This is a genomic window from Rhizobium sp. Rhizsp42 (assembly GCF_047304155.1).
Taxonomy (GTDB): domain Bacteria; phylum Pseudomonadota; class Alphaproteobacteria; order Rhizobiales; family Rhizobiaceae; genus Rhizobium.
This window is the reverse complement of sequence record NZ_JBGLYS010000024.1, coordinates 1-55309: the sequence shown is the minus strand read 5'-3', so window position 1 is coordinate 55309 and position 55309 is coordinate 1. Positions and strand designations below refer to the sequence as shown.

The 55309-nt window shown below is 62.9% G+C and carries 54 protein-coding genes and 2 pseudogenes (1 of these 56 cut by a window edge); 24 read left to right on the top strand and 32 right to left on the bottom strand.

Annotated elements, in window-relative coordinates:
* A protein-coding gene (locus ACCD05_RS21070) for a lytic murein transglycosylase (RefSeq protein ID WP_413395076.1) crosses the window boundary here: on the bottom strand, positions 1-1148 show its 5' portion. It extends 76 nt beyond the left edge of the window; only the first 1148 of its 1224 coding nucleotides appear in the window; the start codon lies at positions 1146-1148; its stop codon lies beyond the left edge, outside the window.
* 201 nt (positions 1149-1349) lie between these two features.
* On the opposite strand from ACCD05_RS21070, the gene galU reads away from it, so the two are divergent.
* Positions 1350-2237: a UTP--glucose-1-phosphate uridylyltransferase GalU gene (gene galU / locus ACCD05_RS21065; protein WP_018899750.1), complete on the top strand. Its 888-nt coding sequence runs from the start codon at positions 1350-1352 to the stop codon at positions 2235-2237.
* Between the two features lie 48 nt (positions 2238-2285).
* Here the strand turns inward: galU and ACCD05_RS21060 are convergent, their stop codons facing one another.
* The gene (locus tag ACCD05_RS21060) at positions 2286-3848 is read right to left on the bottom strand and encodes an outer membrane beta-barrel protein (RefSeq protein ID WP_413395074.1); all 1563 of its coding nucleotides are present in this window, start codon (positions 3846-3848) and stop codon (positions 2286-2288) included.
* Between the two features lie 140 nt (positions 3849-3988).
* On the opposite strand from ACCD05_RS21060, the gene ACCD05_RS21055 reads away from it, so the two are divergent.
* Positions 3989-4984, top strand: coding sequence for a KpsF/GutQ family sugar-phosphate isomerase (locus ACCD05_RS21055; protein WP_047509868.1), 996 nt, complete (start codon positions 3989-3991; stop codon positions 4982-4984).
* Between the two features lie 41 nt (positions 4985-5025).
* On the opposite strand, the gene ACCD05_RS21050 is transcribed toward ACCD05_RS21055, so the two are convergent.
* Both ACCD05_RS21050 and ACCD05_RS21045 read right to left on the bottom strand, forming a co-directional pair.
* A complete protein-coding gene (locus ACCD05_RS21050; protein ID WP_413395072.1) occupies positions 5026-5481 on the bottom strand; it encodes an NfeD family protein in 456 nt (151 codons plus the stop codon).
* 3 nt (positions 5482-5484) lie between these two features.
* Positions 5485-6498 (bottom strand): SPFH domain-containing protein, encoded by a 1014-nt coding sequence (locus ACCD05_RS21045; protein WP_413395070.1) that lies wholly within the window; start codon positions 6496-6498, stop codon positions 5485-5487.
* A 207-nt stretch (positions 6499-6705) separates the two neighbouring features.
* Here ACCD05_RS21045 and queC point away from each other — a divergent pair, with 207 nt between their 5' ends.
* From queC to queE, 3 genes are read left to right on the top strand one after another with little or no spacing between them, the layout of a single operon-like run.
* The gene (gene queC, locus ACCD05_RS21040; RefSeq protein ID WP_413395068.1) at positions 6706-7413 is read left to right on the top strand and encodes a 7-cyano-7-deazaguanine synthase QueC; all 708 of its coding nucleotides are present in this window, start codon (positions 6706-6708) and stop codon (positions 7411-7413) included.
* 4 nt (positions 7414-7417) lie between these two features.
* Positions 7418-7774, top strand: coding sequence for a 6-carboxytetrahydropterin synthase QueD (gene queD, locus ACCD05_RS21035; RefSeq protein ID WP_047509493.1), 357 nt, complete (start codon positions 7418-7420; stop codon positions 7772-7774).
* On the top strand, positions 7771-8502 hold the full coding sequence (gene queE / locus ACCD05_RS21030; RefSeq protein ID WP_413395065.1) for a 7-carboxy-7-deazaguanine synthase QueE: 732 nt from the start codon (positions 7771-7773) through the stop codon (positions 8500-8502). Before queD ends, queE begins: the two co-directional genes overlap by 4 nt.
* A 234-nt stretch (positions 8503-8736) precedes the next feature.
* On the opposite strand, the gene hemH is transcribed toward queE, so the two are convergent.
* The 6 genes from hemH to ACCD05_RS21000 form a co-directional block, all read right to left on the bottom strand.
* Positions 8737-9774 carry a ferrochelatase gene (gene hemH, locus ACCD05_RS21025; RefSeq protein ID WP_413395063.1) on the bottom strand — a complete coding sequence of 346 codons (1038 nt, stop codon included), beginning with the start codon at positions 9772-9774 and terminating at the stop codon, positions 8737-8739.
* Positions 9775-9922: 148 nt separating this feature from the next.
* A complete protein-coding gene (locus ACCD05_RS21020) occupies positions 9923-11857 on the bottom strand; it encodes a 5'-nucleotidase C-terminal domain-containing protein (protein ID WP_413395061.1) in 1935 nt (644 codons plus the stop codon).
* Positions 11858-12070: 213 nt separating this feature from the next.
* Positions 12071-12439, bottom strand: coding sequence for an outer membrane lipoprotein Omp10 (gene omp10, locus ACCD05_RS21015; protein WP_026283239.1), 369 nt, complete (start codon positions 12437-12439; stop codon positions 12071-12073).
* 171 nt (positions 12440-12610) lie between these two features.
* Positions 12611-14062 (bottom strand): homospermidine synthase, encoded by a 1452-nt coding sequence (locus tag ACCD05_RS21010; RefSeq protein ID WP_047509483.1) that lies wholly within the window; start codon positions 14060-14062, stop codon positions 12611-12613.
* Positions 14063-14199: 137 nt separating this feature from the next.
* Positions 14200-15072, bottom strand: coding sequence for a heme-dependent oxidative N-demethylase family protein (locus ACCD05_RS21005; protein ID WP_413395059.1), 873 nt, complete (start codon positions 15070-15072; stop codon positions 14200-14202).
* 9 nt (positions 15073-15081) lie between these two features.
* Entirely contained in the window at positions 15082-15453 is a 372-nt protein-coding gene (locus ACCD05_RS21000; RefSeq protein WP_413395057.1) for a DUF4440 domain-containing protein, read from the bottom strand.
* Between the two features lie 166 nt (positions 15454-15619).
* On the opposite strand from ACCD05_RS21000, the gene ACCD05_RS20995 reads away from it, so the two are divergent.
* A complete protein-coding gene (locus ACCD05_RS20995) occupies positions 15620-16525 on the top strand; it encodes a diguanylate cyclase (protein WP_413395055.1) in 906 nt (301 codons plus the stop codon).
* Here the strand turns inward: ACCD05_RS20995 and ACCD05_RS20990 are convergent.
* The 3 genes from ACCD05_RS20990 to ACCD05_RS20980 form a co-directional block, all read right to left on the bottom strand.
* Positions 16522-17148, bottom strand: coding sequence for an aminotransferase class IV family protein (locus tag ACCD05_RS20990; protein WP_413395053.1), 627 nt, complete (start codon positions 17146-17148; stop codon positions 16522-16524). The genes ACCD05_RS20995 and ACCD05_RS20990 overlap by 4 nt on opposite strands.
* 2 nt (positions 17149-17150) lie before the next feature.
* On the bottom strand, positions 17151-18317 hold the full coding sequence (locus ACCD05_RS20985; RefSeq protein WP_413395052.1) for an aminodeoxychorismate synthase component I: 1167 nt from the start codon (positions 18315-18317) through the stop codon (positions 17151-17153).
* A 360-nt stretch (positions 18318-18677) separates the two neighbouring features.
* Positions 18678-20531 (bottom strand): M3 family oligoendopeptidase, encoded by a 1854-nt coding sequence (locus ACCD05_RS20980; RefSeq protein ID WP_413395050.1) that lies wholly within the window; start codon positions 20529-20531, stop codon positions 18678-18680.
* A gap of 209 nt (positions 20532-20740) precedes the next feature.
* Here ACCD05_RS20980 and ACCD05_RS20975 point away from each other — a divergent pair.
* From ACCD05_RS20975 to ACCD05_RS20960, 4 genes and pseudogenes are all read left to right on the top strand, one after another.
* Positions 20741-21995 (top strand): annotated as a pseudogene (locus ACCD05_RS20975) (sigma-54-dependent transcriptional regulator); the annotation flags it as partial.
* Positions 21996-22081: 86 nt separating this feature from the next.
* Positions 22082-22294 (top strand): annotated as a pseudogene (locus tag ACCD05_RS20970) (helix-turn-helix domain-containing protein); the annotation flags it as partial.
* 180 nt (positions 22295-22474) lie between these two features.
* Positions 22475-24391: a DUF882 domain-containing protein gene (locus ACCD05_RS20965; protein ID WP_112981601.1), complete on the top strand. Its 1917-nt coding sequence runs from the start codon at positions 22475-22477 to the stop codon at positions 24389-24391.
* A 95-nt stretch (positions 24392-24486) separates the two neighbouring features.
* A complete protein-coding gene (locus ACCD05_RS20960) occupies positions 24487-25254 on the top strand; it encodes a pyrroline-5-carboxylate reductase (protein ID WP_413395048.1) in 768 nt (255 codons plus the stop codon).
* 12 nt (positions 25255-25266) lie between these two features.
* On the opposite strand, the gene ACCD05_RS20955 is transcribed toward ACCD05_RS20960, so the two are convergent.
* A complete protein-coding gene (locus ACCD05_RS20955; protein ID WP_413395046.1) occupies positions 25267-25461 on the bottom strand; it encodes a hypothetical protein in 195 nt (64 codons plus the stop codon).
* 102 nt (positions 25462-25563) lie between these two features.
* A complete protein-coding gene (locus tag ACCD05_RS20950; protein ID WP_413395045.1) occupies positions 25564-26676 on the bottom strand; it encodes an NAD(P)/FAD-dependent oxidoreductase in 1113 nt (370 codons plus the stop codon).
* Between the two features lie 258 nt (positions 26677-26934).
* Between ACCD05_RS20950 and ACCD05_RS20945 the strand changes: the two genes are divergently transcribed.
* A complete protein-coding gene (locus tag ACCD05_RS20945; RefSeq protein ID WP_413395043.1) occupies positions 26935-28371 on the top strand; it encodes an NAD-dependent succinate-semialdehyde dehydrogenase in 1437 nt (478 codons plus the stop codon).
* Positions 28372-28450: 79 nt separating this feature from the next.
* Here the strand turns inward: ACCD05_RS20945 and ACCD05_RS20940 are convergent, their stop codons facing one another.
* The 3 genes from ACCD05_RS20940 to ACCD05_RS20930 form a co-directional block, all read right to left on the bottom strand.
* Positions 28451-28714, bottom strand: coding sequence for a DUF2312 domain-containing protein (locus tag ACCD05_RS20940; protein WP_018899724.1), 264 nt, complete (start codon positions 28712-28714; stop codon positions 28451-28453).
* Positions 28715-28804: 90 nt separating this feature from the next.
* Complete coding sequence (locus ACCD05_RS20935; protein ID WP_112820645.1) at positions 28805-29110, bottom strand: DUF1244 domain-containing protein; 306 nt, start codon at positions 29108-29110, stop codon at positions 28805-28807.
* Positions 29111-29125: 15 nt separating this feature from the next.
* The gene (locus ACCD05_RS20930) at positions 29126-29914 is read right to left on the bottom strand and encodes an N-formylglutamate amidohydrolase (RefSeq protein ID WP_413395157.1); all 789 of its coding nucleotides are present in this window, start codon (positions 29912-29914) and stop codon (positions 29126-29128) included.
* 233 nt (positions 29915-30147) lie between these two features.
* Between ACCD05_RS20930 and ACCD05_RS20925 the strand changes: the two genes are divergently transcribed.
* Positions 30148-30633: a DUF1036 domain-containing protein gene (locus ACCD05_RS20925; protein ID WP_111563360.1), complete on the top strand. Its 486-nt coding sequence runs from the start codon at positions 30148-30150 to the stop codon at positions 30631-30633.
* On the top strand, positions 30633-32072 hold the full coding sequence (pyk, locus tag ACCD05_RS20920) for a pyruvate kinase (protein ID WP_047509459.1): 1440 nt from the start codon (positions 30633-30635) through the stop codon (positions 32070-32072). The genes ACCD05_RS20925 and pyk overlap by 1 nt, the downstream gene beginning before the upstream one ends.
* A 336-nt stretch (positions 32073-32408) precedes the next feature.
* Here the strand turns inward: pyk and ACCD05_RS20915 are convergent, their stop codons facing one another.
* Positions 32409-32960 (bottom strand): DUF4865 family protein, encoded by a 552-nt coding sequence (locus ACCD05_RS20915; RefSeq protein ID WP_413395040.1) that lies wholly within the window; start codon positions 32958-32960, stop codon positions 32409-32411.
* Positions 32957-33376 carry a tautomerase family protein gene (locus tag ACCD05_RS20910; protein ID WP_413395038.1) on the bottom strand — a complete coding sequence of 140 codons (420 nt, stop codon included), beginning with the start codon at positions 33374-33376 and terminating at the stop codon, positions 32957-32959. Before ACCD05_RS20910 ends, ACCD05_RS20915 begins: the two co-directional genes overlap by 4 nt.
* A gap of 106 nt (positions 33377-33482) precedes the next feature.
* Here ACCD05_RS20910 and ACCD05_RS20905 point away from each other — a divergent pair, with 106 nt between their 5' ends.
* Both ACCD05_RS20905 and ACCD05_RS20900 read left to right on the top strand, forming a co-directional pair.
* Positions 33483-34421: a LysR substrate-binding domain-containing protein gene (locus ACCD05_RS20905; protein WP_413395036.1), complete on the top strand. Its 939-nt coding sequence runs from the start codon at positions 33483-33485 to the stop codon at positions 34419-34421.
* A gap of 216 nt (positions 34422-34637) precedes the next feature.
* Positions 34638-35447 (top strand): phytanoyl-CoA dioxygenase family protein, encoded by an 810-nt coding sequence (locus ACCD05_RS20900; RefSeq protein ID WP_413395034.1) that lies wholly within the window; start codon positions 34638-34640, stop codon positions 35445-35447.
* Positions 35448-35773: 326 nt separating this feature from the next.
* On the opposite strand, the gene ACCD05_RS20895 is transcribed toward ACCD05_RS20900, so the two are convergent.
* Positions 35774-36748 (bottom strand): threonine/serine dehydratase, encoded by a 975-nt coding sequence (locus tag ACCD05_RS20895; protein WP_413395032.1) that lies wholly within the window; start codon positions 36746-36748, stop codon positions 35774-35776.
* A 69-nt stretch (positions 36749-36817) separates the two neighbouring features.
* Entirely contained in the window at positions 36818-37921 is a 1104-nt protein-coding gene (locus ACCD05_RS20890) for a helix-turn-helix domain-containing protein (protein ID WP_413395030.1), read from the bottom strand.
* 157 nt (positions 37922-38078) lie between these two features.
* Here ACCD05_RS20890 and ACCD05_RS20885 point away from each other — a divergent pair, with 157 nt between their 5' ends.
* A complete protein-coding gene (locus ACCD05_RS20885; RefSeq protein ID WP_413395028.1) occupies positions 38079-38786 on the top strand; it encodes a hypothetical protein in 708 nt (235 codons plus the stop codon).
* 10 nt (positions 38787-38796) lie between these two features.
* Here the strand turns inward: ACCD05_RS20885 and ggt are convergent, their stop codons facing one another.
* From ggt to ACCD05_RS20850, 7 genes are all read right to left on the bottom strand, one after another.
* Positions 38797-40542 (bottom strand): gamma-glutamyltransferase, encoded by a 1746-nt coding sequence (gene ggt, locus ACCD05_RS20880; RefSeq protein ID WP_413395026.1) that lies wholly within the window; start codon positions 40540-40542, stop codon positions 38797-38799.
* Positions 40543-40614: 72 nt separating this feature from the next.
* Positions 40615-41691, bottom strand: a complete 1077-nt coding sequence (locus tag ACCD05_RS20875) for an alpha/beta fold hydrolase (RefSeq protein ID WP_413395024.1) — start codon at positions 41689-41691, stop codon at positions 40615-40617.
* 93 nt (positions 41692-41784) lie between these two features.
* Positions 41785-42417, bottom strand: a complete 633-nt coding sequence (locus tag ACCD05_RS20870) for a hypothetical protein (RefSeq protein ID WP_413395022.1) — start codon at positions 42415-42417, stop codon at positions 41785-41787.
* A gap of 107 nt (positions 42418-42524) precedes the next feature.
* Entirely contained in the window at positions 42525-42650 is a 126-nt protein-coding gene (ykgO, locus tag ACCD05_RS20865; RefSeq protein WP_003566454.1) for a type B 50S ribosomal protein L36, read from the bottom strand.
* Positions 42651-42827: 177 nt separating this feature from the next.
* Positions 42828-43901: a 5-(carboxyamino)imidazole ribonucleotide synthase gene (locus tag ACCD05_RS20860; protein ID WP_413395014.1), complete on the bottom strand. Its 1074-nt coding sequence runs from the start codon at positions 43899-43901 to the stop codon at positions 42828-42830.
* The gene (gene purE, locus ACCD05_RS20855) at positions 43898-44392 is read right to left on the bottom strand and encodes a 5-(carboxyamino)imidazole ribonucleotide mutase (RefSeq protein WP_018899708.1); all 495 of its coding nucleotides are present in this window, start codon (positions 44390-44392) and stop codon (positions 43898-43900) included. Before purE ends, ACCD05_RS20860 begins: the two co-directional genes overlap by 4 nt.
* A gap of 37 nt (positions 44393-44429) precedes the next feature.
* On the bottom strand, positions 44430-44633 hold the full coding sequence (locus ACCD05_RS20850) for a YdcH family protein (RefSeq protein WP_112433111.1): 204 nt from the start codon (positions 44631-44633) through the stop codon (positions 44430-44432).
* A 229-nt stretch (positions 44634-44862) separates the two neighbouring features.
* Between ACCD05_RS20850 and ACCD05_RS20845 the strand changes: the two genes are divergently transcribed.
* On the top strand, positions 44863-45036 hold the full coding sequence (locus ACCD05_RS20845) for a YdcH family protein (RefSeq protein WP_018899706.1): 174 nt from the start codon (positions 44863-44865) through the stop codon (positions 45034-45036).
* A gap of 156 nt (positions 45037-45192) precedes the next feature.
* Here ACCD05_RS20845 and ACCD05_RS20840 read toward each other — a convergent pair whose 3' ends face one another.
* Together ACCD05_RS20840 and ACCD05_RS20835 are read right to left on the bottom strand one after the other, a co-directional pair.
* Positions 45193-45453 carry an ArsR/SmtB family transcription factor gene (locus ACCD05_RS20840; RefSeq protein ID WP_018899705.1) on the bottom strand — a complete coding sequence of 87 codons (261 nt, stop codon included), beginning with the start codon at positions 45451-45453 and terminating at the stop codon, positions 45193-45195.
* A 68-nt stretch (positions 45454-45521) separates the two neighbouring features.
* Positions 45522-46286: a sulfite exporter TauE/SafE family protein gene (locus tag ACCD05_RS20835; RefSeq protein WP_047509437.1), complete on the bottom strand. Its 765-nt coding sequence runs from the start codon at positions 46284-46286 to the stop codon at positions 45522-45524.
* A gap of 107 nt (positions 46287-46393) precedes the next feature.
* Here ACCD05_RS20835 and ACCD05_RS20830 point away from each other — a divergent pair, with 107 nt between their 5' ends.
* Both ACCD05_RS20830 and ACCD05_RS20825 read left to right on the top strand, forming a co-directional pair.
* Positions 46394-47047, top strand: a complete 654-nt coding sequence (locus tag ACCD05_RS20830; protein WP_413395011.1) for a thiamine phosphate synthase — start codon at positions 46394-46396, stop codon at positions 47045-47047.
* Between the two features lie 10 nt (positions 47048-47057).
* Entirely contained in the window at positions 47058-48140 is a 1083-nt protein-coding gene (locus ACCD05_RS20825) for a tetratricopeptide repeat protein (protein ID WP_413395009.1), read from the top strand.
* 15 nt (positions 48141-48155) lie between these two features.
* On the opposite strand, the gene ACCD05_RS20820 is transcribed toward ACCD05_RS20825, so the two are convergent.
* A complete protein-coding gene (locus ACCD05_RS20820) occupies positions 48156-49892 on the bottom strand; it encodes a chemotaxis protein (protein WP_413395007.1) in 1737 nt (578 codons plus the stop codon).
* 344 nt (positions 49893-50236) lie between these two features.
* Here ACCD05_RS20820 and ACCD05_RS20815 point away from each other — a divergent pair, with 344 nt between their 5' ends.
* From ACCD05_RS20815 to ACCD05_RS20795, 5 genes are read left to right on the top strand one after another with little or no spacing between them, the layout of a single operon-like run.
* Positions 50237-50566 (top strand): STAS domain-containing protein, encoded by a 330-nt coding sequence (locus ACCD05_RS20815; protein WP_018899700.1) that lies wholly within the window; start codon positions 50237-50239, stop codon positions 50564-50566.
* Positions 50563-50931, top strand: coding sequence for a response regulator (locus ACCD05_RS20810; RefSeq protein ID WP_018899699.1), 369 nt, complete (start codon positions 50563-50565; stop codon positions 50929-50931). Before ACCD05_RS20815 ends, ACCD05_RS20810 begins: the two co-directional genes overlap by 4 nt.
* Entirely contained in the window at positions 50928-53003 is a 2076-nt protein-coding gene (locus tag ACCD05_RS20805; RefSeq protein ID WP_413395005.1) for a chemotaxis protein CheA, read from the top strand. The genes ACCD05_RS20810 and ACCD05_RS20805 overlap by 4 nt, the downstream gene beginning before the upstream one ends.
* Positions 53000-53500, top strand: a complete 501-nt coding sequence (locus ACCD05_RS20800; RefSeq protein WP_047509429.1) for a chemotaxis protein CheW — start codon at positions 53000-53002, stop codon at positions 53498-53500. The genes ACCD05_RS20805 and ACCD05_RS20800 overlap by 4 nt, the downstream gene beginning before the upstream one ends.
* Before the next feature lie 30 nt (positions 53501-53530).
* Positions 53531-55222 (top strand): methyl-accepting chemotaxis protein, encoded by a 1692-nt coding sequence (locus ACCD05_RS20795; RefSeq protein WP_413395003.1) that lies wholly within the window; start codon positions 53531-53533, stop codon positions 55220-55222.
* Positions 55223-55309: the final 87 nt, after the last annotated feature.

Below are 55309 nucleotides of genomic sequence, written 5' to 3'. Positions count from 1 at the left end.
GCGATCGCGGCCTTGGAGCCACTGCCGAAATTGCCGTCGACCTCGCCGTCGTAATAGCCGAGCGCCTTCAGGCGGGTCTGCAGCTCGAACTTCTCCTTGACGTCGAGCGTGCCATCCGGGCGCGGCCAGCGTTGCTTCATGCCTCCATAGCCGGCGATCTCATCGGCGAGCAGGCCGACGGCGATGGCGTAGCTGTCCGAGGCATTGTACTTCTTGATGGTGTAGAAGTTGCTGGTCATCAGGAAGCCCGGGCCGTCATTGCCGGCGGGCATCTTCAAAACCGCCTTGCCGGAGCCGTCCTTGAAGCCCATGCCGCTCGGGCGCTTCAGGCCAAGGGCCGACCACTGCGACAGCGTCATGGTCTTGCCGACGTGCTTCAGCGCGCTCGATGGAACCTTGACTTCGTAGCCCCAGGTCTTGCCGAAATCCCAGCCGTTCTTCTTCAGGAGATTGGCGGAGGTGGCGAGCGCGTCTGGAACCGAGTTCCAGATGTCGCGATGGCCGTTGCCATCGGCATCGACGGCATAGAGCAGGTAGCTGGTGGGAATGAACTGGGTATGGCCCATGGCGCCGGCCCAGGAGCCGGTCATGCCATCAGGCGAGATGTCGCCGTTCTGCAGGATCTTCAATGCGGCGATCAGCTGCTTCTGGGCGAACTTGGTGCGTTTGGGGTCGGCATAGGCGAGCGTCGCCAGTGCGCGGGGCACGTAATGCAGCCTGTCGTCCTTCTCGAGAACCGCGCCGTAGTTCGATTCCATTGACCAGATCGCCAAGAGAATCGTCTTGTCGACACCGAAGTTCCGCTCGATCCAATTCAACGTAGAGGCGTGTTTGGCCATCATCTTGCGGCCGATCTGGACGGTATAAGGATTTACGCGAGAATCCACGTAATCCCAGATTTTCGTCGTAAATTCAGGCTGATAAGTAGCCTTTTCCAGCACCGTAGGGTCAGGGTCGCTGACGCCTGAGAAAGCTTTACGATAAGTTGCCTTGCTGATGCCATTTTGAGCGGCAGTTTGATAGAAGTCCGCGATCCACTTCTGGAACCGCTGGTCGGCCATGGCGTTAACAGGCGCCAGACTGGCGGATGCGGTCATGATGAATGCGAATGCAAGACCACGAAGGGAGATTTTGTGATTTTGAGTCATCGGCGGTCATCCGTCCTTTCGTTTCAGGCACAGCAGAGCGCAAAAATTCCGCTCAGGCCTGAGACTACCCGAACGGAGTCAACAAATTCTTTACCATGACGCACGAACACAGTCACTATTTGCAAAACCGTAGCAAATCTCATCTAATCCGATCAAAATCGCGTTATATTTCAAGCGTTAGAATCATCCCAGGAGGCCTGTGTGGCAGAGCATAAAAAAGTTCGCAAAGCTGTATTCCCGGTCGCCGGTCTCGGCACGCGCTTCCTTCCGGCCACGAAGGCCGTTCCGAAGGAAATGCTGACTGTCGTCGACAAGCCGATCATTCAGTATGTGGTGGATGAAGCGCTGGAAGCCGGGATCGAGCATTTCGTTTTCGTGACGGGCCGTAACAAGCACATCATCGAAGACTATTTCGACATCCATTTCGAGCTTGAGCAGACGCTGCGCGAGCGCAGCAAGAACGCCGAAATCACCCTGCTCGCAGGCCAGCTTCCCAAGGCCGGTACCGTGAGCTTTACGCGTCAGCAGGAGCCGCTCGGCCTCGGTCACGCCGTATGGTGCGCCCGCGAGATCATCGGCGACGAGCCTTTCGCGCTGCTGCTTCCCGACATGATCATGAAGAGCGAAGCCAAGGGCTGCATGAAGGGCATGATCGACCTTTATGCCCAGAGCGGCGGCAACATCATCGCCGTCGAAGAGTGCGCGCCCGATCAGGCCCACAAATACGGCATCGTCGGCGTCGGCGACGCGATCGGTGACGGCTTCCGCATCACCGGCATGGTCGAAAAGCCCGCCAAGGGCACCGCGCCGTCGAACTTCTTCATCAACGGCCGCTACATCCTGCAGCCTGAAGTGTTCAAGATCCTGGAAACCCAGGAACGTGGCGCCGGCAACGAGATCCAGCTCACCGACGGCATGCTGAAGCTCCTGAAGGACCAGGCTTTCGCCGGTTACCACTTCAAGGGCACGACCTATGACTGCGGCGCCAAGGATGGCTTCATCCTCGCCAACGTCGCCTTCGCGCTCGAGCGTGCGGATATCCGCCCGACAGTGATCGAAGGCTTCAAGGACCTGCTCAAGGGTCTCTGATATCAGGCGATCGAAGGGGAGGCCGCGTCGCGGTCTTCCCGATCGCTATCAGCGTTTCAGCTTCAGACCGACGCCGGCTCGCCATTGCTGCGAGTCGGCGCCGACTTTTCTGGAGGTGAGTTCGTAGCCGATGGTGCTCGTCAGATCGAGATATCGGTTGATGTTCCAGGTCAGGCCGGCGCTGGTCGTATAGACCGTCTCGTCGCTGATCGTGCTATCCGACGGATAGTCGCGCAAGGTTATCCCACCCAGGAAGGTTCCGACCAGATTGTCGCGCAGCTGATGCGTGACCGTCGTCGTCATGGCGCGCGAGATATAGCCTGCGACACCCGGCGTGGTGGATGGCTGCAGGCTGGTCTGCAGGCCGAAGTCGATATCCGTGCCGCGCAGAGGCGACCAGCGGACGCTGGCATCGAGCACGGTTGCGTCGATATCGGACAGCCTGTTGTCGTCAAAGCTGGCGATCTCGTAGCCGACGCCCACTTCGCCGCGCAGTTTTTCGCCGAGATCCACCTCGACGCCGACCTTGGCGCCGTAGCTGTCGCCGGAGCGCTGGTAACCCGCCACGTCCGTCGTCTGGTCATAGACCGTCTTGCCGACATTGCCTTCAATGAAGGGGATCAAGGCAGGCGAGAGCTCGTAGCCGATGCGGCCGCGCAGCGTGCCCGATGTCTGGTCGCGGTCGCTAAGCGAGACGACGGTACCATCGGACAGCGTGGCGTCCGAATAGATCGTGCGGGTGAAATCGATGCCGGTGCTGCCGCGCAGGATGCCGAAGTCGCGCTCGATCGAGGCGCCTAGGGTGAACTCCTGCACGTCGGATTGCTGGTCGGCGTTCTGGATGGCGTTCGGGTCGTCGGTGTCTTCGCGATAGAAATGGTAGCCGCCGGTGATGTGGGCCGTGGTTTCCTCGGGGAGATCGAGCCTGAGGTCGCCGTTGATCCGGAAGTCCGGCTGCTCCTCGCCTTCGCCGCTGACATTCTTCTGCCAGGCGCCCTCGCTCGTGATCAGCAGCTGATGCAGCGCCCAGTCCGACGTCAGCGTCGTCTTCATGTCGGTTTCGAGGAAGGCGCGCGTCTGCTTGACGTCGCCGTCCTTCTGCGTCTCGGTGTTGATGCTCTGTGTCACGGTCGGGCGCAGCACGAAGGTGCCGACGCGGATACCGGGGGTTTCCTCGGTCGAGAGATTGACGTCGGGCTTCCGCGGCCTGCGCTCGTCGAGCGGGGCCTCGCGGGTGTTCAGCCGCATCATGTCTTCGTCGAGAATGGAGCCGGTGGTTTCGTCGCTCGGCTGGTCGCCTGATGTGGTTTGCCGTGTGGTCGCGGTGGTGGCGTTGGCGCCGTTGGCGGCGCCGTCGTTCGCATTGGCCGGGTCGTCGGTGGATGCTGTGGCGCCGGGGATCGCCGTGCCGTCATCCTGTTGATCGCCCGTTGCATCGGGGGTGGCGATGTAGGCGGACTGGGCAAGGGGGGAGGACGATGCGGCCGTGCGCGCAGATTGGGCGAGCGCCGAAACCGGAGCCATGAGTTCGAGACCTGCCAACACCACGGACACGGCAACGCCCGCCGCGCGGAGCGGCGTCAGACTGCTCGTATGTCTCCAATGGCCCATATGGTCGCGCTCGGCATGCTTCGAAGTGGTTACCCGAACGTAAAGCCTCGTGGTTAACCATTCGTTGCCATTCGATCGCAAGCGGTGCGCAATCCGCCGCTATGGTGGACACCGCGCTGGAAAGCGGCTAACGGATGGCGATGATCAAGCGAGCGGTAAATCTCATCGACAACGGCGTGATCGACTCGGCCAGGCGCACACTCGCCACCGAACGACAGTCGTTGGTGTCCCTCGAGCAGGCCTTTGACGGCGATCTCGCCGGGCCTTTCATGCAGGCCGTCGAAACGATCGGCGGGATTTCGGGGCGAGTGATCGTCACCGGCGTCGGCAAGAGCGGCCATATCGGCGTCAAGATCGCGGCGACGCTCGCTTCGACCGGAACGCCTGCCTTCTTCATGCACGCCGCAGAGGCCAACCACGGCGATCTCGGCATGGTGGGGCTAGGGGATGCGGTGCTGGCGCTGTCGAAGGGCGGCGAGAGCGCGGAACTGCGCAACGTGATCGCCTATACGCGCCGCTTCTCCATTCCGCTGATCTCCATGACCTGTTCGCCGGATTCGTCGCTGGCCAAGGCGTCGGATGTCGTGCTGTTGATGCCGAATGTCGAGGAAGCCTGCCCGCACGGCCTGGCGCCGACCACCTCGACGATGATGCAGCTGGCCATGGGTGATGCGCTGGCGATCGCGCTGCTAGAGGCGCGGGGCTTCACGGCGCGCGACTTCCATGTGTTTCATCCGGGCGGCAAGCTCGGCGCTGCCCTGAGCCATGTCGCCGACGTCATGCACACCGGCGAGCGCGTGCCGCTGGTTGCCAAGGGGACACCGCTGCCGGAGGCGATCTCGACGCTATCGCGCAAGCATTTCGGCTGCGTCGGCATTTTGGACGAGGACGGCCGGCTTTGCGGCATCGTCACAGAGGGCGATATGGCGCGCAACCTTTCGCGGAACCTGTCGGAACTCGTGGTCGACGATATCATGACGCGGGCGCCGAAGACGGTGAAGCCGAATGTGCTGGCGACCGCTGCGCTGGCGCTCTTGAACAAGCACAGCATCGGCGCGCTCATTGTCGTCGATGACGACAACCGGCCGGTCGGGCTCATTCATTTCCACGATCTTCTCAGGATCGGCGTGGCCTGATCAAGCCAGCTTGATCGGGATCAAGGCCAGCTTGATCGGGATCAGGCTTCCTCGACCGTCAGGTCGCGGCCGTTGCTTGCGATGACCTTGACGCGCGCGCCGACGGGCAGATCCGGGCCGCTCACCTTCCATTGGGTGTCATCCAGCTTGATGCGGCCACGGCCCTCGGTGATCGGCTCGGCGAGCGTCGCGGTGCGGCCGACGAGGCTGGCGCCGCGCTGGTTGAGGAAGGGCTCGTCCGTCTCGCCGTGATCGCGCGTCAGCTTGCGGCCGATGAAGGTGGCGGCGACGGCGAAGGCGGCGAACAGGATCGCCTGCAGCTGCCAGACCCAGAAGGCGCTATCCCAGAAAAGCAGCGACAGCGCGCCGACGGCGATTGCCGCCAGCCCGATCCAGACGAGGAAGAAGCCGGGCACCAGCATCTCGGCGGCGAGCAGCACGAGGCCGACGACCCACCAGCTCCATGGCCCCAATTCCGATGTGATGGCAGCCAGCATCTATCAGCGCTCCGGGTTCTGGTTGAACGGGTTGACCTGCGGCGTGGTGCGCGGGGCCTGGACCTGACGGGGGGCAGGGGCTGTCGGCGGAGTGTCGTTGCCGCCGAAGACTTCCTTGGCGATGGCGCCGATGCCGCTCAGCGAGCCAATGATTGACGAGGCCTCGATCGGCATCAGCACGACCTTGGAATTGGTGGCCGAGCCGATCGCGGTCAGCGCCTCGGTGTATTTCTGCGCCACGAAGTAGTTGATCGCCTGCACGTCGCCGGCGGCGATGGCTTCCGACACCATCTTGGTGGCCTTGGCTTCAGCCTCGGCCAGGCGTTCGCGCGCCTCGGCGTTGCGGAAGGCGGATTCGCGCTGGCCTTCGGCCTGCAGGATCGCCGACTGCTTGGCGCCCTCGGCGCGCAGGATCTGCGCGTTTCTCGAGCCTTCGGCCTCCAGCACCTGGGCGCGTTTCTCGCGCTCGGCCTTCATCTGGCGGGCCATGGCATCGACGAGGTCGCGCGGCGGCTGGATATCCTTGATCTCGACGCGGGTGACCTTGATGCCCCAGGGCTGGACGGCATCGTCGACGACGCGCAGCAGGCGGTCGTTGATGGCGTCGCGGTTGGAGAGCAGTTCGTCGAGATCCATCGAGCCCATGACCGAGCGGATGTTGGTCATGGTCAGGTTGAGGATGGCGTTTTCGAGGTTGGAAACCTGGTAGGCCGCCTGGGCGGCGTTGAGGATCTGGTAGAAGGCGACGGCATCGGCCGAGACGGAGGCGTTGTCGCGGGTGATGACTTCCTGGGTGGGAACGTCGAGCACCTGCTCCATGACATTCATGCGGGCGCCGACGCGCTCGATGAAGGGGGTGATGATGTTGAGGCCGGGACCCAGCGTGCGGGTGTAGCGGCCGAAGCGCTCGACCGTGTACTGATAACCCTGCGGGACCGTCTTGATGCCGGCGAAGAGCACCAGGATGACGAAGACCACCAGCGCGATGACCACGATGTCGAAGCCGCCCAAAACCATGAAATACCTCCCAAACCCGAATCGAATAGCCGCACCTTAGCCGAGACGATTTCAAAAGCCACGCTCTCAGGTAGTCGTGCCGCGTTACCCACCAAATGGACCCATCAAATATGGGGGTTCGATTGGTTCTTCACAATGCGGTCCCTTTGGCCTAGAACGCCCGCATCCGGTCGCAGCCCACCCGGTCAAAACAAGGGATCAAACATCATGAAGACTATCGTCATCTGCTCCGGCGGATTGGACTCCGTTTCGCTTGCGCATAGGATTGCTGGGGAACAGCAACTTATCGGCCTACTCTCCTTCGATTACGGCCAGCGTCACCGCAAGGAACTTGACTATGCCGCCGCCTGCGCAAAGCGGCTCGGCGTGCCGCATCAGATCATCGACATCAGGCCGATCGGCAGTCATCTCACCGGCTCGGCGCTGACCGACAATATCGACGTGCCCGATGGACACTATGCCGAGGAAACCATGAAGGCGACGGTGGTTCCGAACCGCAACGCCATCATGCTCGCCATCGCCTTCGGGCTTGCCGCCGCGCAGAAGGCGGATGCCGTGGCCGTTGCCGTGCATGGCGGCGACCACTTCATCTATCCGGATTGCCGCCCCGGCTTCATCGACGCGTTTCAAACCATGCAGGATGCGGCGCTGGACGGCTATGCCAGCGTCAAGCTGCAGGCGCCCTACGTCAACGCCACCAAGGCCGATATCGTCACCGATGGCGAAAAGCACGGGACGCCATTTGCCGAGACGTGGTCGTGCTACAAGGGCGGCGCGCGCCATTGCGGGCGCTGCGGCACCTGCGTCGAGCGGCGCGAGGCGTTTCATCTGGCCGGCGTCGCGGATCCGACGGAGTACGAGGACGCGGATTTCTGGAAGTCGGCGACATCGGGCTTCTCGGCCACGGAGGTGTAACCCCGTGTTCCGCATCACCAAGGAATTCCACTTCTCCGCCTCGCATCAGCTATCGCACCTGCCCGCCGATCACCAGTGCGCGCGGCTGCACGGGCACAACTATATCGTCGTCGTTGAGCTTGCCGCGTCAGAGCTCAACGCGGACGGCTTTGTACGCGACTATCACGAGCTTGCCCCGCTGAAGCGCTATATCGACGAGCGCTTCGACCACCGGCATCTGAACGAGGTCTTGGGCCACGACCGGGTGACGTCGGAATATCTCGCCAAGCACTTCTATGACTGGTGCAAGGCGATCCTGCCGGAGACGTCGGCCGTTCGGGTCAGCGAGACGCCGAAGACATGGGCGGAGTACCGGCCATGAGCGCCGATCACAAGATCCGCGTCAGCGAGATCTTCGGGCCGACCATCCAGGGCGAGGGCGTGCTGATCGGCCTGCCCACGGTGTTCGTGCGCACGGGCGGCTGCGACTACCGCTGTTCGTGGTGCGATACGCTGCATGCCGTCGACAGCGAATATCGCGATCAGTGGACGCCGATGTCGGTGGACGAGATTTGGGCGGAGGTCGTTTCGCTCTCGGGCGGGCAGCCGCTCACCGTCTCGCTCTCCGGCGGCAATCCCGCGATCCAGCCGTTGGGACCGTTGATTGCGCGGGGACATGGCGAAGGCTACCGGTTCGCACTGGAGACGCAGGGCAGTGTCGCTAGAGATTGGTTCGCCGATCTCGACACGCTGGTCTTGAGCCCGAAGCCGCCGTCGAGCGGGATGGAGACGGATTGGGGACAGTTCGAGGACTGTCTGGCGCGGGCCGCCGGCGGGCCTGAGGTTGCGCTGAAGATCGTGGTGTTCGACGAGCGGGATTTTCGTTATGCGCGGGAGGTTGCGGGACGGTATCCGGAGCTGCCGGTCTATCTGCAGCCCGGGAACCACACGCCGCCGCCGGCCGATGACGATGATGCCAGGATCGATATCGATGGGATCATGGAGCGGATGTTGTGGCTGGTGGGGAAGGTGACCGAGGATCGGTGGTTCGAAGCGCGAGTGCTGCCGCAGTTGCATGTGTTGTTGTGGGGGAATCGGCGAGGGGTGTGAGTGGGGCTTTGTGGGGTACGGGTTCTGTTTTGCCGTGTGTTACCCCCCTCTGTCCTGCCGGACATCTCCCCCACAAGGGGGGAGATTGGCTGGGGGTAGCCGCTCGCTCCACCTTAATTGTTTGGCGTAAACCTCACCGCGAGTCGATCTCCCCCCTTGTGGGGGAGATGCCCGGCAGGGCAGAGGGGGGTAATGCTGGTCGCAGCGGCTAACGACGCCTCACAGCAACGCGCCTCAAACCCATCCCAACAATTCCCGGCGTACCACCTTCTCCAACACGCGCATCCCATCATCGCTGTCGTTCAGGCACGGGATATGCGCAAACTTCTCGCCACCATTCTCGTGGAAGGAATGAGCCGCCTGCTCGGCGATCTCTTCGAGCGTCTCCAGACAGTCGGAGACGAAGCCGGGGTTCAGCACGGCGATCTTTTTCACGCCGTCCTTGGCGAGTTGCTCCACCGTCTTGTCGGTATAGGGCTGCAGCCATTCTTCCGGGCCGAAGCGGGACTGGAAGGTGACCATGAACTGGTCCTTGGAGAGGCCGAGCTTCTCGCGCAGCAGGCGGCCGGTCTTCTGGCATTGGCAGTAATAGGGGTCGCCCTTCTTGAAGTAGGACATGGGGATGCCGTGGAAGGAGGCGATGATCTTTTCCGGTTGCCAGTCGAGCGTCGACAGATGCTTGGTGATCGAGTTGGCGAGCGCCTCGATATAGGCGTCGTCGTCGTGGTAATCGGGCACGGTGCGCAGCGCCGGCTGCCAGCGCATCTTCAAAAGGTGCTGGAAGGCCTTGTCGTTGACGGTCGCGGTGGTGGCGGCTGCATATTGCGGATAGAGCGGGAAGAGTACGATCTTGTCGCAGCCGTCATCCTTCAGCGCCTGGATGCGCGAGGCGATCGAGGGGGTGCCGTAGCGCATGGCCCAGTCGACCTTGACGTTTGGCAAATCCTTCAGCCGCTCGGCCATCAGATCGGACTGGCTGCGCGTGTAGGTGCGCAGGTAGCTCTCGTCCTTTTCCTTGTTCCAGATCAGCTCGTAAGCCTTGCCGACCTTGCCGGGGCGGGTGTTCAGCACGATGCCGAAGAGGATCGGATACCACTTCCAGGGCGACCATTCGATGACGCGCTTGTCGGTCAGGAATTCCTTGAGGTAACGGCGCATCGAGGTGTAGTCGGTGCCGTCAGGCGTGCCGAGATTGACGAGCAGGACGCCCACCTTGCCATAGTTCACCTGCGGGTGGTTCGCCGGATGGTGCGTGGTGTCAACGGTCGTCATTCAAACCTCAGTTCTGCTGCTCAGCCGCTCATACGCGGACGAGATCGAATGGTTCACCCTATAGGAACAAAAGCCGGCCCGGGAAACCCCGGACCGGCTCACATCATTGGGACAAATCGTCATACTTTATTCCGTCCAGCCGCAAGGCTTACTTGGACGGGATCTGCAGCTCCTTGCCGATGGTCAGGTGGCGCGGGGTCGGCTTGCCGTTGGCCTCGGAGATCTTCTTCCAGAGCGTACCGTCGCCATAGAACTGCTTGGCGAGATCCCACAGCGTGTCGCCCGATGCGATGACGTGGGTGGTCGGCGTGTTCGGGGCTAGCGCCGCAGGGGCTTCCGTCGCCGGTGCCGTTGCCGCCGGAGCGGCGGGAGCAGGCGTTGCCTCAGGCGTGGCCGGTGCCGGCGTTGCTGCCGGTGCAGATGGGGCGGCCGGTATGGTCGTCTCGGATGCCGTCGGTCCCGGTGCCGCGGCCGAAGAGGCGACCTCAGTCACGCGTCCATCCGTGTAGGGCTTGTAGGGCGAGTGGGCGGCGAGGAAATCGGCGGTGACGTCGGCGAGGTCGGGGCCGAAGTCATAGGCATTCTTGCCCGCTGTCGCGAAGATCGAATAGCCGTCGCCGCCAGCGCGCATGTAGTTGTTGGTGACCACGCCGTAGGTCTTGGCATCATCCAGCGCCACGAAGGCGTCGCCGTCCTTGACCTCGACGGAGACGACGCGGCTGCCTGGCGGCTTCGACTTGTCGAAGCTGTACTTCATGCCCGCCACCTGCGGGAAGCGGCCGGCGCCTTCCTCGATCTTGCCGAGGCCGTTTTCCAGCGCTGCGCGGATATCGGCGCCCGAGAGCTGGAAGGTGGCGAGCGTGTTCTGGAAGGGGAGCACGGTGATGACTTCGCCCTGGGTGACGTCGCCGCCGTCGATCGACGAGCGCAGGCCGCCGCCGTTCTGGATGGCGATCTGCATGCCCTGGCTTTTGCCGCGATCGAGCATGGCGTCGGCGACGAGGTTGCCCATCGAGCACTCCTCGACGCGGCAGACCTTGCGGTCGCCTTCGATCGGGCCCTCGGAGGAGCCGATGACCTTCTTGCGCAGGTCCTCGATCGGCTTGGCGAGCTCGGTGATGCGGGCGGCTATTTCGGGATCGGGCGTAAACGAGCTGTCGATCAGGATCGGGTCGCCCTTGGCTTCCTTGACGACGCCGTTGTCGTCGAAGGTGATCACGACATCGCCGAGATACTTGCTGTAGGAGGCGGCCGTGACGACCGGAACCTTATAGCCACCGGGATTGTCGACCATGGTCGGATAGGGGCCTTCGGCCTTCGGATCGGTGTTCGACAGAAGCGTGTGCGAGTGGCCACCGACGACGACATCGACATCGGGGATCTTGGCGATGTCGGAGAGATCCCTGGTATAGCCGACATGCGTCAGCGCGATGATCTTGTTGATGCCCTCGGCCTTCAGCTTGGCGGCTTCCTTGGTGATCGCCGCGACATCGTCGGTGAACTTGACGTTCGGGCCGGGGGAGGCGAGCTCCGGGGTTTCGGTGGTGACGACGCCGATGATGCCGATCTTCTGGCCGCCGATCTCAAGCACGACCGAGGGTTCCGGCTTCTTCTTGATCGTCGAGGCGTCGGAGATTTCGACATTGGCGGCGGTGACGGGGAAGGCGACCTTGTCCATGAACGGCGCCAGCGCCTTTTCGCCATCATCGAATTCATGGTTGCCGAGCGTCATGGCGTCGAACTTGATGGCGTTGACCATCTCCAGTTCGGCGGTGCCCTTGTATGTCGAGTAGAACAGCGAGCCCTGGAAATTGTCGCCGGCGTTCAGCGTCAGCACGTTCTGGCCGGCCAATGCGGCGCGGCGCTGGTCGATCGCGGTCTTCAAGCGGGCGGCGCCGCCGAAGCATTCCTTCTTGCTCTCCTCTTCGGCCGAGCAGGTGGAATCGAACTTGTTGATCGCCTCGATGCGGGAGTGAAAATCGTTGATGTGCAAAATATTGAGCTGGTAATCGGCAAAGGCGGCGCTGCTCGACAGCGCCAATACGGACGCGGTCAGCAGACCGAATTGAAACGATTTCGTCATCCTGTTCTCCTGGTTTTATCGGCGACGCTCGAACCTGATCCGGTTTGCCGGATGCCAGTCCCCCAAGCCCCGCCGTCCCTACACGGTCGATGTTTCCATCAACCCTTAGTGGCCGCAAGAGAAAAACCTGTGACAGCGCGGGTGCATTCCAAGAGCGGTAAACAAAAAAAGCTCCCGCGAGGGGAGCTTTTCCGATCGACCATACAAGGCAATTTACATGTGGCGGTTGAGGCTGAACTGCGAGCCGCTGTCGGAGGTGCAGTTGAGCTGGCTCTGGGTGACCAGCGCGCAGTTGACCTTGGACTGCGTCTTGCGCACCAGCGAGGTCATGTTGATCTCGACCAGCGTCGGCGACGTGTTGATGTAGGTGCCGGATGCCAGCATCTGGTTGGTGTCGGTCGTGCGCGTCGTGAACGTGCCGGCCTGGAAGGTGGAGATGATGCCGTTCGGATCCGACCAGGAGCCTTCCACGCCTGTCTGCGCCGGGGCGGCGGCAACGGGCATCGGACGCGGGGACTGCGGAACGCAGGCCGAAAGGGCCGCCGAAGCACTCGCGATCACGAGGAGGGTTTTGAGTCTCATAAGATTCTCCCGGAAGTTCAGACCGAAAAACATAACGCTTGGTTAACGAACACATGGCGCGAGCGTTCCGGGAAGGCAAGGCTTCTTGCGCGCGTCAGGGCATTTATACAGCAGGCGTTACAAAAATGCCCGCCTTGCGGCGGGCATCTGGTGATCTCGGTCTCGTTTCTATCAGCGAACGAGGATGTTCTTGAACTGCCAAGGATCCTTGGTGTCGATGTCCTCGGGGAAGAGGCCCGGGCGGCCATCGAGCGGGGTCCAGTCGGTATAGTGACCTTCGACCGGGCCGAGGTAGGGCAGCTGTACTTCGAGGCAGCGCTTGTAGTCGATCTCGTCGGCTTCGACGATGCCGGCCTTCGGGTTTTCAAGCGCGTAGACCATGCCGGCCAGAACCGCCGAGGTGACCTGCAGGCCGGTGGCGTTCTGGTAAGGCGCGATGCGGCGGGTCTCTTCGAGCGACAGGCGCGAGCCGAACCAGTAGGCGTTCTTCTCGTGGCCGTAGAGCAGCACGCCGAGTTCGTCGACGCCATCAACGAGTTCATGCTCGTCGAGAACGTGGTGAACCGGCTGCGCGGTGCCGCCGTTGCCGAACATCTCATGCAGCGACAGAACGGCGTCGTTGGCAGGATGATAGGCGTAGTGGCAGGTCGGGCGGAAGGTCACTTCGCCGTCCTTGTCGCGCACCGTGAAGTAATCGGCGATCGAGATGGACTCGTTGTGGGTGACGAGGAAGCCATACTGCGGGCCAGGCGTCGGGCACCAGGTGCGAACGCGGGTATTGGCGCCCGGCTGCTCGAGGTAGATGGCGGCCTGGCAGCCCTTCTTGTGCTTCTTGGCGTTCTTCGGCATCCAGTTTTCGTGGGTGCCCCAGCCGAGTTCAGCCGGCTGCAGACCTTCGGAAATGAAGCCTTCGACGGACCAGGTGTTCCAGAAGACGTTGAGCGGCTTCGGGTTCTTGGTGAGCTGCGTGTCGCGCTCTGCGATGTGGACGCCCTTGACGCCGAGCTTCTTCATCAGCTTGGCCCAGCCTTCGCGGTCATGCTGATCCGGCTCGTCGAACTTCAGGCCGGTGTCGTTGGCAAGGTTGACCAGCGCCTGCTTGACGAACCAGGAAACCATGCCCGGGTTTGCGCCGCAGGTGGAAACGGCGGTAGCGCCGCCCGGGTTCTTAGCCTTTTCCTTGCGAACGGTTTCGCGCAGCGCATAGTTGGTGCGGTCGGCGTTCTTCATGGACTTGTCGAAGTAGAAGCCGAGCCACGGCTCGACGACGGTGTCGATGTAGAGAACGTCGAGCTTGCGGCAGAGCTTCATCAGGTCGAGCGAGCCGGTATCAACCGAGAGGTTGACGCAGAAGCCCTGGCCTTCGCCTTCGGTCAGAAGCGGCTTCAGCAGCTCCTTGTAGTTGTCCTTCGTCACATATTCCTTGATGTGACGGACGCCGTGCTGCTTGAGGATCTCCATGTCGGAGGGCTCTTCACGCGGGTCGATGACGACCATCCGGCTCTTGTCGAACTTGAAGTGGCGCTCGATCAGGGGCAGCGTGCCGCGGCCAATGGAGCCAAAGCCGATCATGACGATCGGGCCGGTAATTTCGGCATATACCGGGTGGTTCTGTTCCGTCATTCTTTTCTCCTGTGGAAGGCGACGAAGGCGAGAAGCCTCTAAGAATTCATTTGAAATCGTTCAAATACCGCTAGGTGACCGGCTCTAATCACAAAATCACGTCACAATAAAGAGCGTTCCGGCCGGGAATGTAAATATCAGGTGAAGCGATCATTGCTTGCAAACGCGTGCAATTTCGCCGCCAACTCGCTCTTCTGCAGGCTCAGTCCCTTGTAGGCCGCCTGGTGCTCGTCGAGGCTTTCGAGCTGCGCGGCGAAGCTGGCCGCCAAGCTTTGCGCCTGTGGGTGATGGGCAATAGCGGAGATCGGATCGACGTAGACGCGGATCGTGAAGAGGATATCGCCAGACCGAGGGAGCTTGCGCAGCGTCTGGCGCTCGACGCGGGCGAAGCGATCGGCGAGCGTGAACGGCTCGGCCTGCGGCGGGCGGCGGTGCTTGGAGAGCGGCAGGAAGAGGGCGCTCGAGGTGTTGACCGACCAGTTCAGTCGCTCGACCGGTTGGGCGACCTGCAGATTGTCGAAGATGCGGTGGATGAGGGTGGCGTTGCGCGTGCCCTCGCCAAAGCCCGGCACATCCGCATGGATCGCATGCATCGGCCGGCCGAATTTTTCCCGCAGCGACCACGAGGAGGGGAAGGCGACAAAACCGGCCACGAGATGCCAGCCATCCTCTTTGCGGCGCATGATGACGAGATCGTCCTGGATCATCAGGCCGGCGCGGAGCAGCGGCGGGAGATCGGCGCTGGTGTCTGCGGCTTCAGGACAGAGGTTGGGATGGCGGTCGCGCAGATGTTGCCGCAGCAGGCCGAGCGCTTCCTGCTGTGCGTCCGATGTCTCGGCCTCGGCGACGAAGACGTCGTCGCGACTGCTTTCGACCAGAGCACGCTTTTCGCCGACATAGCGCGCCCAGTCGGCATCGGGCTCGATCCAGCGGTCGGTATCGAGCGGCATCAGGCCGATGGTGAAAGGCTTGGCCGAGCCGTCATAGGGCGTGTAGGTCGGTGGCGTCATGGATGAACCTTAACGCTCCGGCGTGCCCTGATGGAAGACCATGCGCCACGTGCCGTTGGCGTCGCGGCGCCAGATGGAGCTGCGGAGCGACCGGACGGGTGGCTCGCCCTGGACAATGCGCTCCGAGCGATAGGTGGCGAGAACCACGTCGGGTGCCAATGTTTGGATTTCGAAATCGGTCAGCTGGCGCGTCGTGCCATCGCTAGGCTCTTCCAAAAGAGCGGCGATGATCTCCCCGTAAAGATAGAGTCGACCGGAACTGCCGATCTCGCGAAAATCCGGCGAGAGCAGGGTCTCGAGCAGGCTGCGCGTGTTGCGGACCGTCTGGTCGAACAACCTCTCCTCGAGCAAACGGATATGGTCGTGCAGTTCGCTGTTCATCGCCTTACCTTTTCCAAAATCTCCGGCGCGACTATCGCCTTCGTGAACCAAGGCGTCGCATTCCGGAACAACCGAATAGTGCAATTGCGCCGAAACCATCCATCTTCTTTTCAGATTTCTGCGTCAAACTGCGAATCATCTTATATCCACGCCCCGGAACCATCGGATGAACCAGATATCGGAGCGGCTTGCGGAATTGCAGCAGGACAGTTCCGTCCTGATCGCGCTTTATGATCAGGACGATCGTCTGCGCTATGCAAACCCGGCCTTTCGCACGACCTTTGCCTTGGACCCCGAGGAATGCCCGCTATGGGCCGACCTGATGCGGCGCAATACGCGCAGCGGCAAGGGCACGATCATTCGGACATCCGATTTCGAGACCTGGCTGGTCTCGGCGCAATCGCGGCGCGGCAAGCTGCCGTTTCGCGCCTTCGAGACGGATGTGGTCGACGGGCGCTGGCTGTGGATGACGGAGACGGTTCAGAAGGACGGCTGGATGCTCTGCATCGCCAGCGACATCACCCATCTGAAGGCCAGCGAGCGGGATGTCAGGCAGGATCGCGACTTCGCGCTGAAGGCCTCGCAGACCGATGAGCTTACCAGCGTCTCCAACCGCCGTTTCATGATGGCGGCGCTCGACAGTCTTGCCAACGGGCATGCCGCGCCGAGACCGGTGGGTGGCTGCATCTGCATCATCGACCTCGATTTCTTCAAGCGCATCAACGATCTCTACGGGCATCAGACCGGCGACGACGTGCTGGTCGATTTCGCGCGCCGGGTGCATCCCCTCGTGCGCCGGCGCGACAGTTTCGGGCGGATCGGCGGCGAGGAGTTCATGCTCATCCTGCCGGATACGACCCTGGCGCAGGGTGAGCTGATCATCGAGCGGATATTGACCACGGTGCGCGGCGCCCGGCCGATCCAGAATGCGCCGAGTTTCTCCTACACCTGCTCGGCCGGGCTTGCGGAGCTGCATCCCGGCGATACCGCGCGCGAACTCTACGCGCGGGCCGACGAGGCGCTCTATCACGCCAAGCAGGGCGGGCGGGATCGGTTGCGGATCGTTGCTTAAAGCACGACCTTTGCCGGTATCAGCCCGCGCAGGGAGTTGCCGACATAGAGTTTTCCTGTTTTCAGATCATCGCGCGTGATGCGGCCGACGCGGGCTTTGCGTTGGCAGATCAGCTCTGTGCGCAGCACGCCCGCGAGCAGGCCGCAGGAGATCGGCGGCGTGCGCAGCAGGCCCGAGCCGTCGTCGAGGAAGATCGAGGCGATCGTGCCCTCGCAGGCCTCGTCGCGCTCGTTCAGCATCAGCACTTCGTCGGCTTCATGAGGGGCGTATTCGGCGCGCGCGGCCTCGTAGACCGCGCGGCGCGTGGTCTTGATGCGGAGTAGCTTGTCGGAAGAATCGAGCCGCTGGTCGGCAATGCGGATGGTCCAGGTAGTGTCGGGCGCAAGCGGCGTGAAGGGTGCCGAGGTGACGTCGATAGTCGCGCTCTCGTCGAAGGTCAGCCGGACGCGCTGGGGAGATTTGGCGCCGGCGACGGCTTGCTGCAATTTTTCGAGCGCGCCGACCGGCTGCGGAAAGCCGATGCGGCGGGCGGAGCGGGTCAGGCGGGCGAGATGCAGGCGTAGGCGGATGAAGCCCGTGTCCGGCTCGTAGCGCAGGGTTTCGATCAGCGAGAAATCGGCCACGGTCAGACGCTCCCCGTTCCTGCGATCGGCTGGTCGCCGATGGCGAAGCGGGCCTTCAGGAGACACTCCTCATATTCGGCTTCCGCGGTGGAATCGATGACGATGCCGCCGCCGACATTGAAGACGGCGCGGCCGTCGTCGAAGAGGGTGAGCGTGCGGATGGCGACGGAAAAGCGCATGGCGCCTGATGGCGCGATCATGCCGATGGCGCCGCAATAGACGTCGCGCGGGCCGTCTTCCAGCTCGTGCAGGATGGTCATGGCGCTGATCTTCGGTGCGCCCGTGATCGAGCCGCAGGGGAAGAGGGCGGCGAGGATGTCGCGGATTTCGAGATCGGGCAGGAGCTTTGCCTGCACGTGGCTCACCATCTGGTGCACCGTCGGATAAGTCTCGATGTCGAAGAGTTTGGGGACGTCGAGCGTGCCGACTTCCGTGATGCGGGAGATGTCGTTGCGCAGGAGGTCGACGATCATCCGGTTTTCGGCCTGCGTCTTGATGTCGGCGAGCATGGCTTGCTTGATCGCCTCGTCCTCGGCGGGGGTGCCGCCGCGCCTTGCTGTGCCCTTCATCGGATGCGTCTCGATCCAGCCTTCCTCGTCGGTGCGGAAGAAGAGCTCGGGCGAGCGCGAGAGGATGACCGGGCCGCCGAGATCGACCAGCGCGCCGTATTTCACCGGCTGTCGTTCGATTAGCGACCAGAAGGCGGCGCGCGGGTCGCCGGACCAGCGGGCCTCGATCGGCATGGTGAGATTGGCCTGATAGCAATCGCCCTGCATGAGGTGGTGGTGCAGGCGGTCGAAGCGGTTCTGGTAGGTGGCGAAGTCCCATGCGGCTTTCGGCGCTGTCAGGAACTCTTCGTTTTCGAGGCGCTGGGTGGGCTTTGCGAGCGGGTGGTCGTCCGGTTGCGGGTGGTCGAAGATGCCGAAGCACAGCAGCGGTGTCGTGCGGTTCTCGACGGCGAAACCGGCGAGCTTGTCCTCGAAGAGATGGCCTGCTTCGTAGGCGATGTAGCCGGCGAGCCACTTGCCCGACTTTCTGGCCTCCTCCATGCGGGCGAGGCCGGTAAAGACCTCGGCGCGGGTGTGGGCGACGATGATCTCGGCCGGGTCGGCGAAGAGCATGACCTGGCCGGATGTGTCGTCGCGGAAGAGGATGTGGGGGGCGGACATCAATTTGCTCCCTCATTCCTGTGCCCAAGCTTCGCTCGGGCGATGTCACAGGAATCCAGCATGCCCAAGTCCTTGGGCATGGGAGATGCCATAAAGCGAATAAAGAGTCTTCTCACGGCGCGGACGCGCCGTGGCTGGATTCCTGTGACAAGCACAGGAATGAGGGAGAGTGAGGGGCTGCTGGGCGGTCTATCAGTCATCTTGGTGCATTCGCTCAAGGCGTCGCTTGCGCTCCGCCCCCTCATCGCCTCGCTACGCTCCGGCACTTCTCGCCGTCGGGGAGAAGAGACCTGTGGCGGCGTAACGCCCCAACTCTTGTTTAGCTGGAGATAAGGAACAGTGCTTGTGAAGCTCCCTATCTCAGCCCTTATCTAGCGCTTCCAGCTCGTCGATCAGCCCCTCGATCATCGACAAACCCTTGCTCCAGAACGACGGATCGGTGGCGTCGAGGCCGAAGGGCTTGAGGAGTTCGGAGTGGTGCTTGGTGCCTCCCGCCTTCAGGAGTTCGAAATACTTGTCCTGGAAACCCTGATCGGCCTTCTGGTAGACGGCGTAGAGCGAGTTTACCAGGCAGTCGCCGAAGGCGTAGGCGTAGACGTAAAAGGGCGAGTGGATGAAGTGGGGGATGTAGGTCCAGTAGGTCTCGTAGCCCTCGGAGATCTTGATCGCCGGGCCGAGGCTTTCGGCCTGTACGGACAGCCATAGCTCGCCGATCTGCTCGGCCGTCAGCTCGCCTTCCTTGCGGGCGGTGTGAACCTTGCGCTCGAATTCATAGAAGGCGATCTGGCGCACAACCGTGTTGATCATGTCCTCGACCTTCTGGGCAAGCATGGCCTTGCGCTCGCGCTTATCCTTGGTCTTGTCGAGAAGGGCGCGGAAGGTCAGCATTTCGCCGAAGACGGAGGCCGTTTCGGCAAGCGTCAGCGGCGTCTGGCACATCAGCGCGCCCTGGCCGCCGGCAAGCACCTGGTGCACGCCGTGGCCGAGTTCATGGGCGAGCGTCATCACGTCGCGCGGCTTGCCGAGATAGTTGACGAGCACGTAGGGGTGGGCGGAGGGAACGGTCGGGTGCGCAAAGGCGCCCGGCGCCTTGCCGGGGCGGACCGGCGCGTCGATCCACTCCTCGTCGAAGAAGCGCTTGGCGATAGCGGCCATCTCGGGGGCGAAATTGCCGTAGGCCGACAGCACCGTGTCCTTGGCCTCGGTCCAGGAGATGACGGCGTTGGAGGTTTCCGGAAGCGGCGCGTTGCGGTCCCAGAACTCCATCTGACCCATTCCGAGCCACTTCGCCTTCATGGTGTAGTAGCGGTGGGACAGGCGCGGATAGGCGTCGCGGACGGCTGCCGCCAGCGCATCGACCACCTCGCGCTCGACGCGGTTGGCGAGGTGTCTTGAATCGGCGATGTCCTCGAAGCCGCGCCAGCGGTCGGAAATGTCCTTGTCCTTGGCGAGCGTGTTGGTGATCAGCGTGAAGATGCGCAGATTGTCCTTGAAGGTCTTGGCGAGCGCCATGGCGCCCTTGCGGCGCACTTCGGCGTCGCGGTCCTGCAGCATGTTCAGCGTCACCTCGATCGACAGCATCTCGCCGTCCACCTCGAAGCGCAGCTCGGCCATGGTCTCGTCGAACAGGCGGTTGAAGGCGGCGGCAGAGGTCATCGACTTCTCGAGGAAGAGCTGCTCCAGCTTGTCGTCGAGCTGGTAGGGCTTGTCCTTGCGCAGGTCCACCAGCCACGGGCGGTAGTGGCCGGCAGCGGGGTCGTTGGCCATGCAGGCGTCGATCGCGGCGTCGTCGATGCGGTTGAGCTCAAGCGTGAAGAACAGCAGGTGGCCGGAGAAATCGGTGATCTTTGCCTGCACGTCGCCGTAGAGCTTGCCGTTGGCCGGGCTCGACGTGTCGGAGAAATAGGTGAGGCCTGCGAACGAGCCGAGGCGGCCGATGATGTCGTCGAGCGCTTCATATTCCTTCAGCGCCTGGCCGATGCCGTCTGCGCCCTTCTTCGTCGCGGCGTCCGAGAGCTTGCCCTTCCACTTGGCTTCGAAGGCGAGCGAGTCCTTTTCGGCCTTCGCCATGTCCGCCTTGAAGGCGTCGGAGGTGGCGGAAGGATAGAGGTCCTGAAGCTTCCAGGTCGGGAGGTCGCCGAGTTCGATCGCCTTCGCGGAACCGGCATTGCTTACCGAAAAGTTGTATTCGGCGCCGAAGAGCGGGTTTTTCATGAGCGGGATCCTCTTCCTATTTTACGACAGGTCTGACTGTCTAAGCGCCCAAAGCCTTGGCATCAAGGGGCTTTTCGTCGCGTAGGAGCGTCGTTTCGAGGCGAATCCGCCTTCGTCACAAACGTTAAAATGCGATTATTTCTCAAAACTGGATGTTCAAGCCTTTCTGCGACATTGCCATTCAAGGTTTCGCATGAAGTGAGGCAGCAATGACCGGTTACAACGAGCACAAGGGTGCAGCGCAGATACTTGTCGTCGAAGACGATCCAGTACAGCGCAGACTGCTGAAGAACGCCATCGAGCGTCACGGACACGTCGTCCACCAGGCAGAGAATGGCCGGATCGGTCTTGAGATGGTGAAGAGGGCCGGTGGCCTCTACAACGTCATCGTTCTCGACCTGATGATGCCCGAGATGACGGGCCTCGAATTTCTCGAGGCGATCCATGCCTTCGGCACGCAAATTCCCGTGATCGTCCAGACCGGGCAGGGCGGGATCGAGACGGTGGTACAGGCGATGCGCGCCGGTGCCTTCGATTTCGTGGTCAAGCCCGTTTCACCGGAGCGGATTTCCAATTCGATCGCCAATGCGCTGAAGCTCGATCAGCGCGAGGTCAAGGCGCGCGCCGGACGGCGTTCGCGCTCCGGTGCCGTCGGCTTCGACGATATCGTGTCGGCAAGCCCGGCGATGATCCGCGTGCTGGATCTCGCCCAGCGCGCCGCGCAATCCAACATTCCCGTCGTGCTCGAAGGTGAATCCGGCGTAGGCAAGGAGCTGGTGGCTCGCGCCATCCAGTCCGGCAGCGACCGCTCCGGCAAGCCCTTCGTCACCGTCAACTGTGGCGCCATTCCGCACAATCTGGTCGAGAGCATCCTCTTCGGCCATGAGAAGGGTGCCTTTACGGGCGCCACGGAGCGGCATGTCGGCAAGTTCATGGAAGCCGATGGCGGCACCATCTTCCTCGACGAGATCGGCGACCTGCCGCTCGACGTGCAGGTGAAGCTGTTGCGCGCGGTGCAGCAGGGCGAGATCGAGACCGTTGGCGCGCGCACCGCGCACAAGGTCAACGTCCGTCTGATCTCGGCGACCAACAAGGATCTGATCGAAGAGGTCAAGAACGGGCATTTCCGTGAAGATCTCTACTATCGCCTGAACGTGTTCCCCATCACCATCCCGGCGCTGCGCAAGCGCAAGGAAGACATTCCGCATCTGGTGCGGGTGTTCACGGAGCGCTTCTCAAGCGAGCAGAAGAACGGCGACCGCATGACGGTCAATGCCGGCGCGCTGGCCCTGCTCACCGCTTACGACTGGCCGGGCAATATCCGGCAGCTCGAGAACGCGATCTTCCGTGCCGTGGTTCTGGCCGATGGTCCGGAGCTGACGGAGGCAGACTTCCCGCAGATCGCGGCGCAGTTGCCGGAATACGACGTGGTCGATCATCTGGCGCTGGTTGCCGACAACAGCAGCAATGTTCGCCTCGGCGAGATCGCCGCTGCCGAGTTCGGTGTCTCGCAGACGGTGGCCGACAATGTCGCGGCGCGGATCAACGACGCACCCGACAACGCGATTTCGAGCACCAATCCGTCCGGCGACGTGCGCAAGCTTGCCGATGTCGAAGAAGAGCTGATCCGATTCGCGCTCAAGTTCTATCGTGGCCAAATGAGCCAGGTTGCACGCAAGCTGGGCATCGGACGCTCGACGCTTTACAGAAAGTTGAAGGACTACGGGATCGACCCCGACAACCCGCAAAAGGACGCTGCATAGGGTGTTTCAGTTAAGATTCCGGCAATCATCTTTTGTTACCAATCATAAACCACTTGTTAGTGGCCTGTTCACTATGTAAAGAAAAGGTTGATCATGTGTGGCATTTTTGCCATCGTGTGACCGCATTTCACAGTCAAGGGTCAGATTGAGGGACCATCGGCTGTCTGACGGGGATTGAGTTTGCCGGATCTGAATTGGAATACGAAGCCTTCGCGCCCGACATGGCGCAACAGGTGCGCAGACCTTTGCGGAAAGGTGACAAGGACGGCTATGGCCGCCCTTCTCGCAGTTGCAGTTTCGTCCCCGGTGCTCGTCGGCTCCAGTACGCCGTCCGAAGCGGCGGGCGAAACGCGTAGTCTCAAGCTTTACTTCATTCACACGGGTGAAAAGGCTGTCATCACCTATAAGCGCAACGGCAGGTTCGACCCCAAGGGTCTTGAGCAGCTGAACCGCTTCCTTCGCGACTGGCGCAAGAACCAGCCGACGAAGATGGACCCGCGCCTGTTCGATCTGATCTGGGAAGTCTACCGCCAGAGCGGTTCCAAGGATTACATCAACGTCGTCTGCGGTTTCCGTTCGCCGGGCACCAACGCCATGCTGAAGAACCGCTCGCGCAATTCCGGTGTCGCCGAGAAGAGCCAGCACATGCTCGGCAAGGCGATGGACTTCTTCATTCCTGACGTAAAACTGGCGACTTTGCGCGCGATCGGCATGAAAATGCAGGTCGGCGGCGTTGGTTTCTATCCGAAATCCGGTTCGCCCTTCGTGCACATGGATGTCGGCGGCGTTCGCGCATGGCCGCGTATGAACCGCGACGAACTCGTCCGTCTCTTCCCGAACGGCAACACGATGCACATCCCGGCCGACGGCAAGCCGCTGCCGGGTTATGAGCAGGCGGTGGCCGACTACAAGCGTCGCGTGAGCGACAGCTCGGTGCAGATGGCAAGCTCCGGCGCCTATACCGGTTCGGCCAGCGAAGAGCGCAAGAAGCCGAAGACCTTGTTTGCAGCCCTGTTTGGCGGTGGCGCGGACGAGGAAGAGGATAACTCCGACGACAGCACGCCAGCAGTCGCCGTTGCCAAGGCAACGCCGCCGAAGGCTGCCGATATGCCGAACGCGGCTGATCCGAGCCAGGGTGCTCCGGCTCAGGCAGAGGCTTCGCAGCAGACCGAAGTCGCAAGCGTCAACGCGCCGATCCCGCAGGTGCGGCCGGCGTTCGCAAATCAGCCTGGCGGCAGCGAAGTGGCCAGCGCCCTTGTCGCTCCGCAATCGGGCAATGCCGCGCAGGATGCACTTGCCGCTGTGACCGATCAGGGTCAGCAGGGCTATGCGGATCTCAGCGCGTATAGCGTTCCAGTGCCTTCGCTCCTCGGTGCACGTCGTTCTCCGGGAGACGCGGAAGTCGCTTCAGCCGATCCGGCTGCCGCGATGACGGGGAATCTCGCGGCCGTGCCGACGCCGGCTGAGCGTCCGGCTCTGGCAGAAAAGCTTCTGGCGGCGGCGAATGCCGATCCGGAAGCCGGTGTCGATGAGGCAGATCAGCAGGGTACGCTTTCTCCAGCCGTTGCCGATGCTCTCAACCAGCAGAACACTGCCAATCACGGCCAGCTTGCAGCCAACCAGCCGCCGGTATCGAGCGTCGAACAGGCTATAAACGCAGCGATGCCGCAAAAGGTTCCGGCCGAAAAGCCGCCGGTGCAGCTGGCAGCGCTTGCGCCCGCGACCAAGTCGGCAAGCTTCGGCGATGCCTTCGATGTGCCGAAGCCGGCGATCGAGCCGAGTGCGGCTCAGAGCCTGCCCTCGAAGGGTGGCCGGCCGACCAAGCATGAAGCCGCCGAGGCCGATGCCAGCCGCGCGACGGTGACCACCGAGCCGAAGCTGACGCAGAAGATCATCTCGCAGTGGGCGCTCAGCAATGCGCGCATGGAAATGGTGACCAAGCCGGTCAAGGCACCGCGTTTCGTCAGCCAGACGCTTCGCGCGCAGCCGAAGGCTGTCTATGCCGAGGGCTTCACCAAGACGGCGTCGATCGACACGGGCCGCTTCAGCGGCACGGCGGTCAACTTCATGGAAGTGCGCAAGTTCGAATCGAACTAAGCCACCTTCCAGATCAGACAATCAGAACCGTCGGAGCGATCCGGCGGTTTTTTTGTTGGTGGCGCGGGATGCGCGACTTCGAAGGGAGAGCGGTGATGAAGATTGGGTTCGTGGGTACGGGTACGATCACCGAGGCCATGGTCAAGGGGATGCTCGGCTCGTCGCTTGACCTGTCGCGGATCACCGTCTCGCCGCGCAATGGCGAGATCGCGGCGCGTCTCGCCGCATCGTCGCCGCTCGTCGAGATCGGCGCCGACAACCAGGCCGTGGTCGATGCTGCTGATATTCTGTTCCTGGCGATCCGGCCGCAGATCGCCGAGGAGGTGATCAAGGGCTTGCGTTTTCGTGCCGGGCAGTGTGTCGTCAGCGTTGTCGCTGCGACCGACCGGGCGAAGCTCGAGGACTGGATCGATGCGCCTGTCGAAATCACACAAGCCATTCCGCTGCCCTTCGTTGCCGAGCGCGCCGGGGTGACGGCGATCTATCCTCGTAATGACGCGGTCGCCGCGATCTTTTCGGCGCTGGGCAGTGCTGTCGCCTGCGAGACGCGCGCGGAGTATGATCTGCTGGCGGCCGCAAGCGCGCTGATGGCCACCTATTTCGGCATTCTCGATCGCGCCACCGGCTGGCTCGCCGATCAGGGGATGCCTGCGGACAAGGCGCGGGCCTATCTGGCGCCGCTGTTCCTCAGCCTCGCACAGGAGGCGGTGAAGCATGGCGACACGCCGCTCACCGAACTCAAGGAAGAGTTCTCCACCAAGGGCGGCTTGAACGAGCAGGTGTTCGAGGATTTCGACCACAAGGGCGGCAGCGGCGCGCTGATTGCGGCGCTCGATCGCGTGCTGGCGCGGATCAAGGGGTAGGGCAGCCAGGGTTCAGGGCTTGCCGGGATTGTCGTTGGCGGTCGTGCGAAACTGTTCGTCCTCGAGCACGCGCGCGCCGGTATCGAGCAACCGGATCACCATCTCGTAGATGTTGAGCGCGCGTTTGCTTGAGGGCATGCTGTTGTCGAGAATCGTGAGCGCTTGGCGCAGGCGCTCGGCCAGTTCCTTGTCGGTGATCGTTTTCACGAAATGCGCTCCGCAAGTTGCTCCTCTGACGGTGCAATCTACCGCGAATTGCGCGGCGAAACCACTATCCGAAGGTTGGAGACGGGCATTGTGCGCCACCGCTCAGCGGGCGATTTCGGACATGACGTGTTCGGCGAGCGCAAGCGACGAGGTGAGCCCCGGGCTCTCGATGCCATAGAGATGCACCATGCCGCAGATGCCGTGGACGGACGGGCCGTGAATGGCGAAGTCGGCGGCGGGCTGGCCGGGGCCGGAGAGTTTGGGGCGGATGCCGCTATAGGCGGGCTGCAGGCAGTTGTCAGGCAGGCCGGGCCAGTAGCGCCGGATCTCGTCGTAGAAGCGCTCGCAGCGCGTGGGGTCGACTTCGTAGTCGATCGCGTCGATCCACTCGACATCGGGCCCGAAGCGGATGGAGCCGCCAAGGTCCATGGTCAGGTGCACGCCGAGACCGCCATCCTCAGGCACCGGGTAGATCAGCCGCGAGAAGACGTTGCGCGTCGGGGCGGCGAAGTAGTTGCCCTTGGCAAGATGAAGCTTGGGCACCGTGGCGTGGTCGAAACCCGAGACGAGGCGGGCGAGATCGTTGGCGCGCAGGCCGGCGGCGTTGATGAGATGGCGCGAGGATACGTCGTATTCCTCGCCGCTCGTCTTGTCGCGGGTGCGCAGGACGAAGCGGTTGTCGGCGGCCTCGCCTGACACGATCTCAGTGTTGAGGGCGATGAAGGCACCGTTCTCCTCGGCATCCCCGCGCAAGGAGAGCATCAGTGCGTGGCTGTCGACGATGCCGGTCGAGGGCGAGACGAGGGCGGCGACGCAGTTCAGCGCCGGCTCGCGCGCCATCGCTTCCGCGCCTGAGATCAGAACGAGATCATCGACGCCGCATTCGGCCGCCTTGATGCGGATAGCTTCCAGTTTCTCGACTTGCGCCGGGCTGGTCGCGACGATGAACTTGCCGCAGCGGGAGTGGGGGATGTGCTTGTCTTCGGCGTAGCGATAAAGCCGCCCGCGCCCTTCGATGCAGAACCGCGCCTTCAGCGATCCGGGCGGATAATAGATGCCGGCGTGGATGACTTCGGAGTTGCGGGAGCTGGTCTCCATGCCGATCATCGGGTTGGCTTCGATGACGAGCGTCTCCAGACCGCGCATCGCCGCTTCGCGCGCGATCGCCAGCCCGATTATGCCGGCCCCGGCGATGATGCAGCCGACCTCATCCATTCCAATCCTCCTGTCACGCCTCGATCACTACCGCAATCGGCGGGGCGATCAAAGTCCTGCAATCGTAGAGCTTTTGGCGTAGCGCTTTTGGCATAAGTGGCATGACCGATTGGGGGGAGACACAGGCCCATTTCGGTTTATAACGTCGCATGCTCTGAGAAACAGCATCCGTTCGGCCTATATGAGGTGCGGAGCGTGCCCCCGGCTCGCCGTTCGCTGTCCGACAAATTGATTTGATGAAGACGACAAGGAATAATCATGCAGACCTATCCCGATGTGAAGCTGTTCATCGACGGCGAATGGAAGAATGCCGCCTCCGGCAAGACGCTGCCCGTTACCGACCCGGCCACGGGTGAGACCATCGGCACCATTCCGCATGCCTCCCGCGAGGATCTCGACGCAGCACTCGCCGCAGCCGACAGGGGCTTCCGCGTCTGGCGCGATACCTCGCCCTTCGACCGTTCGAAGATGATGCGCCGCGCCGCCGACCTGTTGCGCGAACGCAAGGAAACCATCGCCTGGATGATGACGCGCGAGCAGGGCAAGCCGCTGGCGCAGTCGCTAGTTGAAATCGCCGGTGCAGCAGACGTCATCGACTGGTTCGCCGAAGAGGCGCGCCGCACCTATGGTCAGGTCATTCCGTCGCGTGCGCCGAATGTCACGCAGCTGGCGATCAAGTCGCCGGTCGGTCCGGTCGCGGCGTTCACGCCGTGGAACTTCCCGATCAACCAGGTTGTGCGCAAGCTTTCGGCCGCTATCGCCGCCGGCTGCTCGATCATCGTCAAGGCGCCCGAGGAAACCCCGGCATCGCCGGCCGAACTCATCCGCGTCTTCGCCGATGCCGGCATTCCAACTGGTGTCGTCAACCTCGTCTACGGCATTCCGGCCGAGATCTCCGAATATCTGATCTCGCACCCCGTCATCCGCAAGATCTCGTTCACCGGATCGACGCCTGTCGGCAAGCAGCTGGCGGCGCTGGCCGGTCTGCACATGAAGCGGGCGACGATGGAGCTTGGCGGTCACGCCCCGGTCATGGTGTTCGATGACGCCAATGTCGATCAGGCCGTGTCGATCATGGCAGGCTCGAAGTTCCGTAATGCCGGCCAGGTCTGCGTCGCGCCGACGCGCTTCCTGGTGCAGGACGGCGTCATGGACCAGTTCACGGATGGCTTCGTGAAGGCCGCCCAGGCGGTCAAGGTCGGCAACGGTCTGGACGCAGGTGTCGAGATGGGCCCGCTCGCCAACGAGCGCCGTATCCCGGCTCTCGAAGAGCTGATCAACGATGCCGTCTCTAAGGGCGCTGAACTGAAGACCGGCGGTCGCCGCATCGGCAACACCGGCAACTTCTTCGAGCCGACGGTTCTTGCCAACGTGCCGCTTTCGGCGCGCGTGATGAACGAGGAGCCCTTCGGCCCGCTCGCCATCATCAACCGCTTCTCGACGCTCGACGACGCAATCACCGAAGCGAACCGCCTGCCGTTCGGCCTGGCCTCCTTCGCCTTCACCAGCTCCAGCGCCACCGCGCAGGCACTTGGCCGCCGCGTGGAAGCCGGCATGCTGTCGATCAACCACAACGGTCTCGCCCTGCCGGAAGTGCCGTTCGGCGGCATCAAGGATTCGGGCTACGGCACGGAAGGCGGCTCGGAAGCGATCAACGCCTATCTCGACGTTCGCTACGTCACGCAGCTTGGCTGATTTGCTGAGCAGATAGACAAAAAGAAAGCCGCCGGGGCGACCCGGCGGCTTTCTTGTTTGGTTCGATAGTAATCGAAACTCAGGCTTCCGCCGGGCCTTCGATCATGCCGAGAGCGGCGAGGTAGGTGTCGAGGATTGCTTCTTCCTCGAGACGCTCCTGCTCGTCCTTCTTGCGCAGCGCGATGACCTTTTTCAGGATCTTGGTGTCGAAGCCGGTTCCCTTGGCTTCGCCGTAGACGTCCTTGATATCGTCGGCGATGGTCTTCTTTTCTTCTTCCAACCGTTCAATGCGCTCGATGAAAGCGCGAAGCTGGTCGCGGGCAACGCCGTGGGCATCAGACATCGTGTTCTCCTGCTAGGGGGATAAAAATTCGGATGGCGTTGACTGCCGTGAAGATCAGCCGGGGTCAAGCCTATTCGACAGAGCCGGGGCTCATTTGTGCGGGTTGTTGCTTTCGAATGCGGCTTTTTGTTGGGGCGTCGCTTCGCTCTGGTAGCGGCTTTTCCACTCGTCGAAGGGCATGCCGTACACGATCTCGCGGGCCTCGTCCTTCGTCAGTTCGACGCCGTCGGCATCGGCCGCGTCCTTGTACCAGTTGGACAGACAGTTGCGGCAGAAGCCGGCCAGATTCATCATGTCGATGTTCTGCACGTCGGTGCGTTCGCGTAAGTGCGCGACGAGGCGTCGGAAAGCGGCGGCTTCGAATTCGGTCTGTTGTTCCTTGCTGAGCGTGGTCATTGCGCTCTCCTCTTCTCAGTATGGGCCGGTGCGCGAGGCGTGCACCTGGTATTGATGCAGCGCCGGGTCGGCGTTCATGGTCGCGAAGATCGGCGCGAGCCGGTCGGCCCAGGCGGCGATGCCTGCCGCATCACCGATCAGGTCCTGGCGCACCTCCAGCAGCGCGTGCGGGATGCCCGTGACCATGCAATGCTGGTACATGGTGTCACCCTTCAGCGCGCCATCATAGGGCTCGTTGTCGCCGATCACCAGATCGGGGTCGGCGCGCAGCAAGTCAAGAAGCGGGCCGACGGCGCGGTGGTCGCTGTCCCACAGGACGGCGGCGTGCCATGGGCGCGGCACGTTTTTCCAGGCCGGCGTGAAGGAATGCAGCGAGAGAACCAGCGGCGCCTTGCCGGTGGTGGCGGCGACCTTCGCAATCGTCTCGCTGACGGCATTGTGATAGGGGCGGTGGAAATTGGCGATGCGGCCGTTCCACTCTTCATCGCTGATCGGGTGGTTGCCCGGAATGATGGCGCCGTCGGAGATCTTCATGATCAGCGTCGGGTCATCCTCGCCCCGGTTCGGATCGATCAGCAGGCGCGAAAAGCCGCCGAGCACGGCGGGAACGCCAAGCTTCTCGGACAACGCCCGCGTCAGCCCCTCGATGCCGATGTCATAGGCGATATGCCGGGCAAAGGCGCTCTCGGGCAGGCCCAGGCTGCCATAACGATCCGGCAGGCGGTTCATCGCATGGTCCCCCAGGAGCACCATACCCCTGTCATGATGTCCGCCTAGAATTTCGAAGGATTGGAAGTCGTTCATCGAGGACAATGCCATTGACTGTTTGCAAGCGTGTCTCTGATCGCACGGGCAGGGGAAGGGTTCAAGCGCGCGCCGCGATCAATCACTTCGCTATGGCTTGGCAATCTCCGCGCGATACTTGCGGCGGCGACTGCGCCTCTTGTTTGATGTCAGAAATATAATCGATTAGCATTGCGTTGACTTTCGCCGGGAGGCAGCGCAAGAAGGCACGACAACGAATAACCGGGAGCCAATTGGAAGTCGTGTTGATCCAGACCGCGCCATGTTTCCTTACGCGTTCCGGGCCGCTTGCCCGTTTTGCTCTTTTTGTTCTCGCGGCGTTCTCGCCGTTCTTCATTGCCGATGTGGCGCGCGCTGATTTCCGCGTCTGCAACGGTACGCAGAATCTAGTCGGCGTGGCGATCGGTTACCGGGCCAAGGACGGCTGGATGACGGAAGGCTGGTGGCAGGTCCCGGCAACGACCTGCGCGACACTGATCGAGGGAGAGCTTCAGTCTCGCTACTACTACCTCTACGCCGAAGACGCCGCCCGGGGAGGACGATGGACGGGCGACGTGCAGATGTGCGTGGCGGAGAACGAATTCAAGATCACGGGCGTCAATGATTGCTACGCCCGTGGCTATCAGAAGATGGGGTTCAAGGAATATGACACGGGCCGCCAGGGCAGCTGGATGGTTCAACTTTCCGATACCCCAGGCACCCAGGAAAGTCCGAACTGATGAAGCGTAACCGCAAAGTAAAAATCCTCGCAACGCTCGGACCCGCCTCGTCCGAAGAAGCGATGATCGAGAAGCTGCACCAGGCCGGTGCCGACGTTTTCCGCATCAACATGAGCCATGCGAGCCATGACACGATGCGCACGCTGATCCAGCGCATCCGCGCCGTCGAAGCGCGCAGCGGCCGCCCTATCGGCATTCTCGCCGACCTTCAGGGTCCGAAGCTGCGCGTCGGCAAGTTTGCCGACGTCAAGGTTGACCTGAAGCCGGGCGACACGTTTACACTCGACAACAACGACACCCCCGGCGACAAGAACCGCGTATTCCTGCCGCATCCCGAAATTCTCGAAGCCGTGAAGCCGGGCGACCGCCTGCTGATCGACGACGGCAAGCTGGCGCTGCGCGCTGAAAAGTGCGACGGCAAGAGCATCGTCACGACGGTTATCTCCGGCACCCGGATCTCGGACCGCAAGGGCGTCAGCCTTCCCGACACGATCCTCACCGCCGGCGTGCTGACCGACAAGGACCGCGCCGACCTCGATGCGGTTCTCGCAACTGATGACGTCGACTGGGTCGCGCTCTCTTTCGTGCAGCGCCCGGAAGATCTGGTCGAAGTGCGCAAGATCGCCCGCGGCCGCGTTGGCCTGATGGCGAAGATTGAAAAGCCGCAGGCGATCGAGCGGATCGAAGAGATCATCGAGCTTTCAGACGCGCTGATGGTTGCCCGTGGCGACCTCGGTGTGGAAATGCCGCTGGAATCCGTTCCCGGCATCCAGAAGCAGCTGATCCGCGCTTGCCGCCGTTCGGGCAAGCCGGTCGTCGTCGCAACGCAGATGCTGGAATCGATGATCTCGGCGCCGGTCCCGACCCGCGCTGAAGTCTCCGACGTCGCGACCGCCGTGTTCGAAGGCGCCGACGCCGTCATGCTGTCTGCCGAATCCGCCTCCGGCGATTATCCGGTTGAAGCTGTCTCGACGATGGCGTCGATCGCCAGCACGATCGAGCGCGAGCCGCACTATCCCGGCATCATCTACGCCCAGCGCGCCCAGGCGGAAGCCACCGGCGCCGACGCGATTTCGCTGGCTGCCCGCCAGATCGCCGAAACGCTGCGCCTGTCGGCGATCGTCTGCTACACCTCGTCGGGTACGACGGGCCTGCGCGCCTCGCGCGAGCGTCCGCAGGTGCCGATCCTGGCGCTGTCGCCTGTCATCCAGACCGCACGCCGCCTCGCCATCGTCTGGGGCCTGCACTGTGTGGTCACCCATGACGCGACCGACCTCGACGACATGGTCAACCGCGCCTGCCGCATCGTCGCCGACGAAGGCTTCGGCAAGCCGGGCGACCGCATCATCATCTCGGCCGGCGTGCCGCTCGGGACACCGGGTGCGACGAACATGCTGCGCATCGCCTATATCGGTTCGGACGGCCAGAGCGGGTTTTGATCCGGATTTGGTTTGACTGAGTTGGACCCGCTGCCTCCTGGAGGTGGCGGGTTTTTTCGTTGATGGGTTGTTGGGTTGCGCTGCATTGCCGGTTTGGTGGGTGGGATACCCCCCTCTGCCCTGCCGGGCATCTCCCCCACAAGGGGGGAGATCGACTCGTGACGTGCTCCCCATCCAGACTTTCATGTCGGAGCGAGCGGCCGCGCCCAGCCAATCTCCCCACCTGTGGGGGAGATGCCCGGCAGGGCAGAGGGGGGTAACGCAATCGCCGACCTCTCGATCAGCATTCCAGCCCAGTACCTGCCGCTTCCGAAGGCCCTCTTCCGCGATCGTTCGTCACGGTAAGGACACGTGACCGACGCGATAGATGCGCGTCGACGGCGACACAGCGGGCGCGTCCGCGCGCAATGCGAACCGGATCATCCTCCAGCCCGAGGGATCGAACGCCGCGACGGATGCGAGCACGCCTGCCTGATCCAACCGCTCGCGGGCGCACGCGGTCTCGCTGTCACGAACGGATGCGAGCGCAACGTCCGTACCCAGCGGCAGGATCTCGCGCGTGGCGAAGCGCGCCTCGGCCACATCCGGTGCCACATCACCATGCCAGACAATCCACGTCGCCACCTGCGGCCGGCCGAAGGATTGGCTGACGGCCTCAAAACCGGGGCCGCAGAGGAAGTCGCTCGCGCCTTCAGCGTGCCGCCAGAGATAGAAGGGCGCGTAGAGATTGTCGGTCGCGCCGAGTTCGCCCTTGCGTGCCGTGAGATAGGCCTTGAAGCCGAGCTTGGGGAAGCCGTCGGTCATCGGGCCCTTGTCGCGGATGCGGCGGTCGATGATCGCCATGTCGTAATCGGCGGGCAGGGTGAAGCCGTATTGCATGGCGATCATGGCGCGGTCTCCATCGCGCGGATTTCCCAGCCGGGCTCCAGCATCTGCTGCCCGCCATTGCCGAAGGACCATTCGTCCGGCGCCGTGGTGTTGATGACGATCATCACATCCTCAGGCCGCAGGCCCGGCGACTGGCCGAGCAGTTCGACCGCGCGCTTGAAAAAGGTGGTGCGCGCGTCTGATGTGCGCGGCTTGCCGGCGGTGATGGCGATCAGCACGAAATCATCGGAGCGTGGACCGGCGAGATAGTTGCGGTCGAAGATCAGCTCGCCTCGATCGTGCTGGTGGATGATGTGAAAGCGATCGGCGGGCGGCACGTTGAAGGTTTCCACCATGGCGCGGTGGAGGCTCTCGGAGAGGGCCGCGATGTAGTCCGGCGACTTGCCTTTCAGAAGCGAGATACGAGTGAAGGGCATGTTTGCCTCCTTTTCCCTGATGTTGACAGGAAGAGGATCGCACGGCACGATAATGCAGAAAATCAGAATATAATGGATCATCGATCCTGAAAAAATGGACTATTAAATGCGCCGAACGATCTTCGACCTCGACGTTCTCAGAACCTTCGTCACCGGCATGGAGCTCGGCAATTTTGCGCGCGCCTCCGACCGACTGGGGCGCTCGACGTCGGCGGTCAGCGCGCAGCTGAAGAAGCTGGAGGAGCAGGCGGGCACGCCGATCTTCCGCAAGTCCGGTCGCGGTCTGGCGCTGACCGATGCCGGCGAAACCATGCTCGGCTATGCGCGGCGCCTGCTGGAGCTGAACGACGAGGCGGCGGCGGCCGTGCACAGCGTTGAGCTGGAGGGCTGGGTGCGGTTGGGGCTGCAGGAGGATTTCGGCGAGACGTTGCTGCCCGATGTGCTCGGCCGGTTCGCGCGGGCGCATCCGAAGGTCAGGATCGAGGCGCGGGTGGTGCGCAACGTCGAACTGATCGAGCGGGTGACGTCGGGCAAGCTCGACCTCGCGCTCGCCTGGAGCGACGGGACGCTGACGCCGCATTGCGACCAGATCGGCGAGGTGCCGATGTGCTGGATCGGCTCGGCCGGCGTGTCATCGGGGTGGGACCGCGCAAGCGGAGAGCCGCTGCCGCTGGCGGCACTCGAGGCGCCCTGCCTGATGCGCAGCGCGGCGACCAAGGCGCTGGATGCGGCGGGAATTTCCTGGCGGCTCGCCTTCGTCAGCCCCAGCCTCGGCGGCCTGTGGGCGGCGACGGCGGCGGCGCTCGGCATCACTCTTCGCACGCCGGTCGGCCTGCCCGCGAAGGTGCGGCCGCTTATGGCGGAAGATCTCGCGCTGCCTGAGTTGCCGGGGCTCGGATTGGTGCTGCATCGCGCCGAGGCCGAGAGCGCACCGGCGGTGGCAAGGCTGGCCGGGCTGGTGCGGCAGTCGGTTTCGGATGTGCTTGATGAGGTTGCTAGGCCCGCTGCCATCAGTGCTGTGATGGCGCGGCAGCGGCGCGGTTGACCCGTTTGCCCGCCGCTGTTAGCCTTCACCCATCATGATGACGCTCACGCTCAACATCGCTTCGGTCTTCTTCTTGAGCCGTTAATGGCTCGGCCGCCACCTTGGCCCTGAAGACGCGACCGCAACCCGGCCCTTCGGCCGGCAGCGGCGCTTGACCGAAATCCGCCTCCTGTCAGACGAGCGACGCTCCGGGGAGGCGCAGATGGAGCAATTTCCATGACCGACAAAACCTATCCGCCTGTGCTCAGCGCGGCCGAGATCGAGCTGTTCATCGAGAACGGTTTCATCCGCATCGACAATGCCTTTCCGCCCGAACTGGCGAAGCGGGCGCGCGATATCATGTGGGGCGACATTCCCTGCGATCGCGACGATCCCTCAACCTGGACCCATCCCGTTGTCAGACTTCCCGGCTATGGCGGCGGGCCTTTCGCAGCGGCTGCCAACACACCGGTGCTGCATCAGGCGTTCGACCAGCTGGTGGGAAAGGGGCGGTGGGTGCCGCGCGATGGGCTCGGCAGCTTCCCTGTGCGGTTTCCGCATCCCGACGATCCCGGTGATGCCGGCTGGCATGTGGATCTGAGTTTCGCCGGGGAGACGGGGAACCCCGACGAGCGCAGCGACTTCTCGGCGTGGCGGGTGAACGTCACCTCGCGCGACCGGGCGTTGCTGATGCTCTTCCTGTTTTCCGATGTCGGCGAGGAGGATGCGCCGACGCGTATCCGGGTGGGATCGCACAAGGACATGGCGCGCTATCTGGCGCCGGCGGGCGAGGCGGGACGGTCGCATATGTATCTGGAGCAGATGGGGGCGGAGCGGCCGCAGGCACTGGCGACGGGGCCGGCTGGCACGGTCTATCTGTGCCATCCGTTCCTGGTGCATGCGGCGCAGATGCATCGCGGCAAGACTCCGCGCTTCATGGCGCAGCCGCCGCTTGGGCTGCGGCATCCGTTTTCGCTTGAGCGGGCGGATGGGGATTATTGCCCGGTGGAGGTGGCGATCCGGCGGGGGCTTGCGGAGGGGGATTGAGCCGGTTGATGCGGGTGTAATTGCGGGCTTGGTGGGGTGCCGTTCGGTAGGTGAGTTCGACGTTGGCTTGGTGGGTGGGATACCCCCCTCTGCCCTGCCGGGCATCTCCCCCACAGGTGGGGAGATCGACCCGTTGCGGCGGCATCGCCAAACGTTGACCTAGGAGCGAGCGGTGGCCCCCAGCCAATCTCCCCCCTTGTGGGGGAGATGCCCGGCAGGGCAGAGGGGGGTAACACGCCCACCGAGATCTCGGTCTTGGATACAGCTATCGTAGCCGCCAACCTCTCGGCCTCGCAGCTACCTCCCGCAACACCAACCTCGCGATCCTACCCCCGCAACGCCAGCGCCCGGCCAAACATCTCGTCATCGACATTGCCACCCGAGGTCACCACGATCGCGGCATCCTCCCGCAACTGCTCGCCATGAAACAGCGCGGCGGCCAGCGCCACGGCGCCGCCGGGTTCGACGACGATCTTCAGGCGGGTGAAGGCCAGCGCCATGGCGCGGAGCGCCTCTTCGTCGGTGACGACGAGGCCGGGGCCGGCGAGGCGTTTCAGGATCGGGAAGGTGATGTTGCCGGGCTGCGGGGTGATGATGGCGTCGCAGATCGAGCCTGATAGCGTGGCGTTGCGCTCGATCTTGCCTGAGGCCAGCGAGCGGGTGGTGTCGTCGAAGCCTTCGGGCTCGCAGGGGCGGACGCGGAAGCTTGGCGTGCGGGCTTCGAGCGCCAGCGCGATGCCCGAGGTGAGGCCGCCGCCGCCGCAGGGGACCAGCACCTCGGCTGCGGTCACGCCTTCCTCTTCCGCCTGTTCGGCGATCTCAAGACCGGTCGTGCCCTGACCGGCGATGACCTGGGGTTCGTCGAAGGGCTTGATCAGGGTCAGGCGGCGTTCTTCCGAGAGACGCGCGCCGATCGCGTCGCGGTCTTCGGTGGCGCGGTCGTAGAGCACGACCTCGGCGCCGAGCGCGCGGGTATTGGCTATCTTCAGCTTCGGCGCGTCTGAGGGCATGATGATGACGGAGGGGACGCCGTGCAGCTTGGCGGCAAGGGCGACGCCCTGCGCGTGGTTTCCGGAAGAAAACGCGATGACGCCGCGGGCGCGCACCTCGGGCTCCAGCGCCGAGACGGCCGACCAGCCGCCGCGGAACTTGAAGGAGCCGGTGTGCTGCAGGCATTCGGCCTTGATGAACAGCCGGCGCCCGGCGATCTCATCGAGAAACGGAGAAGAAAGAAGCGGGGTGCGGCGGGCATGTCCACGCAGGCGGGCGCGGGCGGCGACGATCATTTCAATGCTGACCATGGGAGCTCTTTCGGATGATGATGCCGTCATGAATAGGACGGCGCTTTTGCGTTGTGAACGGCTGCTTTGTCACGGTGACATGAAAAGCGGCTCTTGCGGCGCAGGCAGGAATTCGGGGTCCGGCGCGGGCTTTGGGCTGGCCGGCCGGGTCTGGTGGCGCCGGCGATATTCCGTGGGGCTGGTGGCGGTGACGCGGAGGAACTCGCGGTTGAAATTCGACTTGCTGATGAAGCCGCAGTCGAACATCAGCCGGGTTACCGGCTCATCGGTTGTTTCGAGCATCTGGCAGGCGGCGCGGATGCGGAAGTCGTTGACATATTGGGAGACGCTCGCCCCGTGCACGCGGTTGACCGCGATCGATACGCGCCGCGCGGGCAGGTTCATCCGGCGGGCGATGCGGCCGAGATTGAGCTCGGGGTCGCGGTAGAGTTCGCGCGATTGCATGAGCTCGTCGAGCGACCGGGCGATGGCGCCGTCTTCCTCGGTCGGGCCGGATGTTGGTGCCGGTGGTTGTGGCTGGGGCGCTGGCGTGGGTTCGGTGGACTGGCTGCTGCTGGCGATGGCGGCGGCGGTGCCGAGTGCGAGCAGCGAGATGACATTGCCGATCGCGACCACGGCGCCAGCATTGGCGCCGCCGGTTCTATAGAAATCGAAGCTGATGACGATATCGGCGGTGGCGGAGGCGAGCAGTGCCACTGCGGTGATCAGCAGCGAGCGGTAGGAGAGGAGCGCGCCGTCGAGCCGCGAGGAGACGAGCCCATCGGGGCCGTGGCGGGCGAGCCAGATGAGGGCGGCGCCATAGGCCGTGAAGGTGGCGGTGATGAAGACACCGACAGGGCCGCGCCAGAAGATCATCAGCACCAGGACGATGGCGGCAGGCAGGAGATGCGCCGTAAGGCGCAGCCATGAGAGGGTGTTGTCGCGCGCTAGGTTGCTGAAGCTGATCCAGGCGAAGGCGGCGATCAGGGCGGCGAGCACCGCCTGGCCGGGCATCAGGGCGATGATGTCATAGCCCCAGCGCAGGCCGAGCAGCACAGATTGCAGCGCGTAGAGCCCGATCAGGATGAGGAAGGGCCGCCGCTCGGGCGCCAGGCCGTCGCTTTGCCTGATCATGCGCACAAGCAGGATTGCGAGCAGCAGTGTGACGACGAAGGGCAGCGGCACGAAGATCATGGGTGCGGATCCAGCAACAGAAGAGCGATATGAGCACGACAATGACCTCGATCGCAATCGCGGGCGACCCGGATCGCGATCGAGGTCTCGATTTCCTGTGGTCTCAGCGACCTTGGTCCGCTGCTCGATGGGAGCGGTGTCACGCAAGGAGACTGCCATGATGATCATCATAACCATACCTCTGCTCCTGTTCACGCTGGTTTCAAGCTATGCCGATGGCTGGCGGACGGGAGAGACGATCGACGTCTCGGCGATCCGCTCGATCGTCATCACAGGCGACGCCAGCTCGATCCGGATCAGCGCCAATTCAGACGCGCCCTATCGGGCCGAGACGCGCGGGCGGCGCGATGGCTGGTTCAGCCGCTGGTATTCGAGCTGGTTCTTCAGCGGTTGCGAGGACCAGAGCCGGATGACGATCGATGGCACGACGCTGTCGATCGCGGTCGCCTCCACGAAGTGGTTCGATCTCTCCGATTGCGCGCCCGAGGTCGTCGCCAACATCCCGCCGGGCGGGTCGATCGAGGTCAACCAGCAGGCCGTGATGGCGCGGTTCGAGGGCGAGTTTGCGAGGCTCGACCTGTCAAGCAAGGCCGCCGATGTGACGCTACAGGGGCATGCCTCGAACGTCGCCATCGACAGCGCGGCGCTCAGGGCGCATCTGACTTACGACAAGCTCAACGCCAACGAGACGATCGACGTGAAGGCACATTCGGTCGACAGCTATCTCGACTTCGGCAAGGACGTGCCTGTCGATTATACCGTCACCGCCAAGGCGTCGCTGATCGACAGCCCCCGGCCGAGCGTGGTCGGCGCCAAGCCTCTCGTCACCATCAAAGCCGAGTACGCGCATACGACGATCCGCTGATGAGTGTGCTCTAATAGCCGCCGGCCGAGCCCTCGGTCGAGCGGCTGTCCATCGCGCCGTAATAGCGGGCGCCGCCGCCTTTTTCGATATCTTTCAGGCTCTTGCCGCCGACGAGGATGCCGGCGGCCTGGCCCCAGACGGGTGGGCCGCTGCCGTCGTCCATGGTGTGGCCCATCGCGATCAGCGCGCGGATCGTGTCGGGCGACAGTGCGTAGGGCTCGAAATAGATCTTGTCTGGCTGCCACTGGTGATGGATGCGCGGGGCGTTGACGGCCTGGCTGATGTCCATGCCGAAATCGACGACATTCAGAATGGCTTCCAGCGTGATGGTGATGATGCGCGAGCCGCCGGGGCTGCCGATCACCATGAAGGGCTTGCCGTCCTTGGTCACGATGGTGGGGCTCATCGACGAGAGCGGGGTCTTCTTCGGCGCGATCGCGTTGGCTTCGCCCTGGACGAGGCCGTAGAGATTGGGGACCCCGGGCTTGGAGGTGAAGTCGTCCATCTCGTTGTTGAGAAGGATGCCGGTGCCCGGTGCCACGACGCCTGCGCCAAAGTTGCCGTTCAGCGTGTAGGTGACGGCGACCGCGTTGCCCTCGTCGTCGATGATCGAGTAGTGCGTGGTCTCGGTGCTTTCCTTGGCGCCGAGCGGCTTCAGGTCGGCGGAGGTGCCTGATTTGTTGATGTCGATCTTGGCGCGGATGGCCTTGGCGTAGTTCTTGTCGAGAAGGGTCGTGACCGGGTTGTCGACGAAATCCGGGTCGCCGAGGGCGGCGTTGCGATCGACATAGGCGTAGCGCATGGCCTCGGTCATCAGGTGCACGGTCTCGGCCGAGCCATAGCCGAGGAACGAGAGCGGATAGCCTTCCAGGATGTTCAGGATCTCGCAGATGATGACGCCGCCGGAGGAGGGCGGAGGCGAGGAGATGATGTCATAGCCGCGATAGCTGCATTCCACCGGCTTCAGCTCGCGCACCTGATATTGCTCGAAGTCTTCTTTCGCGAGAATGCCGCCCTTGGACTGGCTGGCCTTGACGATCGCGTCCGCCGGCATGCCCTTGTAGAAGGCGTCGGTGCCCTTGTCGGAGATGCTCCTCAGCACTGAGGCGAGTTCCGGCTGCACGAGCTTTTCGCCTGACGTGAAGAGCTTGCCGTCGGGCTTGAGGAAGATCTTGGCGGCCGCTTCGTCCTTGGCGAGCCGCTTGGCGCTGTTCTCGATCGAGGCGACGTCGCCCTGTTCAAGCGTAAAGCCGTCCTTGGCGTAGCGGATGGCGGGGGCAAGGAGATCCTGGCGCGACTTGGTGCCGTATTTCTCGCGCGCGGTTTCGAAGCCCATGACGGAGCCGGGCACGCCGACGGCCAGATAGCCGTCGAGGCTGGCGCGGGGAACGATATCGCCTTTGGCGTCGAGATACATGGTCTTGGTGGCGGCGAGCGGCGCGCGTTCGCGGAAATCGAGGAAGCTGGCCTTGCCATCCTTCATGCGGATGGTCATGAAGCCGCCGCCGCCGATATTGCCGGCGGTCGGATAGACCACGGCCAGAGCATAGCCGACGGCAACCGCCGCATCCACGGCATTGCCGCCTTTCTTCAAAACCTCAACGCCGACATCGGTCGCCAGATGCTGGGCAGTGACGACCATGCCATGCTCGGCCTCGACCGGCGCAGGCGAGGCGGCAAGTGCCGACGAGAGCGGTGCCAGCGTCAGCGACAGGGCAGCGACGAGGGCTGCAGATTTCTTGGGAAGGCGGTCCATGATGTTCCCCTCGTTGGACTGACATGGGGAACATATGGGGTTGTAGGCGTGGCAGGCAATGCGCGGCGGGCGCTAAGTGGTGCCTTGCAGGTCCGGCGTTGCGACGGGCTTCGATGCCGGCTGTGGAGTGGTCGGCAATTTGGCTTCCTCTGCTGAGGACATCGTGAGTCTTGCCTCGGCAATCCGTGCGGCGGCCTGCAGGTCGCGGTCGTAGCCTGCCATCTTCTCCATTGCCGTGATAGCGACGTCGGTGGCGAGGTAATCGGGCTTGTGGCCGACGCCCTTGATCTTGACCAGCTCGGAGCCGGCGATATCGCGGGCGAGGCCCTGCGAGTGCAGGTGTTCCCAGACGATGTCGTCGCTATCGCCGGTGATGATGACGGTAGGCGCCGATATCTTGATATAGAGATGCGACTGCGTCTTGAAGTAATCGAGCAGGCGCACGAAGTCGGCGGCGTTGTTGTGGAAGGTGGCGGGGCGCAGCACCAGCGATGGACCGGTCTTCATGATGTAGTCGTCCGGCCGCGGATTGGGGCGGAAGACGTTGAGGGTGCCGCGTTCCAGGCGCCGCAGGCCCAGCGGGACGACCAGTGCGTGGTTGAAGAGCCAGCCGATCACCGGTGCTGTCGAGACGTGATAGTACCAGTCGATGCCGCCGGGCCATGGATGCGTGGCGGGCGCGAGGAAGAGCAGGCCGGCCGTCTTTTCCGGATGGCGGACGCCGAAGGCGGCGGCGATGGCGCCGCCGAAGGAATGGCCGACGATGATCGCCTTGTCGATGCCGCGCTTTTCCATCAGCGCGGCGATGGCGTCCGCCTGGCCTGAGGGCAGGGCGTTCTCCGGTCCGCCGCGTTCGGAGTAGCCGTGGCCGGGGCGATCGACGAAGAGCATTTCGGCGCGACCACGCAGTGGCTCGAGAAAGGCGCCGATCTGGTCGAGCAGGTTGCCGCTGGCGCCATGGATGAAGACCAGCGCCGGCAAGTCGGCGGTTTCGGGGCGCTCGATGTGGACGGCGTTCATGCGGTAGCCGCCGATATCGGTCAGCTCGCCAATGTTGGGATAGGCCTGCTCGAACTGGCGGGCCTTATAGGAGGAGTAGCCGATCGCGGCGGCTAGAGGGGCGAGGAGGGCGGAGACGAGGGTAAGCATGGTGCGACCTGCGGCAGGGACTAACGGACCATACGTTAGATTGGCTCGCGTGGTTCACCTTCAAGAGGTCAGAAGCCACGCTATGATGTTACGTCAGGTGCGGCTGCCGGCCAGCTTTTCGGAGAGCGTGTTCAGCTGTTCCTGCGCGTTGCGGTTGGCGGGGTAGATCTCCAGGAAACGCTCCCATGCCTTCAGCGCCAGCTGGTCGTTGCCGCTGTCACCAAGGATAGAAGCCATGCCGGCTAGAGCGCCGAAATGGCGAGGCTCGATGTCCAGCACATGTTCGATATCGGACATCGACTTGCGCATGGCGCCGTTGGTGTAGTTCAGCGTCGCGCGGCGATTCCAGCTTTCGGAGTAGCCCGGCTTCAGCGCGATCGCCTGGTCGAGGAAATCGAGTGCTGCGCTGTTGCGCTTCTCCTCGATCGCCTTGTCGGCCCATTGCATCAGCAGGTTGACGGTAGCGCTGCCCGAATCGTTCCATTCGGCGCGGATCTCGTTGGCGATGTTATCCGCCTTGTCGGCGTCGCGCTCGCGCTTCAGTGCTGCAAAGAGCTGATCGAGATGTTCTTTGGGCGATAGGTTCGCTGCCTGCTGCTCGACGATCTTTTCCCTGTCCCGCGCGGGTGCGGGTTCCTGCGCATGGGCAGGCAAGGCAACTGAGAGCAGGGCGAGGGAGAGCGGCAGTGCCGCGCAGGTCATGGCCAAAAAACGCATGGCGGGCATAATAGCCCGCCAACGCGAAAGATCAAAACACTTTAACGGGATCACAAAATGACCCTTCCGGACAGGCTCAGGCGCGCAAACGCTGCCGAGCCATCCGGCCAGCCAAATCAGCCCTGACGAGCCTTGAAGCGTGGGTTCAGCTTGTTGATGATGTAGATGCGGCCCTTGCGGCGAACCAGGCGGTTGTCACGGTGACGAGCCTTGAGCGACTTGAGCGAATTCTTGATCTTCATTGTTTTGATCCGCGATGTTGGGGGGAATTCACATTCGCCCGTATCTATTACATTCAAAAGCGCGCTCAGGGCGCGCTCTTCAGGTTAGGCGTGCAGATAACCCGGCCTCTTGTCTGTGTCAACCACGTGAAGGTGTTTTTCCCGTGGCAGTGGCCGGTTTTGTCAGGGGAAAACCCCTTATTTCCCCGCAAGTGTGGTGGCAAGCGTGGTCACATGGCCCATCTTGCGGCCGGGTCTCGATTCCGTCTTTCCATAGAGGTGAACCAGCGTGTCGCGCCGCTTCAGCCAGTCCGGAAGATCAAGGATATCGTCGCCGATCAGGTTCTGCATCACGCAGTCGGAGTGGCGATCGGCGTTGCCGAGCGGCAGGCCTGCGACTGCGCGGATGTGCTGCTCGAACTGCGAGATCACGCAGGCGGCTTCCGTCCAGTGGCCGGAATTGTGCACGCGCGGCGCCATCTCGTTGGCGATCAGGCTGCCGTCGGCGAGCGCGAAGAACTCGATGCCGATGACGCCGACATAGCCGAGCGTCGTCAGGATCTTCTCGGCGGCCTCGCGCGCGGTGGCTGCCGTGGCGTCGGTGATCGACGCCGGCACGGTCGAGGTGTGCAGGATGCCGTTGCGGTGCACGTTTTCGGCCGGGTCGTAACAGGCGACGCTGCCATCAGTGGCGCGGGCGGCGATGACCGAGATCTCGCGTTCGAAAGCCACGAAGCTCTCGAGGATGAGCGGCACGCTGCCGAGCTCGGCGAAGGCGCCGTCGGCGCTGTCCGATGACGAGCGGAAGACTTTCTGCCCCTTGCCGTCATAGCCGAGGCGGCGCGTCTTCAAGACACCCTGGCCGCCGAAATCTGCGAGGGCGGCTTCGAGGTCAGCCTGGCTATCGACGGCGTGGAACCTTGCTGTCGGAATGCCGCAATCATTGATGAAGCGCTTTTCGACGAGACGGTCCTGGGCGGCTTCCAGCGCCTTCGGCGGCGGATAGACCGGCACGGTCTGCGCTAAGGCCTCGGCTGCGGAGACGGGGACGTTTTCGAATTCGTAGGTGACGACGTCGCAGACGGTCGCCAGTTCCTCGAGTGCTGCGGGATCATCATAGGCGGCGACGATCTGCCGGTTGGCGACCTGCGCTGCCGGGCAATCGGCCTGCGGCTCGAGAATGATGGTGCGGAAGTTCAGGCGGGCGGCAGCCATGGCCAGCATGCGGCCAAGCTGACCGCCGCCGATGATGCCGATCGTTGTCATGCTCATAGGTCGTCCATCGGGTATTCGGCGATCGCCGCACTTTGGCTCTCGCGCCATTCGTCAAGCCGGTCGGCAAGGTCTTCGTCTGAAAGTGCCAGAACCGCGGCGGCAAGAAGTGCCGCATTGATGGCGCCGGCCTTGCCGATCGCCAGTGTTCCGACCGGGATGCCGCCGGGCATCTGCACGATCGAGAGCAGGCTGTCTTGGCCGGACATCGTCTTCGACTGCACGGGAACGCCGAAAACAGGAAGAGGGGTCATCGCGGCGGTCATGCCGGGAAGATGGGCGGCGCCACCAGCGCCGGCGATGATGACCTTGAAGCCTTCCGACTTCGCACCCTTGGCGAACTCGACCATGCGATCGGGCGTGCGATGTGCCGATATGATCCTTGCGTCATAGGGGATCTCGAGCGCCTCCAGCGTATCGGCGGCGTTCTTCATGGTCTCCCAATCGGACTGGCTTCCCATGATGATGGCAACGGTCGGTCTGTCTGTCATCGTCACGACACTTCCTTCAAGCGATGATACCGGGGCTTCAGGCGATGATATCCGGGATGATCTGGTCTTCGAGCTTCGACAGCTTGTCCTTGATAACAAGCTTCTTTTTCTTCATGCGCTGAACGCGCAGCGCATCGCAGCCAGTCGCGATCATGGCGTTGATGGCGACATCGTAGTCCTCATGCTCCTGGCGCAGGCGCGCCACAATGAGCCTGACTTCCGCCTGTTCCTGATCCGGCATACGCATTCCCCATGATCGTCTTCAGACCTTCTCCGGTCTGTCGCTAATTTTTGCAAGCTCCTATCACCAAATAGCGGTAACGGCTAGTTAGTCTCGATCATGAATTTGCCACGCTCTCTCCTTGTTTTCGCCTTCGACAAGCCTTCAAAAATGTGTCACAGTTTGAGGGTTGACGCCTTGGATCTCCGGCGGTGTTGGCTGGAGAAAGGTAAGAGGAAGGAAGGGTCATATGACTGTTCAAGCTCATCTTGAATCACTCCAGAAGAAGCATGGCGCTCTCGAAGACGAGCTCCATTCTCTGATGGCATCCCCCTCCAGAGACGACCGTGAGGTTGCCGAGTGCAAGCGCAGGAAGCTGCGCATCAAAGACGAGATTGAGCGTCTCAAATCATCCGTACACTAAGCAGGATAGAACGTTACAGGGCGTGGTCGACGCGATTCAAAGGGTAAATATCGCAATATAACCAGTTGTTTAGTAGTCTGTCGCGTCCGTTGGAATGTTCCTGCGCGCCGGTTGCCGAAAAGGTCGCAGCCGGCGCGTTTTCATGTCCGGATGGCGTTATGCCCAGAACTGATCCAGCCAGAGATTGAGCCTGTCGAAGCCGCGATTGTTGACCGCATAGATGCGTTTCGTGCCATCGGCGGTGACCGAGACGAGGTCGCAATCGAGCAGAGCCTTGAGGTGCTGGGAGACGGCCGGGCGACTGATCGGAAGGCCTTCGGCGAGCTCGTTGACGGTGCGCGGCGAGCGTCGCAACTCCTCCAGCAGGAAGCGCCGGTGAGGGTCGGCAATCGCAGTGAAAGGGTCCACGTTCGACATGGCGAAAAGCTACGTCAATCGGAGAATTTGGGCAAGCGAATTGTGCGCCGCAGCAAGGCCCTTAAGGCCTAAAATCCAAGGCCTTCGCGGGCGATCAGGACGGCCGCGATCAGCGCCATCGCATACATGAACGGATAGAATATTTTCGGCTGCATGCGCTTCACGCACCAGGCGCCGGCGATGGTGGCAAGGGGCGCGAAGGGGAGCAGCGTGGCGGAGGCGGCGAGGTTCTGGGTGTCGAGCTGGCCGAGCGCGAAATAGGGGATCAGCTTGACGGCATTGAGGATGGCGAAGAAGCGGGCGCTGGTGCCGGTATATTCGCGCGGCGGCATCTGCAGCGGCAGCACGTAGATCTGGAACGGCGCGCCGCCGGCGTGCGCGACGAAGCTCCCATAACCGGAAAAGGTGCCCCAAAGCGTGGCGCGGACCGGCCGCTGGCCATGCGGGGGCACGATCTTTCCTCTGCCGGGACCGAAGTTGTTCCAGAAATAGCGCAGGCAAAAGAGGATGGTGACGACGCCGATGACGACGCGCAAGACGCTGCCGGGAACCAGTGCTGAGGTGGCCCAGCCGAGCGCGATGCCGGCCAGCGCGCCTGGAAGCATGATTTTCAGCGTCGTCCAATCGCCATGCTTGCGCCAGATGACGAGCGATATCATGTCCATGAAGATCAGGATCGGCAGGAGGATGGCGGCGGCCTGCACGGGGGAGACGACGAGAGCCAGAAAAGGCAATCCAATCAGCGACAAGGCGTCGCCCATACCGCCCTTCGCGAGGCCGACCAGAATGACGGCGGGAATGGCGGCGTAGTAAAATGACACGTCCATCGGCATGCTTTTGAAGTCCTCCCCTTGCCAGCCCGGTCTAACGGAATTACTCACAGAAAACGAGTGCGGAGCTGCCGGCAAACGGCGAAATCCGCTGGAAATGGAAAGAGTTCATGAGCGAACCTGAAAACCGCTGCCGCCTGGTGCTGATCGTGCCCGATATCGCCGATGCCGATGAGCAGGCGAAAATCGTCGGCGATGCGCTGAAGGGCGGCGATGTCGCCTCGATCATCCTGCCGCAATACGGGCTTGGTGACGGCGAGTTTCAGAAACACGCCGAAAAGATCGTGCCGCTGGCGCAGAACACGGGTGCGGCGGCGCTGCTTGCCGGCGACAGCCGGGTCGTCGGCCGCACCAAGGCGGATGGCCTGCATATCACCGGCGGTGCCGCGGAGATTTCCGAGGCGGTCGAGAAATATGCCGACAAGCTGATCGTCGGCGGCGGCAATGCGGCCGACCGGCATCATGCGCTCGAGATCGGCGAGGAGCGCCCCGAATATGTCTTCTTCGGCAAGCTCGAAGGCGACATCAAGCCGGAGGCGCATCCGAAGAACCTGGCGCTCGCCGAATGGTGGGCCTCGATGATCGAGATCCCGTGCATCGTCATGGGCGGCACCGATCCGGCCTCGGCGCTTGCCGTTGCCGAGAGCGGTGCGGAATTCGTGGCCATGCGTCTTGCCGTTTTCGGCGAGCCGGCGCGTGCCGCCCTTGTCGTTGCCGAAATCAACGCACTTCTTGACGAAAAAGCGCCACGGTTTGAGGGTTGATATCGCCCTCATGCCCATGCTGACACGCCATTTGCGCCTTTCCTTCCTTGCCGCCGCCACATGTGTGGCGGTTTTCGCGCATGGCGCATCGGCCCAGCAGGTCGACAATATGGTCACGCGACCGCTCACCGGCGCGCCTGAGACATTAAAATCAGGTCGCGCGCAGCCGGATGGGGTAACACCGTCCACCGGTGTCGGCGTCTTCGACCGCATGGGCGCGAAGCTTCCCGACCTGCCGCCTGAGAAGGACTACAAGGGCAAGGTCGACGATGCCTATGGCGCCTATCAGCGCGGCTACTATCTGACGGCGATGGGGATTGCGCTGCCGCGCGCGCAGCTTGGCGATCCGGCGGCGCAGACGCTGATGGGCGAGCTTCTGGCCGATGGTCTCGGCGTCAAGCGCGATGCAAAGGCCGCTGCCTTCTGGTACGGAAAGGCGGCGGAGGGCGGCGATCCTGCGGCGATGTTCAAATACGCGCTCATCCTGATGGAAGGCCGCATCGTCAAGCGCGACAAGACGCTTGCCGACACCTACATGCGCAAGGCGGCGGAAGCCGGCAATGCATCGGCCGAGTTCAACTGGGGGCAGATCCTGGTGGCCGACAATCCCGGCGACAAGGGTCTGAAGCTGGCGCTGCCGTTCTATGAAAAATCGGCCGAGAAGGGCGTCGCCGACGCCCAATACGCGGTGGCCGAGATCTATTCGTCGCTGCCCGACCTGCCGCCGGAGAAGAAGCAGCTTGCCCGCGAATGGATGGCGCGCGCCGCGCATGCCGGTTTCGACACCGCGCAGCTCGATCTCGGCGTCTGGTTCGTCAACGGAACCAATGGCCCGCGTGATTTCGAAAAGGGCTTCCAGTGGCTGAGGATCGCGGCCAATGACGGCAACGTCGTGGCGCAGAACAAGCTGGCGCATCTCTATATCAACGCGCTCGGCACCAAGCCGGATCCTGTCGAGGCCGCCAAGTGGTATGTGCTCTCGCGCCGTGCCGGTCTGCCCGATCCGGCGCTCGAGGATTTCTACCTCGGTATCGAGGAAGAGCAGCAGAAGGCGGGGATCGAAGCCGCCAACAAGTTCCGCCGCCTGCGCTAACCGCGCTCGATCGGTTTAGAAGAGGGCGTCCTCGAAGAGGTCTTCGTCGCTGGACGCAGCATTTACCGGCTCGGGTTCGGCGGCGGTTGTCTCTTCAACAGCGGCTATGATGTCGCGGTGGACGTTGCGCTCCTGCACCATCGTGTAGAGCTTGAAGATCTTGCGATCGAGCGGGGCGATGGCCTCGGCGAGATCCGAGATGTCGGCGATCTCGGCGCCGGCCGCATCTTCCAGCGTATCGGCGCAGCCTGCCAGCACATCGCCGAGGTCTTTCTGGAAATCCAGCGTGCCGATCAACAGGTTGATCTTGCCGGCGACCTCGCGGCCGTGTTCGGACAGTGTCTTCAGCTCGGCTTCCATCGTATCGGCGGCGGTGCGGATATCGGCGACGGCGGTCGTCAGGTTTTCAGCAAGGCCGCCTGATGCCGTCTCGCTTGATGGGGCCACGCGGCCGGCGGCCTCTTCCAGCGCCGGCAGGCCGTTGACGATGGCGTCGGCGCTGTCATCCAGCTTGCCGGCGAAGATCCGCAGCTCGGCCGTGACGACGTTGATCGACTTGCCGGCTTCGCCAAGCCGGCTGCAGCGCAGATTGGTGTTCAGCGCCATGTAATGGATGTCGGTCTTCACCGCCTTGATGTTGCCGATCGCTTCCAGAAGCTTGGCGGTGGTATCGCGGGTCGACTGGCTGACCTGATCGGCCTTGAGGGTGACGGCGTCGACCTGCTTGACGATCTCGTGCGCGGCCGAGACGCTGGATTCCAGCGCGCGGATGAAGTTGCCCTGGCCGCCGCCGCTCATCTGGTCGCGCAGCCGCATGATCTCCTGCGTGTCGTGGCCGAAGCTGGCGATCGTCTTGATGACATTCTGGGAATCGCGGTGAAAATCGCGGCACATCTCGTTCATCTGCGCCGCCGTCAGGTGCTGGATGACGTTTTGCAGACGCGCGCGGGCGTCGGCGTTCAGACTGCGGCCGTCCTCGCTGTCGAGGAATTCGTCGAGCAGGGTGAATGTGCTCTGCACGTGCTCGATGCGCTGGCGGGTGATGTCGCCGATCTGCAGCGCCGACAAGGTCGAGGCGACCTTGCTCTGCACGCCTCTGGCGACCGCGCCGACGTCGCGGGCAATGGCGCTCAGGTTCTGGCGGTGTTCGGCGATCTTGCGGGCGTCGCCGTCAAGGGCGCTTGCCACGGCCGGAACCGTGTCTGCGTAGCTCTTGGAGACGTCGGTGCCGAAGGTCAGCGCGAGCTTGACTTCCTTTTCCAGCTCCTCGATCTGGCCGGCGAAGCGGTTGACCTCATCGGTGCCGGAATAGATGCGCTCGAGAATTTCCTGCGCGAAGCCCGCGAACTCGGCAAGGCCGGCGCCGGTGATCTTCACGGTGACCGCGAAGGTGCGCAGGTAGCGCATGGTTTCCTGCATGTCGGAGACGTGCCGGCGCAACGAATAGCCTGCTTCGGCGAGCGACGAAAGCGCGTCGCGGCGGGACTTTTCGGCGGTCGGGAGATCGCTAAGGCTCTTCACCGTTGCGCGCAGTTCCGCGCCCGCATCACCATTCTCGCCAGCATCAAGCGCCTTGGTGATGTTATCGAGCGAGCTCAACAGTCGGTTGAGGACGTCCATGACCGAAAGCAGGACGGTGCCGCCTTCGAGAAAGCGCTCCTCGACCTTGCTGCGCGCCGCTTCCAGTGTTTGGCTGATGGCTGATCCAGATGCCTGGAATGCAGTCAGTGCCGATGTCGCCCCGTTCGTCATTTTATTGTCCTTTACTTAAAACCTCAGCAAGGTTCGGGACTATTTTTACGGGCATCATGGAAACGGGGAGTAAACACGCCAGACTCGTCAGCGTTGTGCTTAACATAGCGTGAATTGCACGACGCCCGTTGCCGACAAACGCTCATAATTTTGATAAGCATATGAATTTGTTTGTTTTTATAAACATGTTTGAGTGCTAATTATTATTTTTGTCAGGTGATATTTCAGGGAGTCGGGACTCGTCTCAATTGCATTTCGTTGCAACCTACTTTTACGTGTTGTTAAGCGTGCCGTGAGATTCCTCAAAGGGTTGAAAAAGTATTTCTCCGCCCTAGGAGGCCGAAGTGAGTGTGCGTGAACAGTATTCCGAGTCTATATCCCTGCCGGAAGTTCTAACCATCAGGAATATCTCGGATATCTTCTCGAAAATTGCGTCTTTATTTAAGAATAACAGTTCCGTTGTTCTCGATATTCCCGAAAAAGCTGAGGCCGACTTGAGTTTTGTGCAGCTGATCGAAGCTGTCCGCCGGCACGCTGAAACCAACGACAAAGCGCTCGCACTCGCGGCTCCCGCCCGCGGTCAGGTCCTGAAGGTGCTGGAGCGCGCCGGCTTCGTGGAAGCCTTCAACAGCGAAGATACAAAATTCTGGTTGCATGAAGAGGTAAAGCCATGAGCGCCAACATTCTCACCGTCGACGATTCCGCAAGCATTCGACTGACGACCAAGGTCACGCTGACCAATGCGGGCTACACCGTCAGCGAAGCGGCCGATGGCGCGCAGGGCCTGGCGGCCGCCAAGGCCGGCAATTACGACCTGATCATCACCGATCTCAACATGCCCGTGATGGACGGCCTGACGATGATCGAGGAGCTGCGCAAGCTGCCGGAGCATACCGGCGTGCCGATCATCTTCCTCACCACCGAATCCGACGCCGACCTCAAGGCCCGCGCCAAGGCGGCCGGTGCCACCGGCTGGCTGACCAAGCCGTTCGACCCGGAAAACCTGGTCAAGATCGCCAGGAAGGTGCTCGGCAGATGAGCTCTCTCGATCCTGTAGCGGTCTTTCGCACCGAGGCGGCCGAATGCCTCGAAGCCATCGAGACGGGTCTTCTCGATCTGACGCACAAGCTCGACGACAAGGATGTCGTCGATGCCGTCTTCCGCGGCCTTCACACGCTGAAGGGCTCGGGCTCGATGTTCGGCTTCGATGCGCTGGCCGCCTTCACGCATCATTGCGAAACGGCGTTCGACCGGGTTCGCAAGGGCGAGGTGCCGGCAACAGCCGAGCTCGTCGCCGCCGTGCTTGCCGCTCAGGATCACATGCGTGCTCTCGTCGATCGGCCGGATGCCGATCACGGCGATACCGGCCAGCGGTTGCTGGCCCAACTTCAGGCCGCCGTCGGCGAGACATCGGGCGCCGCTGCTGCTCCTGCTGCTCAACCGGCCCCGGTTGCCGCTCCCGCCGTTGCTGCCGCCAAGACCACCACTTGGCGCATCCGCTTCAGCCTGCCTTCGAATTCGATGGCGAACGGCACCAATCCGCTCGGCTTGCTCGATGAGCTGCGCGACCTCGGCGAATGCAGCGTCAAGGCCAACCTCTCCGCCATTCCTGTCCTCGACGAGATGGTGCCGACTGATCTCTACGTCACCTGGGACGTCGTTCTCACCAGCACGCAGGACCGCTCGGCGATCGACGACGTGTTCATCTTCGTCATGGACGACATGGAGCTTGAGGTCGAGGAGGTCGCCGGTCCCGTCGCTCAGGAGGCCAAGGCTGAACCCGTCGCCGTCGTGGCAGAGGTGAAGGCCGAACCTGTCGTCGCAGCGCCCGTCGCGGCTGCGCCCGCAGTCCCCGCCGTACCTGAATTCAAGCCCGTCGAGGCAGTGCCCGCCAAGCGTGAGAGTGCTGCACAGGCCGACCAGCGCCAGGCGAAGGCGGCCGAAAACGTTCGCGTTCCGGCCGAGCGTCTCGACGAACTGATGGACCGCGTCGGCGAGCTCGTCATCGCCCAGTCGCGCCTCAGCCAGCTGGCGAGCGCCAGCGCCGATATCGCGCTGCGGTCGGTGTCGGAAGAAATCGAGCGCCTGTCTGGCGAACTGCGCGACACGATGATGGTGCTCCGCATGGTGCCGGTCGCGACATTGTTTTCGCGCTTCCGTCGCCTCGTTCACGATCTCGCCCGCGAAACGGGCAAGGTGATCGAGCTGGTGACCGAGGGCGAAAGCACCGAGGTCGACAAGACCGTGATCGAGCGTCTCGCCGATCCGTTGGTGCATCTGGTGCGCAATTCGATCGACCACGGGCTGGAAACGCCGGCCGAGCGTCTGGCCGCAGGCAAGAGCGAAGCCGGCACGGTGACGCTCTCGGCGCGGCAGGCCGGCGGCGAGGTGATCATCTCGATCAAGGATGACGGCCGCGGCATCAATCGAGATCGGGTCCGCGCCAAGGCGGAATCCTCCGGCCTCATCGCGCCGGGCCAGCCGCTCACCGATTCCGAACTGCTGCAGCTGATCTTCGCGCCAGGCTTTTCGACGGCTGCGGCGATTACCAATCTTTCCGGCCGTGGCGTCGGCATGGATGTGGTCAAGAAGACGGTCGAGGCGCTGCGTGGCGCGATCGATATCACCAGCCTCAATGGTCAGGGTTCGGAAGTGTCGCTGCGCATTCCGCTGACACTTGCGATCATCGACGGCCTGCTCGTACGGGTCGGCAACGGCAGCTACGTCATTCCGCTGTCGGCTGTCGAGGAATGCCTGGAGCTGTCGCTGGAAGAGGATCTGCGTTCGCGCGGCCGCAGCTTCATCTCGCTGCGCGACAGCCTTGTGCCGTTCCTGAGGCTCCGCGATCTCTTCCGCACCGGCACCAAGCCCGATGTGCACCAGAAGGTCGTGGTCATCTCCACCGGCACGGAGCGCGTCGGCCTGGTCGTCGACCAGATCATCGGCGACCACCAGACGGTCATCAAGTCGATGTCGAAGCTGCACAACGACGTGTCCACCTTCTCGGGCGCCACCATTCTCGGCGACGGCAGCGTCGCCCTCATTCTCGACGTCGGCCATCTCGTGGCCGCCGGTCAGCAACAGGAAACACAGATGCGGGTGGCAGGATGAGCGCGGCAGCCGAGAAGATCGACCATCATTGGAACTATGCCGACGAAGTCGAGGTCCTGACCTTCGACATGAACGGCGAGACCTTCGCGCTTGAGGCGGTCATTGTCCAGGAAATCCTGGACTTGCTGCCGGAGACGGCGGTGCCGGGCGCGCAGCCCTTCGTCGCCAGCGTCATCAACTTTCGCGGCAAGGTTATTCCGCTGGCCGACCTTCGCCTCGCCTTCGGGATGGACGGCACGGAAGCGACGATCGATAGCCGCATCATCGTCATCGAGGTCGATCTCGATGGCGAGGCGACGCTGGTTGGACTGCGCACCGACAAGGTGAACGAGGTGACGACGCTGGCACGGGCAGCCAGCGAACCGCCACCGAGCGTCGGCATGCGCTGGCGCGCCGACTATATCAACTGCCTGGTGAAACGCGGGGGCGAGTTCATCATCCTGCCCAATCTGCAGGCACTATTTTCTTCACGACACGAGACATCGACCGCCGTTTAGGCTGCGTCATCGAGGGGTAAGGGGTTAGAGATGCGATTGACGATCAAGACGAAACTGGTGTCGGCGTTTGCCTTCATCATCTTAATGTTGCTGGGCACATCGACCTATTCGATCATCAGCCTCAGCGGTCTGAATGATTCCATTGGAGATGTGCTCTCCGGTCCGGCCGCGCGGTTGGAACTGGCGCAGACCATCAATATCGGCCAGCTGGAAGCGATCCGCCAGCAGAAGAACCTACTGATGGCCAGGGATGCGGCGGAAGTGAACAATTCCATCGCCAAGGGCGATGTTGGGCGCAAGGAATTCGCCCAGGCGCTGGCATCCGTGCTGCAGATCGCCACCGAACAGGGCCGTCCGCGCTGGGAACAGGTCTCGGAGCTTTCGAAGCAGTTCTTCCAGGCTGACGACCAGATCCGCGAATTCGTGAAGGCGGGCAACGCCGAAGCGGCCAACAATATCTCGGTGACCACGGCACGCACCGCCGCAAACCAGATCGATACCGCGCTCGCTGAAATCCTCAAGCTCGAGAAAGAGCGCATGAGCGTTGCGGACGATGAAGCCGAAGCAAGCTATGTCGCAACGCGCACGACGATGATCGTCGCCGTTGCCGCAGCCTTCCTGTTTGCCGCCATCACCGCCTTCTGGATCGCCAGCACCATCTCCAAGGGTCTCAACCGCGCCAACACCGTGGTGCGCGAAGTCGCCGAGGGTGATCTCACGAAGATGGCCGAAATCACCAATCGCGACGAGATCGGCGAGATGCTTGGAAACGTGAACCTGATGATCGAGCGCCTGCGCGGTGTGGTCGGTGATGCGCTTTCTGCTTCCGAGAACGTCTCGGCCGGTAGCCAGGAACTCTCCGCCAGCTCCGAGCAGGTATCGCAGGGCGCGACCGAGCAGGCAGCTTCCGCCGAAGAAGCTTCGGCTTCGATGGAGGAGATGGCCGCGAACATCAAGCAGAACGCCGACAATGCCGCACAGACCGAGAAGATTGCTCGCCAGTCGGCAAAGGACGCGGAAGAAAGCGGCGCTGCCGTCAGCCGTGCTGTGGAAGCCATGCGTACCATCGCCGACAAGATCGTCATCGTGCAGGAAATCGCACGCCAGACCGATCTGCTCGCACTCAACGCCGCCGTCGAGGCAGCGCGTGCCGGCGAACATGGCAAGGGCTTTGCGGTCGTCGCATCCGAAGTGCGCAAGCTTGCCGAGCGCAGCCAGTCGGCAGCCGCCGAAATCAGCGCCATGTCTGGCGATACGGTCAAGGCCGCCAGCAATGCCGGCGACATGCTCGGCCGCCTGGTTCCCGATATCCGCAAGACTGCCGAACTCGTCTCCGAGATCAGCGCCGCCTGCCGCGAGCAGGATATCGGTGCCGCCCAGATCAACGAAGCGATCCAGCAGCTCGACAAGGTGACCCAGCAGAACGCCGGTGCCTCCGAGCAGATGTCGGCGACCTCTGAAGAACTCGCGGCCCAGGCCGAGGAACTTCAGGCCTCGATCGCCTTCTTCAAGGTCGATACCACGGGCAGCAAGGCCGGCTTCAAGAAGCCAGTAGCCAAGCCGGCCGCCAAGGCTCCCGCCGCTCGCCCGACCGTGGTCAGCAACAAGAACGTCGCCACTCGCTCGGTCGCCGCCCAGCAGGCGCGTGCCAAGGGCTTTGCTCTCGACATGTCGATGGGCGGTCCTGACGCCAGCGACGACGATTTCCGCGAAAGCGCGTGATCCAGAAACATGTCGTGGGGGGGGGGGGGGGGGCGGCCCCCCCACACACACCCAAAACAACTAAGGGGGGGGGGGGGGGGCCGCCGC

Bases quoted from the DNA above. Each gene is read 5' to 3' on its own strand.
- ACCD05_RS21060 (WP_413395074.1), bottom strand. From the start codon at position 3,848: ATGGGCCATTGGAGACATACGAGCAGTCTGACGCCGCTCCGCGCGGCG.
- ACCD05_RS21055 (WP_047509868.1), top strand. From the start codon at position 3,989: ATGATCAAGCGAGCGGTAAATCTCATCGACAACGGCGTGATCGACTCG.
- ACCD05_RS21050 (WP_413395072.1), bottom strand. From the start codon at position 5,481: ATGCTGGCTGCCATCACATCGGAATTGGGGCCATGGAGCTGGTGGGTC.
- ACCD05_RS21045 (WP_413395070.1), bottom strand. From the start codon at position 6,498: ATGGTTTTGGGCGGCTTCGACATCGTGGTCATCGCGCTGGTGGTCTTC.
- queC (WP_413395068.1), top strand. From the start codon at position 6,706: ATGAAGACTATCGTCATCTGCTCCGGCGGATTGGACTCCGTTTCGCTT.
- queE (WP_413395065.1), top strand. From the start codon at position 7,771: ATGAGCGCCGATCACAAGATCCGCGTCAGCGAGATCTTCGGGCCGACC.
- hemH (WP_413395063.1), bottom strand. From the start codon at position 9,774: ATGACGACCGTTGACACCACGCACCATCCGGCGAACCACCCGCAGGTG.
- ACCD05_RS21020 (WP_413395061.1), bottom strand. From the start codon at position 11,857: ATGACGAAATCGTTTCAATTCGGTCTGCTGACCGCGTCCGTATTGGCG.
- omp10 (WP_026283239.1), bottom strand. From the start codon at position 12,439: ATGAGACTCAAAACCCTCCTCGTGATCGCGAGTGCTTCGGCGGCCCTT.
- ACCD05_RS21010 (WP_047509483.1), bottom strand. From the start codon at position 14,062: ATGACGGAACAGAACCACCCGGTATATGCCGAAATTACCGGCCCGATC.
- ACCD05_RS21005 (WP_413395059.1), bottom strand. From the start codon at position 15,072: ATGACGCCACCGACCTACACGCCCTATGACGGCTCGGCCAAGCCTTTC.
- ACCD05_RS21000 (WP_413395057.1), bottom strand. From the start codon at position 15,453: ATGAACAGCGAACTGCACGACCATATCCGTTTGCTCGAGGAGAGGTTG.
- ACCD05_RS20995 (WP_413395055.1), top strand. From the start codon at position 15,620: ATGAACCAGATATCGGAGCGGCTTGCGGAATTGCAGCAGGACAGTTCC.
- ACCD05_RS20985 (WP_413395052.1), bottom strand. From the start codon at position 18,317: ATGTCCGCCCCCCACATCCTCTTCCGCGACGACACATCCGGCCAGGTC.
- ACCD05_RS20980 (WP_413395050.1), bottom strand. From the start codon at position 20,531: ATGAAAAACCCGCTCTTCGGCGCCGAATACAACTTTTCGGTAAGCAAT.
- ACCD05_RS20960 (WP_413395048.1), top strand. From the start codon at position 24,487: ATGAAGATTGGGTTCGTGGGTACGGGTACGATCACCGAGGCCATGGTC.
- ACCD05_RS20950 (WP_413395045.1), bottom strand. From the start codon at position 26,676: ATGGATGAGGTCGGCTGCATCATCGCCGGGGCCGGCATAATCGGGCTG.
- ACCD05_RS20945 (WP_413395043.1), top strand. From the start codon at position 26,935: ATGCAGACCTATCCCGATGTGAAGCTGTTCATCGACGGCGAATGGAAG.
- ACCD05_RS20940 (WP_018899724.1), bottom strand. From the start codon at position 28,714: ATGTCTGATGCCCACGGCGTTGCCCGCGACCAGCTTCGCGCTTTCATC.
- ACCD05_RS20935 (WP_112820645.1), bottom strand. From the start codon at position 29,110: ATGACCACGCTCAGCAAGGAACAACAGACCGAATTCGAAGCCGCCGCT.
- ACCD05_RS20930 (WP_413395157.1), bottom strand. From the start codon at position 29,914: ATGAACGACTTCCAATCCTTCGAAATTCTAGGCGGACATCATGACAGG.
- pyk (WP_047509459.1), top strand. From the start codon at position 30,633: ATGAAGCGTAACCGCAAAGTAAAAATCCTCGCAACGCTCGGACCCGCC.
- ACCD05_RS20915 (WP_413395040.1), bottom strand. From the start codon at position 32,960: ATGATCGCCATGCAATACGGCTTCACCCTGCCCGCCGATTACGACATG.
- ACCD05_RS20910 (WP_413395038.1), bottom strand. From the start codon at position 33,376: ATGCCCTTCACTCGTATCTCGCTTCTGAAAGGCAAGTCGCCGGACTAC.
- ACCD05_RS20905 (WP_413395036.1), top strand. From the start codon at position 33,483: ATGCGCCGAACGATCTTCGACCTCGACGTTCTCAGAACCTTCGTCACC.
- ACCD05_RS20900 (WP_413395034.1), top strand. From the start codon at position 34,638: ATGACCGACAAAACCTATCCGCCTGTGCTCAGCGCGGCCGAGATCGAG.
- ACCD05_RS20895 (WP_413395032.1), bottom strand. From the start codon at position 36,748: ATGGTCAGCATTGAAATGATCGTCGCCGCCCGCGCCCGCCTGCGTGGA.
- ACCD05_RS20890 (WP_413395030.1), bottom strand. From the start codon at position 37,921: ATGATCTTCGTGCCGCTGCCCTTCGTCGTCACACTGCTGCTCGCAATC.
- ACCD05_RS20885 (WP_413395028.1), top strand. From the start codon at position 38,079: ATGATGATCATCATAACCATACCTCTGCTCCTGTTCACGCTGGTTTCA.
- ggt (WP_413395026.1), bottom strand. From the start codon at position 40,542: ATGGACCGCCTTCCCAAGAAATCTGCAGCCCTCGTCGCTGCCCTGTCG.
- ACCD05_RS20875 (WP_413395024.1), bottom strand. From the start codon at position 41,691: ATGCTTACCCTCGTCTCCGCCCTCCTCGCCCCTCTAGCCGCCGCGATC.
- ACCD05_RS20870 (WP_413395022.1), bottom strand. From the start codon at position 42,417: ATGCCCGCCATGCGTTTTTTGGCCATGACCTGCGCGGCACTGCCGCTC.
- ykgO (WP_003566454.1), bottom strand. From the start codon at position 42,650: ATGAAGATCAAGAATTCGCTCAAGTCGCTCAAGGCTCGTCACCGTGAC.
- ACCD05_RS20860 (WP_413395014.1), bottom strand. From the start codon at position 43,901: ATGAGCATGACAACGATCGGCATCATCGGCGGCGGTCAGCTTGGCCGC.
- purE (WP_018899708.1), bottom strand. From the start codon at position 44,392: ATGACAGACAGACCGACCGTTGCCATCATCATGGGAAGCCAGTCCGAT.
- ACCD05_RS20850 (WP_112433111.1), bottom strand. From the start codon at position 44,633: ATGCCGGATCAGGAACAGGCGGAAGTCAGGCTCATTGTGGCGCGCCTG.
- ACCD05_RS20845 (WP_018899706.1), top strand. From the start codon at position 44,863: ATGACTGTTCAAGCTCATCTTGAATCACTCCAGAAGAAGCATGGCGCT.
- ACCD05_RS20840 (WP_018899705.1), bottom strand. From the start codon at position 45,453: ATGTCGAACGTGGACCCTTTCACTGCGATTGCCGACCCTCACCGGCGC.
- ACCD05_RS20835 (WP_047509437.1), bottom strand. From the start codon at position 46,286: ATGCCGATGGACGTGTCATTTTACTACGCCGCCATTCCCGCCGTCATT.
- ACCD05_RS20830 (WP_413395011.1), top strand. From the start codon at position 46,394: ATGAGCGAACCTGAAAACCGCTGCCGCCTGGTGCTGATCGTGCCCGAT.
- ACCD05_RS20825 (WP_413395009.1), top strand. From the start codon at position 47,058: ATGCCCATGCTGACACGCCATTTGCGCCTTTCCTTCCTTGCCGCCGCC.
- ACCD05_RS20820 (WP_413395007.1), bottom strand. From the start codon at position 49,892: ATGACGAACGGGGCGACATCGGCACTGACTGCATTCCAGGCATCTGGA.
- ACCD05_RS20810 (WP_018899699.1), top strand. From the start codon at position 50,563: ATGAGCGCCAACATTCTCACCGTCGACGATTCCGCAAGCATTCGACTG.
- ACCD05_RS20805 (WP_413395005.1), top strand. From the start codon at position 50,928: ATGAGCTCTCTCGATCCTGTAGCGGTCTTTCGCACCGAGGCGGCCGAA.
- ACCD05_RS20800 (WP_047509429.1), top strand. From the start codon at position 53,000: ATGAGCGCGGCAGCCGAGAAGATCGACCATCATTGGAACTATGCCGAC.
- ACCD05_RS20795 (WP_413395003.1), top strand. From the start codon at position 53,531: ATGCGATTGACGATCAAGACGAAACTGGTGTCGGCGTTTGCCTTCATC.